We start from the raw sequence: 55,859 nt of genomic DNA, 5'->3' as shown, positions 1-55,859 counted from the left end.
CGGGCAGGACGGCGCCCACCACGTCGATCGCGGGATACACCCAGCTCATCGCCTCCTTGGCGGTCGGTACGTCCGTCGAGGCGATGGCGGTGGGCCGGGCGTCGGGGTCCGCCGCGCCGGGGCCGTAGTAGACGACGTCGACGGGGCCGACGGCGTCGAGCGCGGCGAGCAGCGCGTCACGGTCGCGGACGTCCGCGGCGCGGGCCGTGGCCTCGATGCCCTCGGCCTCCAGCGCCGCGAGGTAGCCGGGGTGGCGCGCCGGGTTCCTGGACAGGAGCACGATCTTGTGGCCTTCGCGGCCGAAGCGGTGCGCGACGGACATGCCGAGACCCGGTCCGGCCCCGATGACGACGGTCGTGGATGACATGTGAACCTCCAGCAAGTTGAGGACGCCCTCAACTTAGCATGAAACTTGAGGGTCTCCTCAACTTCGTAGTATGGGGGCATGGCCGGAAAGAGCAGGCCGCCTCGGGCGGACGCCGTGCGCAATCGGGACAAGCTGGTGGTCGCCGGCGCGGCCGTGTTCGGGGAACGCGGCCTCGACGCGCCGCTGGAGGAGGTCGCGCGGCGGGCGGGCGTGAGCATCGGCACGCTCTACAACCACTTCCCCGCGCGGGAGAACCTCTTCGACGCCATCTTCCCCGCCCGCCTGGCCGCGCTCGACGAGATCGTCGAGCGGTCCCTGGCCGAGCCCGATCCCTGGAGCGGGTTCGTCGGCTACATCGAGGGACTGTTCGCCTTGCAGGCCGAGGACCGCGGGCTCAACGACGCGCTCGCCCGGCGCTACCCCCTCGCCGCCGAGTTGAACGCCGCCTGCGATCGGGGATTCGACCACCTGGTGACGATCACGGCCAGGGCCAAGGAGGCCGGGGATCTGCGCCCCGACTTCGAGCCGCAGGACGTCGTGCCGCTGATGTGGGCGATGTCGCAGGTCATCCGGGAGTCCGCGGATGCCGCGCCCGACGCCTGGCGGCGCTGCCTCGGGTTCTTCCTCGACGGGCTGCGGGCCGAGGCCGCGCGGCCGCTGCCCGTTTCGGCGCTGACCGCCGAGCAGATGGCCCGTTTCACGGCTTGAGGCCGGTGCGCCGGCGACTCTCCCGTGTTCAGGCTTCCAGGTCGCCGAGGAGGGCGTCCAGTTCGCCCAGTTCGTCTTCGCTGAAGACGTGGATGCCGGCGCGGCGGAGGAGCGCGGTCGTCACGCCGGAGCCGGGGACCGACGTGCCGGTGAAGGTGCCGTCGTGGACGCGGTGGCCGCCGCAGGACGGGCTCCCCTCTTTGAGCAGGGCGAGGCGGGCGCCGGCGCGCCGCGCGGCCTCCAGGGCCAGGCGGGCACCGCGCAGGAACTCGCCGGTGACGTCGGCGCCGCTGCCGGTGAGGATGCGGGCCGTGCCGTCGAGGACGTCGCCGCCGTCCCCGCCGACGATCTCGGCCGGCGGGCGGGGGACGGGCAGGCCGCCCGACACCTCGGGACAGAACGGGACGAGGCGGCCCTCGGTGCGCCAGCGCTCGAAGAGCCCGCCCGCCACCGGCTTGGCCGCGCCGTCGTAGCGGACGGGCCGCCCGGCGAGGCATGAGCTGACCAGGATGCGCTCCACGCCGTCCAGCCTATGCGGGCCGTCGCCCGTCTCCCGCGCGGAGGCCGGCCCACGGTGTCTCTCCGGACGACCCGAGGAACCCGCCTTCGACCTGCGACATTTCGAAGCCGTCGCAGGTCGAAGGAGAGAGGCGTTCCAGCGGGCGACCGTCCTACTTGCCGCCGCGGATGCGGTTGACGCCGATCTGGGCGACGCGGACGGCCGCGCCCGGGTTGAGGCGGACGCCGCGCCAGGCGAGGCGGCCGTGGGCGGGCGAGACGATCAGGGCCTGGTTCTTGGCGACGCCGCGCATGATGTCGCGCGCGAGCTTCTCGGCCGTGTACAGGCGCGGTGCCGCCTTCGCGATGTCGCCGGTGGCGTCGCCGCTCAGCGGGGTCTCGGGCAGGCCGGGGTTGACGTTGTGCAGGAGCGGGGTGTCCACGAAGCTCGGGCACACCACGCTGACCTTGACGCCGCGCCCCGCGGCCTCGGCGCGCAGGCCGAGGGAGAGGCCGACGACGGCGTGCTTGGTGGCGGTGTAGGGGATGCCGATCGGCATCGGGACGAGCCCGGCGAGCGAGGCGGTGTTGACGATGTGGCCGCGGCCCTGCTCCAGCATGATCGGGTAGGCGGCGTGGACGCCGTGCACGACGCCCTTGAGGTTGATGTCGATGGCGCGGTTCCAGTGGTCGAGGGTGAGCTCCTCGGCCAGCCCGCCGACCGCGATGCCCGCGTTGTTGAACACCAGGTCGAGCCGCCCGTGGTCGGCCTTGACGCCCTGGTAGAGGTCGGCGACGGCGGCGGCGTCGGTGACGTCGAGGGGGGCGGAGACGGCCTTGCCGCTGCCGAGGGTGTTCAGTTTGTCGGCGACCTGCGCGGCGCCCTCGGCGTTGATGTCGGTGACCACGACGGTGTCGCCGCGCGCCACCAGGGACGTGGCGATCGCACGGCCGATGCCGGACGCTCCTCCGGTCACGATCGCGATGCTCATTGCGCGCTCCGCTCGGGTGAACAGCGGGTCCGGGCTCGGGGGTGGAGCGAGCCCGGACCGCACTGGCTAATTGGATGTTCTGTTCAATTGCGTGGATTCTAGGCGGCGGCGCGGGCCGCCGGTACTCACCGGGACGACAAACTCGGCGCCGCGGACTCGTCCCGGCGCTCGATCTGGAAGTCGCCGGGGTCGAGGCGGCGGGTCCGCAGCCAGAAGGCGAGGGTGGACGCCGGCCACGCCGCCCGGTTCACGCCCTCGCGGTCGAGGTACCAGCTGTCGCAGCCCCCGGCCACCCACACGGCGCCCTCCGACCGGTGCTGCACCCAGCGGTTGAACCGGTCCTGCGCGGACGGCCTGACCGAGATCGCGGAGCCGCCCGCGTCGTCCAGCATCGCCAGGCACTGCAGGACGTAGCGGACCTGCGCCTCGATGATGAAGATCATCGAGTTGTGGCCGAGGCCGGAGTTCGGGCCGAGCAGCAGGAACAGGTTCGGGAAGCCCTTCACGGCGACGCCGAGGTGCGCCTCGATGCCGTCCCGCCACGCGTCCTGGATCCGCAGCCCGTCGCGGCCGACGATGCGGGCGCCGGCGAAGGCGTCGGTGACGTGGAAGCCGGTGCCGAAGACGATGGCGTCCACCTCGTGCTCGCGCCCGTCGCGCGTGACGATCGAACGCGGGCGGATCTCGGTGATGCCCTCGATGGTCAGCTCCACGTTGGGCCGCATCAGCGCCGGGTAGTAGTCACTCGACACCAGCGTCCGCTTGCAGCCCATCGTGTAGTCGGGGGTGAGCTTTCGGCGCAGGTCCCGGTCCGGCACCTGCCGGGCCAGGTGCCGGCGGGCCAGGGAACCGGCCGCCTTCAGCAGCCTGGGGTTCTTGAACCCCAGGACGAAGCTCTCCTGCATCAGGTAGATGGCGTTGCGGTACCCGCGCTGGACGAGCGGGACGCGGCGGAACAGCGCCCGCTCCACCCCGGTGACCCGGCGGTCGGGCTTCGGCAGGATCCACGGCGGCGTCCGCTGGAACACCGTCAGATGCCGGACCTTCCCCGCGATCTGCGGGACGAACTGGATCGCCGACGCGCCCGTCCCGATCACCGCGACCCGCTTGCCGGTCAGGTCGTAGGAGTGGTCCCACTCGGCGGAGTGGAACGCCGTCCCCTCGAACGAGGCGAGACCGGGCAGGTCGGGGATGCTCGGACGGTGCAGCGGCCCCATTCCGGCGACCAGCGCCCGCCCGCGGACGGTCTCGCCGCCGTTGACGGTCACCCGCCAGGTGTCGGTGGCGTCGTCGTACTCCGTCGCGGTCACCTCGGCGTTGAACCGGATGTGCTGCGCGAGCTCGTACTTGTCGACCACGTCCTTGATGTACCGCAGCAGCTCGCCCTGCTTCGGGAACATCCGCGACCAGTCGTTCTTCGGCTCGAACGAGTAGGAGTACAGCAGCGACATGATGTCGCACGCGCATCCGGGATAGGTGTTCTCCCGCCACGTCCCGCCGACCTCGTTCGCCTTCTCCAGGATGACGAAGTCGTGCACGCCGGCCTTCTTCAGCCCGATCGCCATCCCGAGGCCCGAGAAGCCCGTCCCGATGACGACGACCTTGTACGGGCCGCCCGGCCCCGCCGCGGGCGTGACGACGGCGGGGCCGCCCTCGGCCTGCGCCATGCTCAGGCGGCCTTGGCCGGCTCGACGGCGCGGCGCTGCTTGGGCTCGTCCCAGATGCCGAAGGCCTTCCAGACCTGCTTGTTCACCGGTGTGACCACGCCGAGCTCGGCCATCAGGTCGCGGATCTTGCCGACCGAGTTGGAGATCTCCGCCTGCGCGGCGTCGTTCTTGTAGGCGGCGCGGACGACGTCCTTCGGGATGTTGAAGTGCCGCACCATCGGGCCGGGCGGGGAGAGCATGATCCGCGCCATCACGCCGAGGACGACGGGCGTCGCGATGCCGAGGATCCGGCGGCGCACCGGGTGCATGTTCGGGACGCGGTGCTTGAGGTAGTGCCGGGCGAACGAGATGTGCCGGGCCTCCTCCGCGATGTGGATCTTCATGATGGTCTCCTCCAGGGGGTGCTTGATGTGCCCGCCCTTGAGGGACTTGCGCTGGACGTAGTCGATCGGGTCCTCGCCGCCGAGCACGAAGATGAAGAACATCTCGGTGCTGACCAGCGGGATCCACGGGGCGGCCTGCGCGATGAGGCTGAGCGCGCGCGGCATGCCGCGGATCGGCATCTTCGTCCGGTTCACGAACTCCTGGAACATCATGCCGTGGTGACATTCCTCGGTCGTCTCGTGGTAGACGTACCGGAACTCGGGCCGCCCGTTCGGCAGCCGGTAGGCGTAGTTGAGCAGCCCGCGCTTCAGCAGGTTCTCGAACTGCAGCCCGATCTTCATCGCGGTGGCGACGCGCCAGAGGCCGATCTGCGACTTGATCTCCGGCGGCTGCGACTGGTACCACGCCGTCTCCCCGAGCCGGTCGAACGGCGGCAGCACCCAGCGCGGGTCGTTCTTGTCGACGAGGAACTCGGGGTCGTCCCAGGGGATGTCGGTGTAGGCCTCCCAGTGCTTGTCGACCGAGGCCTTGTTCAGGCGGTCGATGACGCCGAGGTACGACTTCTTGTCCTTGACCTGCTCGCGGACCTCGTCGGCGAGTTCGGTGGGGGCTTTCGGCATGGGGGACGCTCCCTCGGGGTGGTGCGGTCGGCCGGGGCCGGTGTGTGACGGGTCGTGGCTAGGGGCCGGTGCGGGGCCGGGCCTCCGCCTGGCCCGGCTCGGGGACGATCAGCTGCGCGACGTCCTTGACCTGGCGCAGCACCGCGGCCTGGTGGCCGTCGGCGTCGTCGTCCAGCGCGTTCTGGATGGACAGCCCGACGAACATGGCGAACAGGGTGCGCAGCGTCGTCGAGACGAAGTCGGGGGGAAGGGTGTTGTCGGGGAACAGCCGCTCGAAGGTCTCCGTGATCACCTGGAGGATCCGCTCGTTCAGATCGCGGCACAGCGGCCGCAGCTCGTCGTCGGTGCGGGCCGCCACCGCCAGCTCCATGAGGGCCTTGGCCGGACGGCCGCGGAACACCTCCCAGAGCAGGTCGAGCGCCCCCGACACGTTGCGCCGCTCCGCCGGCAGCACCGCGAAGGCCGTCTCGTAGGCCAGGCGCTGCGCCTCCAGCAGGTGCTCCAGCGCCGCCGCGACGAGGACCATCTTCGTCGGGTAGTGGTGCTGCTGCGCCCCGCGCGAGACGCCGGCGCGGCGCGCCACCTCCGTGGTGGACGTCCCGGACCAGCCGAGGTCCACCAGGCACTCCGTGGTGGCCTCCAGGAGCCTGGCCTGCGTGCGCTCCCGGCGCTCCTCCTGCGTGCGGCGCCCGGAGGAGCCGTGCCGGTGACGTCTGCGGCTGCTTACTGACACGACTCCGACGGTACGAGCGCGAGATACATGCAATCAAGCCTGCATGTATGTTGCCCGCATCACAATTGGACACCGCGTCTTATTGATCTTCGCCGGTCCGCCGCGTACCGCGCCGGACGTATCAGGTCCCCCGCGCGGCCTCCCCGGGGAGCATGCGCAGTGCATCTCCTGGCCCGACGACGGGCCCCATGGCGCGAGGCCACGATCCCGGTCATGGAGAACGCAGCGAAAGCAAGCCGACCGATCGGGGAGGCCGTCGCGGGCGGCGCCCGCACGGTGGGCCTCAGCAAGGTCTACGGGTCCGGCGCCATGGCGGTAAGGGCCCTCGACGACGTCAGCGTGGAGTTCCCGGCGGGCCGGTTCACCGCGATCATGGGGCCGTCCGGGGCCGGGAAGTCCACGCTCATGCACTGCGTCGCGGGCCTGGAGGACGCGACGTCCGGCAAGGTCCACGTCGGCGACCAGGAGCTCGGGGCGCTGTCGGACCGTCGCCTGACGCGGCTCAGGCGCGAGCGGATCGGGTTCGTGTTCCAGGCGTTCAACCTGCTCCCCACGCTGACGGCCCGCGACAACATCCTCCTGCCCCTGACCCTCGCGGGGACGGACCCGGAGCGGGAGTGGCTGGACACGGTCGTCCGCGTCCTGAAGCTGGGGGACAGGCTGTCGCACCGTCCCTCGGAAATGTCGGGCGGGCAGCAGCAGCGCGTGGCGCTGGCGCGCGCCCTGGTCACCCGCCCGCAGATCGTGTTCGCGGACGAGCCGACCGGCAACCTCGACTCCCGCACCGGCGCCGAGGTGCTGGCGCTCCTGCGCGACGCCGTGGACCACCTGGGGCAGACCGTGGCGATGGTCACCCACGACCCGGTCGCCGCCGGGCACGCCGACGCGGTGGTGTTCCTGGCCGACGGCCGGATCGTGGACGTCATGGACGCGCCCACACCCGACCGCGTGCTCGACCGCATGCGCGGGCTGGGGGACCACCGATGACCGGGCTCGTCTTCAAGGAGCTGTGGGGACGCAAGCGCCGCATGGCCGGATCCCTGATGGCGGTCTTCCTCGGCGTGACGTTCCTGACCGGGACGCTCGTCCTCGGCGACACCCTCGCGGCGAGCATCGACGGGTACGTCTCCAGTGCGTACGGCGACACGGACGTGGTCGTCCGGAACGCGACCAGGGTGAGCGACGCGCCGTGGGGCGCGCGCGGGCAGATCGACGCGTCCGTCCTGGACGGTGTGCGTCAGGTGAAGGGCGTCGCCAACGCCGAGCCGACCATCGAGGGGTCGGGGCAGTTGCTCGCCAAGGACGGCACGGTGATCCCTTCGCGCGGCCCCCGGACGGCGGGCAACTGGAAGACCGACCCGAAGCTCAACCCCTACCGGCTCGCCGAAGGGCGGGCGCCCCGCGCCCCGGACGAGGTCGTCATCGACAGGATGTTCGCCGACGAGGGCCACCTGAAGGTCGGCGACCGGACGGCGGTGCTCACGCCGGAGAAGGTCTCGGTGACCGTCGTCGGCATCAGCATGTTCGGCGACGAGGAGGCCTTCGGCGAGACGTCGTTCACGGCGTTCTCCCTCGACGGGGCCCGCAGGCACGTCGCGAAGGGCGCCGACCGCATCAGCGGCGTCGCCGTCCGCGCCGAGGACGGCGTCGACCAGGCGGAACTGGCGTCCCGCGTGCGGCCGGTGCTGCCCGCCGGGGTCCAGGCCCTCACGAAGAAGGCGCAGGTCGAGGAGGGCATGAGCCTCGTCCAGAACGGCTTCCTGCGCGTGTTCAGGACCGTCCTGGCCGCGTTCGGCGGCGTGGCGCTGCTGGTCGCCGCGTTCAGCATCCACAACACGTTCGCGATCACGATGGCGCAGCGGACCCGCGAGTCGGCCCTGCTGCGCGCGCTCGGCGCCGGGCGCCGGCAGGTCGTCACCATCGTCGGCTTCGAGGCGCTGGTGATCGGCGCCGCCGCGACCCTCGCCGGACTCGCCGGCGGGCTCGGGTTCGCCGCCCTGCTCCGGGAGCTGTTCATCCGCTTCCGCATCGGCATCGCGCTGGAGGGCCTCACCATCGCCGCCACCACGTTCATGATCGCGGTCCCGGTGGGGCTGCTGGTCACGCTGGCCGCCGCGCTCGGCCCGGCGCTGAAGGCGTCGCGGGTGCCGCCGCTGGCCGCGCTGCGCGAGGTCGCGGCCGAGACGTCCCGGCCGTCGGAGACCCGCCTCATCGTCGGCGGCGTCTTCGCGGCGGTCGCGGTCGGCACCGTCTCGTTCGGCGCGGTCACCGGGCAGATGGCGATGGCGGCCGCGGGCGCGGTGATGACCGTCGTCTCGATGGTCGTGCTCGGCCCCGTCGCGGCCCGTCCCGTCGCGGCGCTGCTCGGCGGGCCCGCTGCGCGGCTGCGCGGCGTGCCCGGGGCGCTCGCGCGCGACAACGCCACCCGCAGCCCGGCGCGCACGGCCGGGGCGGCGACCGCGCTGATGATCGGCGTCGGGGTCGTCACGCTGATGACGGTGTTCCTCGGATCGCTGCGCGCCTCCCTGGAGGACGGCGTCGCCGGGTCGTTCAAGGGCCCGATCGTCGTGGACGCGGGTACCAACGAGACCGGCGGGTTCGCCACCTCGCTCGTGCGGGAGGCGGCCGAGCTGCCCCAGGTGGGTGACGTCGCCGGGATGGGCACGGGCGGCATGCGGGTGAACGGCGAGCCGTCCACCGTCAGCGTGGCCGACCCGTCGAGCCTGCGGCGCGTCCTCGACCTGGACGTCACCCAAGGCGGCCTCAACGACGCCGGTACGTTCGCCGTCTCGAAGAAAGCCGCGGACGACAACGGGTGGCGCGTGGGTACCGCGGTCGGCGTGAGGTTCGCGGACGGTGCCTCACAGAAGCTCACCGTGGGCGCCGTCTACGGCAACACCGACATGACCGGCGACTACCTTGTCCCGCGGTCGGTCTGGGACGCGCACACCAGGCAGCCGCTGGACACCAGGGCGTTCGTCGAGCTGAAGCCCGGCGCGTCGGTCGCGTCCGCCCGGCAGGCCCTCACCGCGCTGGCCAAGCCCTACGGGGCGCCCGCCGTGGAGTCGAGGGACGAGTTCGTGGCGGCGCAGACCGAGGAGATGGCCGGTTTCATCAGCGTCGTCTACGGGATGCTGATCCTGGCCATCGTCGTCGCGCTGCTCGGCATCGCCAACACGCTGTCGCTCGCCGTCCACGAGCGGACCCGCGAACTCGGCCTGCTCCGCGCGGTCGGCGCGACGCGCCCGCAGATCCGGTCGATGGTGCGCTGGGAATCGGTCATCGTGGCGCTGTTCGGCACCGGCGGCGGCCTCGGCCTCGGCGTGTTCCTCGGCTGGGGCCTCGGCGCCGCCCTCGGCAACCCGTTCGCGCCGCCCGCCGCGCAGGTCGCGGTCATCGCGGGGGTCGGCGCGGTCGCGGGGGCTCTCGCCGCGATCCGTCCCGCCCGGCGGGCGGCGCGGCTGGCGATCCTTTCCGCCATCGCCGCGCCGTGACCTCGCCGCGCCGTGACGCGCCCGTCCCCGTTCCCCCGGCGCCGCGCCGGGGGAACGGGGCGTCCTCCCAGGTCGCAGGGCCGTTTCGGGGCGGGCCGCGTGTCGCGCGCGGGCCGTGGCTAAGGTAAGTCCATGCAGGTCAACCAGTCGGGCAAGCTGACCAACGTCTGTTACGACATCCGCGGGCCGGTCCTCAAGCGCGCCAAGCAGATGGAGAACGAGGGCAGCAAGATCCTCAAGCTGCACATCGGCAACCCGGCCCCCTTCGGGTTCGAGGCGCCTCCCGGACTCCTCCAGGACATGATCCGCAACCTGCCGGAGGCGCACGGCTACAGCGACTCCAAGGGCATCCTGCCCGCCCGCCGCGCCATCGTGCAGGGCTTCGAGGACAGCGGTGTCACCGGCGTCGACGTCGAGGACGTCTACCTCGGCAACGGCGTCTCCGAGCTCATCGTCATGACGCTGCAGGCGCTGCTCAACGACGGCGACGAGGTGCTCATCCCGACGCCCGACTACCCGCTGTGGACGGCGGCGGTGTCGTTGTGCGGAGGGACGCCCGTCCACTACCTGTGCGACGAGGACGACGGGTGGCAGCCGAGCCTGGACGACATCGAGTCCAAGATCGGCGACCGCACCCGGGCCCTGGTGATCATCAATCCGAACAACCCGACCGGCGCCGTCTACTCGCGCGAGGTGCTCTCGCGCATCGTCGAGGTCGCCCGCCGCCGCAACCTGATCATCTTCGCGGACGAGATCTACGACCGGATCCTCTACGACGACGCCGAGCACGTCCCGATCGCGTCCCTGGCCCCCGACCTGCTGTGCCTCACCTTCGGCGGCCTGTCCAAGAACTATCGCGTCGCCGGGTTCCGCTCGGGATGGGTGGTGCTGTCCGGGCCGAAGGAGCACGCCGAGTCCTACATCGAGGGCCTCGACATCCTCGCCAACATGCGGCTGTGCCCGAACGTCCCGGGGCAGCACGCCATCCAGGCCGCGCTGGGCGGCTACCAGAGCATCGACGAGCTCGTCCTGCCGACCGGGCGCCTCGGCGAGCAGCGCGACCGCGCCTGGAAACTGCTGAACGACCTGCCGGGCGTCAGCTGCGTCAAACCGCGCGGCGCCCTGTACGTCTTCCCGCGCCTGGACCCGGAGATGTACCCGATCGAGGACGACATGCGCTTCGCCCTCGACCTGCTGGAGCAGCAGAAGCTCCTCATCGTGCAGGGGACCGGGTTCAACTGGCCGTCCACCGACCACTTCCGCATCGTCACCCTCCAGTACGCCGACGACCTGGAGGACGCCGTCGGGCGCATCGGGGAGTTCCTCTCCACCTACCGCCGCTAGGACGGTGACGCGGCGGCGTCAAGGCGCCGGAGGGCGCCGCGGACGACGGCGGGATCCGTGGTCGCCCAGAACGGCGGCAGCGAGTTCTTGAGGAAGCCGCCGTAGCGGGCCGTGGCGAGCCGCGGGTCGAGGACGGCGACCACGCCCCGGTCGTCCATCGAGCGCAGCAGCCGGCCCGCGCCCTGCGCGAGCAGCAGCGCCGCGTGCGTCGCCGCGACCGCCATGAACCCGTTGCCGCCGCGCGCCGCGACGGCCCGGGACCGCGCCGAGGACACCGGGTCGTCCGGGCGCGGGAACGGGATGCGGTCCATGATGACGAGCTGCAGCGAGGGGCCGGGGACGTCCACGCCCTGCCAGAGCGACAGGGTGCCGAACAGGCAGGTCCGCTCGTCCTCGGCGAACTGCTTCACCAGCAGCGACGTGGAGTCTTCGCCCTGGCACAGCAGCGGGTGGGTCAGGTGGTCCTTCAGCTCGTCGGCGGCCTGGCGAGCGGCGCGCATCGAGGAGAACAGGCCGAGCGTCCGTCCGCCCGCCGCCTCGATCAGCTCGGTGATCTCGGTCAGGTAGGCGTCGGCGAGGCCGTCCCGCCCCGGCTGCGGCAGATGCCGCGCGACGTAGAGGATGCCCGCCTTCGGATGGTCGAACGGCGAACCGACGTCGAGCCCCGACCAGACGACCTCGGTCTCCTCGCCCTTCTCCGTCGCGGTCTGCGCGAGGCCCTCGGCGGCGGTCTTGGCGTCCCTCGACGCGCCCTCGTCCAGCGGCGGCAGGCCCCACTGGCGGGCGAGCGGCTCGAACGATCCGCCCAGCGTGAGCGTCGCCGACGTCAGGACCGCGGTGCGCTGCTCGAACAGTGTCGTGCGCAGCAGACCGCCGACACCGATCGGCGCCACGTGCAGCGCCGGCGGCCGCTTCGGGCGCCCTTCCTGGACGAACGGCTTCTCCAGCCACACCACGTCGAAGCGCTGCGCCATCTCGGGCTGGAACGCCTCCAGGATTCGCACGGCCGTGTCGTGCAGTTCCTCAAGCGAGGACCGCGCCGCCTTGCGCGCGGCCATGTCGCCGGGGTCGGAATCCTTCTTCTCCGGCCCGAGCGCCGTGATGCAGCCGTGGGCGGCGTCCCGCACTGAGGCCAGAGTGTTGCCCAGGGCGCCGGACAGGACGTCCATTCGGCCGGCGGGCATCTCCTCCAGCAGAAGGCCGAGCCCTTCGGCGGCCTCCTTGAGCCGGTCGGCGACGTGCTCCTCGGTCAGGCGCCCGCACCGCCGCGCGGCCGTCTCCACGCCGGCCGCGCTCAGATCCCCCGTCGCGACGGAGGTGACCCGGTCGACCAGCTCGTGGGCCTCGTCCACGATCACCACGTCGTGCTCGGGCAGGACCTGGAACTCCTCCAGGGCGTCGATGGCCAGCAGCGCGTGGTTGGTGACGACGATGTGCGCCTCGCCGGCCTCAGCCCGCGCCAGCTCGGCGAAGCACTCGCTCCCGTGCGGGCACCGCTGCGCGCCCAGGCACTCCTTCGCCGTCACGGCGACCTGCCGCCACGCCTGCTCGCCCACCCCCGGAACCAGCTCGTCGCGGTCGCCGGTCTTGGTCTCCTCGGCCCACTCGTTCAGCCGCTTGACCTGCCGTCCGAGCGAGGACAGCTGCTGCGGGTCGAACAGGCTCGGCCCGCCGTCCTCCTCCTCGGGCACACCCGTCTGCACCCGGTGCAGGCACAGGTAGTTGCGGCGCCCCTTGAGGATCGCGAACTTCAGCTCCGCCCCGAGCAGCGGCCCGAGGGCCTCGGCGAGCCGCGGCAGGTCGCGGTCGACGAGCTGCCGCTGCAACGCGATCGTCGCCGTGGACACCACCACGGTCGTCTTCTCCTTGACGGCATGGCGGATCGCGGGAACCAGATAGGCGAGCGACTTGCCCGTCCCCGTGCCGGCCTGTGCGGCGACGTGCTCCCCGGACTCGATGGCGTTCTCGACCGCCTGTGCCATCGTCACCTGCCCGGGGCGCTCGGCGCCCCCGACGGACGCGACGGCCGCGGCGAGAAGGGTCGCCATGTCGGGAATCTGGGTCTCGCTGCCGGTCAGCAGATCAGGGGCGGGCACGTCGCCCAACGCTACCGCCCGCGGCCGACACCCGCGTCCCGTCCCGCACGACCGCACCCCGAATCGTCCAGGAGTTATCCACAGTCCGGGAAGCCGCGGCGGCCGCTTCACGGCCCCTGAAAACCTCGACGCATGACATCACTGGTGATCCGCTCGGCCCAGGACGCCATCGCGGCCGTCCCCTATCTGCTCGGCTTCCACCCCGCGCGCAGCCTCGTCGTCATCGGCTTCGAGGGACGATCCCGCGGCACATGCGCGGTCCGGCTCGACTTACCGTCGGCCGACGCCGCCGGACGCGTCGCCGCCGTCCTGTCCGGCAACGGCTTCGCCCGCTCGCTCCTGCTCGGGTACGGCCCGGCCGGCGAGGTGGCGGAGGCCGCCCGGCCCATGCGCGCGGCCCTGGCCGCCGCGGGCGTCCCGGTCGCCGAGGCCATCCGCGTCGCCGACGGCCGCTGGTGGTCGCTCACCTGCGACGACGTCTGCTGCCCGCCCGAAGGGACCCCCTATGACATCCACGCCAGCACCGTCGCCGCCGAGGCGACCTTCGGAGGCCACGTGGCCCTGGCCGACCGCGCCGAGCTCGTCGCCTCCGTCCAGCCGCTCGACGGCGCCGCCCGCGCCGCCATGCACCGCGCCACCGAACGCGCCGAGCAGCGCTGCCTGGCCCGCCCGCCCTCGTCCGCCGAAGACGACCTCGCCTTCGTCCTCGCCGTGCTCGCCCGCGCCCGCACCGGTTCGCGCCCGACCGACGACGAGGTCGCCTGGCTCGGCCTCCTCCTCGCCGACCTGCGCGTCCGCGACGAGACCTGGACCCGCCTCGATGCGGACGCCCCGGCCGCCGACATCGCCTTCTGGCGCGACATCGTCCGCCGCGTCGACCCCGCCCACGTCCCGGCCCCCGCGTCCCTGCTGGCATTCGCCGCCTACTCCGCAGGCGACGGCGGCCTGGCCAACGTCGCCCTGCAACGCGCCCTGGACACCGACCCCGCCTACTCCATGGCGGTCATCCTCCGCGAAGTGGTCAACGCGGGCATCCCACCCGCCAAACTCCGCATGCGCACGGCGAGTTCGCCACCAGCCGACCACCGGAAGGCCGGCTAGCCACCGCATGCCGTCGACCCGGTCGCACACCCGCGCCATGGAGGCCGCCCGGTATCGCAGCCCACTACGCGAATGACTCCTCGCGCGTTCTCGCTGCGCCCCCTACCCGACCGGGCCGCTGCCCGACGTGCTGGGACGCGACCGCACCCGCTTCGCCGTGCTTCAGGCGGTTCAGGAGGAGACGGCTTCGCCGGGGGTGCCGGGGTCTATGCGGCGGTCGGGGTTGCGGTCGTTCCAGGCGCGCATGCGGGGCGGGTAGCCGACGATCTGGACGTCGTAGACGGGCAGGCCGAGGTCGCGGGCCACCTTGCCGATGACCTTGGGGGAGCCGACGCGGCGGCGGGTCCACTCGCCGTCGTGGGCGACGGCGACGGCCGTGGTGTCGGTGGCGAACGTCTCGGGCTCGACGAAGAACTCGACGCCGCGGCGGGCGCGGGCGAAGGCGATCAGCGCCTCGACGTCGGAGTCCGTCGCCTCCCGGTCGAGCTTCGTCACCGTGGACCCGCGGTGCCTGCGGATCCCGAACCGGTCCCGGAACCTCATCGTCCACTCCGTCGTGTGGTCCGCCCGGAACCGCTCCGGAGCGGGCTTGTGGTGTACGACGATAACGAGATCGGCGGTGCGCCGGTTCCCGACACAGCGGCGGCGACCCCGGCGGGCCGGGGGGCCGCGCCCTAGACTGGCGCCTTCGGGGGATCATCACGCGGGGGTGTCGATGAACGGGCCGAACCTTGTTCGGCGGGTGGCCGGAGCCGTGCTCGTGGTCGCGGTGTTCGGGCTCCTGAGCACCCTCACCCCCGCCCAGGGCCAGGTGAGGCCCATCGCGCAGACGGCGTCCCCCAAGGCGGGCCCCGGGGCGAGGCCGGCCGCGCCTCCGAAGCCGCCGCCGCCCGACTGCGCCCGGGCCAAGTGCCTGGCGCTGACGTTCGACGACGGGCCCGCGGAGAGCACCGCGGAGCTGCTGGACATCCTCGCGGCCCGCAAGGTCAGGGCGACGTTCTTCATCGTGGGCGAGAACGCCGCGAAGCATCCGGATCTGGTGCGCCGCGAACTGGAGGCCGGGCACGAGATCGCCGACCACAGCTACACGCACGCCGACCTCGGGAGGGCTTCCCAGAAGGAGATCATGGCCGAGCTGACGAGGACGCAGGACGCGATCCGGCGCGCGTCCGGAGTCACGCCCGTACTGCTCAGGCCGCCCTACGGGTCGACTTCCGAGCGGCTGACGAAGATCACGCGGGAGCTCGGGATGGCGCAGGTGCTGTGGACGGTCGACCCCCTCGACTGGGAGCACCGCGACACCGCCTACGTCGAGAGGCGGGTGCTGGAGGCGGTGAGGCCCGGCTACATCGTCCTGATGCACGACATCCATCCGACGAGCGTCAGGGCCGTCCCGAAGATCATCGACCGGCTGGCGGCCGAGGGATACGTGTTCGTCACGGTGCCCGAGCTCTTCGGGGGGCGTCTGACCCCCGGGAAGGAGTACGTCCAGCGGAATTCAGGGGATCCTCAGGGTCTTCCCTGATGGCCTCGCGGCGGGGCCGCGCGGAGCATGGGCATATGAACAGCAGTTACGCGGTGGGGGATCTGCGGGTCTCGGACGCCGAGCGGGAACCGGTCATCCAGCGGCTTCAGGACTCCTACGCCGAGGGGCGCCTCGACGAGGACGAGTTCGACCTTCGCGTGCAACTGGCGATGACGGCGAAAACGCGCAACGACCTCGGCGCCGTCCTCGTCGATCTGGTGCCCGCTCCCGCGCTGCCCGTGGCGGTCGAGGCCGAGGCCGCGACGGGCGAGGACCGGATGCTGGCCGCCGTCGCGCACGCCGTCGCCGTCCCCACACTGTTCGTCGGCCCGCTCGTGCTGATGCTGCTGAGCGGCAAGCGGTCGCCCTACGTCCGGCGGCAGGCGGCGGAGGCCGTGAACTTCCAGGTGACGCTGCTGCTGCTCACGATCGTCACCTTCGGCGTCGGCGGGGTCGTGTACGCAGTGGCGTGGGTGCTGTCGGCGATCGCGGCCGTCTTCGCGCTGACCGGCCAGACGTTCCGCTACCCGTGGATCCTGCGCCTGGTGAAGTGACGCGGGGCGCACGAGCCCGGCGTTGAACGTGGCTCGGGTTTGTCGGAGTACGCCTCCGGGGAGGGTTGACGTGGCCGCGTCGAACGCGGCCGTCCGCCTCCAGGAGATGGAACGCCGCCTATGCGCACGCCCGTGGGTTTATTCCCCTCCCTACCTGTGACTCCCCTAACGTCCGACTTATGTGGACCATGCATGGGATGATCGGTTAACTATGCGAGGGAGGGGTAGATGACGGAGCTTGCGATCAAGGGCGATCACCAGCGGGCGGTGGAGGCGCTCAGGAGGTCCTACCAGGCCATCCCGGCGGGCTCGCCGGTGCGGCTGGCCAAGCGGACCTCGAACCTGTTCCGGTGGCGCGACCCCTCGGATGCGCCCGGCCTGGACGTCTCCGGCTTCGACCAGGTGCTGAGCGTCGACCCGGACGAGCGGACCGCGCAGGTCCAGGGCATGACGACCTACGAGGACCTGGTCGACGCGACGCTGCCGCACGGTCTGATGCCGACGGTCGTCCCCCAGCTGAAGACGATCACGCTGGGCGGGGCGGTGACCGGGCTCGGCATCGAGTCGACGTCGTTCCGGGACGGGCTGCCGCACGAGGGCGTCCTGGAGCTGGAGGTCCTCACCGGTGACGGGGAGATCGTCACGGCCACGCGCGACAACGAGCACAAGGACCTGTTCTACGGCTTCCCGAACTCCTACGGGACGCTCGGCTACAGCCTCCGGTTGAAGATCGAGCTGCGGCCCGTCCGGCCCTACGTCCGGCTGCGGCACCTGCGGTTCACCGACGCGGCGGAGCTCGCACGCGTCCTGGGGGAGATCACCGAGTCCGGGACGTTCGAGGACGAGACCGTCGACTTCATGGACGGGACGGTCTTCAGCGCGGACGAGCAGTACATCACTCTCGGCTTCTTCGCCGACTCCGCGCCCTACGCCTCCGACTACACCGGCCAGCAGATCTACTACAAGTCGATCCAGCAGCGCTCGGTCGACTTCCTGACGATCCGCGACTACATCTGGCGCTGGGACACCGACTGGTTCTGGTGCTCGGGCGCGTTCGGCGTGCAGAACCCGACCGTCCGGCGGCTGTGGCCCGACAAGTTCAAGCGCTCCGACGTGTACCGCAAACTGGTCGCCTACGACCGCCGGTACCACATCGTCGCGCGCGCGGAGCGCTGGCGGGGGCTGCGGCCGCGCGAGGACGTCATCCAGGACATCGAGGTGCCGGTCGAGCGGCTTCCGGAGTTCCTGGAGTTCTTCCACGACAAGGTGGGCATGAGCCCGATCTGGCTGTGCCCGCTGCGTGCGAAGGAGCGGTGGCCGCTGTATCCGCTGGACGTGGGCCGCCCGTACGTGAACGCCGGTTTCTGGGGGACGGTGCGGATCCCGCCGGGGCAGATCCCCGAGTACCACAACCGGCTCATCGAGCGTAAGGTCGCCGCCCTCGACGGCCACAAGTCCCTCTACTCGACCGCCTTCTACGGCCGGGACGAGTTCTGGCGGTACTACGACGGGGAGACCTACCGGCGGCTCAAGGGGTCCTACGATCCCGACGGGCGGTTGCTGGACCTCTACGACAAGTGCGTGCGCGGACGCTGACCAGGCGCCCGCAGTTCGGGGGAGCCCCGCGCGGGAGGCGGCCGACCGCCGCCGTCCGGGCAGGGGCGGAGAGACAGGAGGAACCAAGATGACGCTGGCCAGGGTCTTCGAGCAGCTCGCCGGGGCTGAGGCGCCAGTGGAGTTCACGGCCTACGACGGATCTCGGGCGGGGGTGCCCGGCGCCGACATCCGTTTCGACGTGCGCTCACCGTACGCGGTCTCGTACCTGCTGCACTCGCCGGGCGCGCTGGGGCTCGCCCGCGCCTACGTCACCGGCATGATCGACGTCAACGGCGACATGATCACGGCGCTGACGACGATGCAGCAGGTGCTCAGCGATGTGACACCGCGCGACAAGGCGAAGATCACCGCTGGGGTGATGCGCGATCCGCTGCTGCGCGCGGCGGCATCCCGCCGACTGGACCCGCCGCCGCAGGAGGCGCCGTTCAGCCGCATCCCGTCGTGGCTCCGGCACTCCAAGCGGCGGGACGCACGGGCCATCTCCCATCACTACGACGTGTCCAACACCTTCTACGAGTGGGTGCTCGGCCCTTCCATGGCCTACACCTGCGCGTGCTTCCCGCATGAGGGCGCCACGCTGGAGGAGGCGCAGTTCGCCAAGCACGACCTGGTGGCCAAGAAGATCGGGCTGAAGCCGGGGATGCGGCTGCTGGACGTCGGCTGCGGCTGGGGCGGCATGGTGATGCACGCCGCGAAGGAGTACGGGGTCAAGGCGCTCGGTGTCACGCTGTCCAAGCAGCAGGCCGAGTGGGCGCAGAAGGCCATCGCCGACCGGGGCCTGTCCGACCTCGCGGAGGTCCGGCACATGGACTACCGCGACGTGACCGAGACCGGCTTCGACGCGGTCAGCTCCATCGGCCTCACCGAGCACATCGGGAAGAACAACCTTCCGGCCTACTTCTCCTTCCTCCACGGGAAGCTGAAGAAGGGCGGGCGGATGCTGAACCACACCATCACGCGGCCGGACAACAGGTCCCCGTCCCGCAAGGAGAACGGGTTCATCAACCGGTACGTGTTCCCGGACGGTGAGCTGGAGGGCCCGGGCTACGTCCAGAGCCAGATGAACGACGCGGGGTTCGAGATCCGGCACCAGGAGAACCTGCGCGAGCACTACGCGCGCACGCTCACCGGCTGGTGCGAGAACCTCGACGCGCACTGGGACGAGGCCGTCGCCGAGGTCGGCGAGGGCACCGCCCGCGTGTGGCGCGTCTACATGGCCGGCTGCGTGCTCGGCTTCAACCAGAACTGGATCCAGCTGCACCAGACGCTCGGCGTGAAGGTGGAGGACGACGGCACGAGCCACATGCCGCTGCGGCCCGACTGGGGATCGTGACGGCGCGACCGCTGCGACCGCCGACGAGCCGACCGGACGTTCCGGTCGGCTCGTCGCCGTTTCGGGCCGTCAGGCCCGCGCTCTCTCCCAGGCCTCGCTGGACAGGAAGTAGGTGTCGTAGATCTCCTGGACGTCCAGGAGGCTCTCCGGCGGGACCTTTCCGTAGGCGATGCGCTCCAGGTGGCGGAAGTACTCGAACCGCTCGACGCCCGGGGTGATGACGATGAGGATGTCGGCGCCCTCCCCGGGGGCGGCGGCGAAGGCGTGCGGCAGGCCGGGCGGGACGACGACGAGGTCGCCGCGTTCGGCGGTCACCACCTGCTCGCCCGAGAGGAGCTGGGCGGTGCCGTCCAGCATGTAGAACATCTCGGCGGAACCGTCGTGGCGGTGCGGTTTGGCACCGTCCGCGCCGGAGTCCAGGGTGACCCGCTGGGTGGACAGCGCGCCGCCGGTCGAGCCGCTGTCGGCCAGCAGCCGGATGGTGACGGGGGACCGGCCGATCACCTCGGCCTCGGCGGAACGGACGATCACGGACGCATCGAAGTCCGGTGAGATCAGCGACATGCGGTGGGCTCCTTGTCCGGGACGGAAGAGGTCAGACGGCGAACAGCAGGGCGGCACTGACGAGCACGGCCACGGCGGTGGCGAAATGGACGCCGAACGCGACGGCCTTGGCGCCGCCGTGACGCAGGACGATCAGGGTGTCGCCGAGCGGCGCGAGGGCCACGACCAGCATGTACCAGCCCGCGGCGTGGGCGTCCGCGAAAGCGATCAGGGCGAGGCCGAGGATGCCGAACGTCAGGTCGCGCAGCCCCTTGATCTCCAGGTAGGCGATGTCGCCGTCCGGCTTGGCGGGGACGCCGTAGCCGGCGGCCGCCGCGCGGGGCGCCATGAGGAACCGCACGCCGATGAAGACGCAGAACAGGGCGAGCACGACGGCCAGTGCGTAGGCGACGGGGGTGAGCATCAGCGTCTCCAAGAGTGCTAGCAGTGCTAGGAACAAGGTCGACGCTAGCATAGCGTCGACAGGATGGCTAGCAATGCTAGAATCACTGCCATGTCGATCCAGGGACGCCGCGAGCGCGAACGGGCGGAACGCGAGAAGCTGATCATCACGGCGGCGCGGGAGCTGGCCGAGAGCGAGGGGTGGGACGCGGTGACGACGCGGCGCCTCGCCGCGGAGATCGATTACAGCCAGCCCGTCCTCTACAGCCACTTCAAGGGCAAGGTCGCCATCATGGCGGCGGTCGCGGTCGAGGGATGCGCCGAGCTCGCGGGCGCCTTGCGTGAGGCGCGCACCGCCTCCTCCGAGCCCGCCGGGGCGCTGGCGGACGTCGCGGCCGCCTACACGGACTTCGCCGAGCGCAGGCCCGCCCTCTACGACGCGATGTTCACCCGCGCCGTCGACCTGCCGTTCGCGACCCCCGAGGCGCCGCCCGCGCTCCAGGAGGCCTTCGGTGAGCTGCGCGAGACCGTCCGGCCGTTCGCGGGCGGGGACGACGTGGACGTGCTCACCGAGACGTTCTGGAGCGGTCTGCACGGCCTCCTCACCCTGATGCGGGACGGGCGCATGCACCGCGAGCACCACGACCTGCGCATGGCCGTCCTGCTCCGCCGCTTCGCCGCCTGACCCCGCCCGCCGCGGCCGGGAACACCGGGCCGGTCAGTGGGAGGCGCGTCCCGCGGTGGTGGCCTTGATGAGGCCGTCGGGGGTGAAGGCGACCGTCACCTGGCCGCCCTGCGGGGCGACGCCGTCGATGACCTCCTCGTTCTCCCTGATCCGGCATCCGTGGTGGGCGAGGAAGCCGCGGACGACGCGGCGCTGCTCGGTGGGGAAGATCTCGGCGGCGGTCGTCATCAGGCGCGTCGCCGAGAGCGGGTCGAACTCGGCCTCGGGGAGGGCGGGGTCGTCGACGTGGAAGTAGAACGAGCCCTTCCCGTCGTTCACGCGGCAGCTCTGGACGCCGTTGCCGCCGAGCAGCGCGGCGGCGGCGATGGCCATGGTGGTCGCGGCCTGATGCGGGTCGGGGAAGCCGGACAGGTCCAGGCGCCCCGCCGCCAGCTCCGGGACGGCGTGGCGTTCGCCGTGCTCGCGGACGGCCGCCAGCGGGACGACGGCGGGCACGTCGTCGCCGTAGTGCGGGTTGGCCCACGCCCACAGCCATGTGTCGCTCAGGTGCGAGAAGCTGCCGAGGAAGGTCATGCCGTGGAAGGTGCGGCCGCCCGCGGTGAGGGTGCGCTCGTCGACGTCGAAGGCGATGTCGCCGTCCCCGACGGCGGCGTTGAGGACGTCCTGCCGCTGGATCGCCGCGGCCGAGCCCGCACTGGCGAACGCCTCGAACTCCGGGCTGTAGACGCTGAGCCCGCCCAGGAACTCCGACCAGAACCGGGCACCGCGCTCGTCGCCCCGGCGCCGGTAGAGGTCGCCGAGCTTGCGGGCGGCCTGCTCGACACCGGCCTCCTGCACCGATCTGCGAAACCAGCCGATCGCGGCGTCCTCGTCCCCCGCCTTCTCGAAGTGCGCGCCGAGGCAGTAGGCGGCCTTGGGATGCCCGAGATCGGCGGCCTGCCGCCATGACCGGATCTGCCCGACGGGATCGCCCTTGTCCTGCCGCACGAAGCCCAGGTTGAAGGCGGCGCCTCCGTTGCCGCGCTCGGCGGCGCGGGCGTACCAGGTCTCCGCCGCTTCGAGGTCGCCCTTCCCGCCGTCGTCGTACAGCCGGCCGAGGTTGAAGGCGGCCTTGTCCGAGCCGAGCTCCCAGGCCTGGCGGAAGAAGCCCATGGCCTCGTCGACGTCGCCCCGGTCCTCCAGGAGGATGCCCAGGTTCAGGGCGCCGCCCCCGAAGCCGCCCTCGGCGGCCCGCCGGTACCAGCGTTCGGCGGCCTCCAGGTCGCCGCCGCGCTCCGCGCCGTAGCCGACCTCGAAGGCGCTCTCGGGAAGCCCCGCCTCCGCGGCCCGCCGCCACCACGCCATCGCCTCCCGGTCGTCACCGCGTTCCGCCGCGATGAAGCCGAGTTCGTGGGCGCCCCCCGGATGCCCCGATTCGAACGCCCGCCGCAACAACTGCTCGGCCTCCGCGACGTTCCCGCCGCGCTTGGCCTCCATGCCGCGCTCGTACGGTTCGACTGATCCGGCCGGGTACTCGGTCATCTCATGCCCCTCTGAGTGATCACAGGTTCACGGGATCGACGCCGCGCGCCTGATCCGGGTTCCATCGGCGTGGGGACGACCGAAACCGTTCCGCACGCATGGACGGGCGGACCCCTCCGGTGGTAAGCCCGGGGGGAAGAACGGGCCCGTGCCGCGGCCCGTGGAGAGCGGGAGCCCTCATGGAACACGACTATGTCATCGTCGGCGCCGGGTCCGCGGGATGCGCCCTGGCCGCGCGGCTCTCCGAGGACGCCTCCGTCACCGTCGCCCTCCTGGAGGCGGGCGGCCCGGACGACAAGAGCGAGATCCACATCCCGGCCGCGTTCCCGAAGCTCTTCAAGACCGAATACGACTGGGACTACAGCACCGCGAAGCAGCCCGAGCTGGACGGGCGCGAGCTGTACTGGCCGCGGGGGAGGATGCTCGGCGGGTCGTCCTCGCTGAACGCGATGATGTGGGTGCGCGGCCACTACGACGACTACGACGACTGGGACGTCCCCGGCTGGTCCTACGAGGACGTCGTCCCGTACTTCAAGCGCGTCGAGGGCCGCGTCGGCAGCAACAGGGGCGACGTCTACGGGACGTCCGGCCCGGTCACGATCTCCGAGCAGCGCAGCCCGAACGTGACGACGCGGGCGTTCCTGGAGGCGTGCGCCGCCGCCGGCCTGACCAGGCTGCCCGAGCTGAACGGCCCGTCCAACGAGGGGTACGCGCTCACGCCGGTCAGCCAGCGGCGCGGCAGGCGGTGCAGCGCGGCCGACGCCTATCTGCGTCCCGCTCGCGGACGCCCCAACCTGACCGTCGTGACGGGCGCGCAGGTGTCGCGGGTCCTGATCGAGGACGGGCGCGCGACCGGCGTGGAGTACGGCGGCGAGCGCGTCACGGCGCGCCGCGAGGTCGTCCTGGCCGCGGGCGCGGTCGGGTCGCCGCACCTGCTGATGCTGTCCGGCGTCGGCGACCCCGAGCACCTGCGGGGCGCCGGCGTGGAACCGGTCGTGGAGTCCCCGGAGGTGGGGCGCCACCTCCAGGACCACCTGTCGGTCGGGGTCGTCCGGCACTGCCCTGAAAGGGTCACGCTCGCGGGCGCGGAGTCGCTGCCGAACATCGCCCGCTACCTGCTCGCGCGGCGCGGGCCGTTCACCTCCAACGTGGGCGAGGCGGTCGTGTTCACCAAGAGCGCCCCCACCCTGCACGCCCCCGACCTCGAACTGATCTTCGCGCCGGCCCCCTACATCGCGCACGGGCTCACCCCGCCGACCGAGCACGGCGTGACGCTCGGCGTCGTGCTGCTGCGGCCCGAGTCGTCGGGGCGCATCACGCTCGCCTCCGCGGACCCGGCCGTCCCGCCGGTGATCGACCCCGCCTACCTGACGAAGGAGAGCGACCTGCGGCGCCTGATGCACGGCGTCCGCCGCGCGGAGGAGCTGATGGCCGCCGAGGCGCTCAAGCCCTACGTCGGCGACGTCATGCAGCCCTACGTGGGCGCGGACGACGAGGAGGCGCTGGCCGCCTACGTCCGGGGGCACTCCGAGACGCTCTACCACCCGACCGGAACGTGCCGGATGGGCACCGGCGCCGACTCCGTCGTCGACCCGGACCTGCGCGTCCGCGGCGTCGAGGGGCTCCGGGTCGCGGACGTGTCGGTCCTGCCGCAGATCACCCGGGGCCACACCAACGCCCCCGCGATCATGATCGGCGAGAAGGCCGCCGACCTGATCAGGCGGCCAGCCAGCTGAGCACGCGCTCGTTCACCTCGGCAGGACGGTCCAGCTGGAGGAAGTGGCCGGCGGCGGGGATCCGCTCGGCCCGCGACCCCGGCGGGAGGGCGGCCCGGACGGCGTCGAGGTCGACCGCGTCCGCGGCGAGGCAGCCGTCCTCGGCGCCGTGCAGGTAGAGCACGGGGCGCTCGCCCACGACGGTGGTCGCCTGCTGCTCGGCCGCGTACCGGTCGACGAGCCGGGACGGGTCGAGCATCGCGCGGTAGTACCCGATCGCCGCCGCGGCGTTGGCGGGCGCGGCGAGGCACTCCATGACGCGGTCGACGTCCCCGGACCGGTCGCGGCCGTCGTCCGGGGACCAGTCGCGCCACAGCCCTTCCACGAACGCGCGGTCGAACGCGAGTTCGGCCAGCGGCGTCTGGAAGACGAAGATGTAGAACGAGCGCTTGAGCTGCTCGTAGTCGAAGAAGGCGGTCGTCATCACCGATATGGGCGGGACGGACAGGGCGACCGCCTTGCGCCAGCGGTCAGGGGCGGCGTTCGCGGCGCCGTAGGCGGCGAAGGCGCCCCAGTCGTGGCCGATGAGCACGGCGTCCGGGCCGCCGCCGAGCGCCTCGTGCAGGGCGACGGCGTCAGCGGCGAGGGCGCCGCTCTGGTACGCGCCGTCCTCGGGGACGGACGTGGGGGCGTAGCCGCGCATGAAGGGGGCCACGGCGCGGTATCCGGCGGCGGCCAGTTCCGGCATGAGGTGCCGCCAGGTGTGCGGGGAGTCGGGGAAGCCGTGCAGCAGCAGCGCCAGGGGCCCGTCCTGGGGGCCGGCGGTGAGGTATCCGAAGTCGAGCCCGTTCGCGTTGGCCGATCCGGCCGTGATGTCGCCCATGTACGCCTCCTGGTTCGCGGCGAACGGTACCCGCGGCGTCACGGCACGGGATCAGCGGGGCCGTCTCTCTTCGGATATCGGCGTATCACCATGTATTTACAGCGGATTCCGCAGTCACATAGCATCGAGGCAACTGGATCGATCGCACCGAGGGAAACGTGATGACCGAGTCGGACGTGACCAGCCAGCAGCACGACGCGATGCAGAGGGCGGCGCGCGACCATCTGTGGATGCACTTCGCGCGGCACTCGGCGTCCCGGGACGGCGGCGAGATCCCGGTGATCGTCCGAGGTGAGGGCGCCTACGTGTACGACTCGGGGGGCCGCCGCTACCTGGACGGGCTCGCCGGGCTGTTCACCGTCCAGGCCGGGCACGGGCGCGAGGAGCTGGCGCAGGCCGCCGCCAAGCAGGCCGCCGAGCTGGCCTACTTCCCGATCTGGTCGTACGCGCACCCGAAGGCCGTCGAGCTGGCCGAGCGGCTCGCCGCCCTCGCGCCCGGCGACCTGAACCGCGTCTTCTTCACCACCGGGGGCGGCGACGCGGTGGAGAGCGCGTGGAAGCTCGCCAAGCACTACTTCAAGCTCACCGGGAAGCCGGCCAAGCACAAGGTGATCAGCCGCGCGGTCGCCTACCACGGCACCCCGCACGGCGCGCTGTCGATCACGGGCCTGCCCGGCCTGAAGGCGCCGTACGAGCCGCTGGTGCCGAGCGGCTTCCGGGTGCCGAACACCAACATCTACCGCGCCGCCGAGCACCGCGACGACCCCGAGGCGTTCGGCCGGTGGGCCGCCGACCGGATCGAGGAGGTCATCGAGTTCGAGGGCGCCGACACCGTCGCCGCCGTGTTCCTGGAGCCGGTGCAGAACGCCGGCGGCTGCTTCCCGCCGCCGCCCGGCTACTTCGAGCGCGTCCGCGAGATCTGCGACCGGCACGACGTCCTGCTGGTGTCGGACGAGGTGATCTGCGCGTTCGGCCGCCTCGGCACGATGTTCGGCGCGCAGCGGTTCGGCTACACGCCCGACATCATCACCTTCGCCAAGGGCGTGACGTCCGGGTACGCGCCGCTCGGCGGGATGCTCGTCGCCGACCGCCTGTTCGAGCCGTTCAGGGGCGGGACGGAGATGTTCGCGCACGGCTACACCTTCGGCGGGCACCCGGTGTCGGCGGCGGTGGCGCTGGCCAACCTCGACCTGTTCGAGCGCGAGGACCTGACCGGGCACGTCCTGCGCAACCGGGACGCGTTCCGGAGCACGCTGGAGCGGCTGCGCGACCTGCCGATCGTCGGCGACGTGCGCGGTGACGGCTACTTCTACGGCATCGAGCTGGTGAAGGACCAGGCCACACGCGAGACGTTCGACGACGAGGAGTCCGAGCGCCTGCTGCGCGGGTTCCTCGACAAGGCCCTCTACGAGGCGGGCCTGTACTGCCGGGCCGACGACCGCGGCGACCCCGTCGTCCAGCTGGCACCGCCGCTGATCTGCGACCAGGGGCACTTCGAGGAGATCGAGCAGATCCTGCGCTCCGTCCTCCAGGAGGCGTGGACGCGGTTGTGAACGGCCGCCGGGACCCGGCGCGTTCCCGGGGCCCGGCGGACCAGTGTGAGGCGCGTCACCCGGCCGATCAGTGTGCGCTTGCTGCTTGACTTTGAGAGGGTGCCTGTAAACCGAATCGGGTTCGGACATGACAAGGCGGTGGGCGCGTGCTCAAGGTCGACGACATCAACCTGACGGACTGGGAGTTCTGGCGGCGACCGCACGACTACCGGCACGAGGCGTTCAAGGCGCTGCGGTGGCACGCCGGCCTCATCCGCTACGAGGAGCCGGACATCGTCATCGCGCCCCAGGGCCCCGGCTACTACGCGCTGACCCGGCACGCCGACGTCGTCGAGGCGTCCCGCCGCCCGCAGGACTTCTGCTCCGGCAGAGGTGCCATCAGCATCCCGGACATGCCGGGCGACATGCACGAGTACTTCGGCTCGATGATCAGCATGGACGACCCCCGGCACGCCAAGATCCGGCGGATCGTGTCCCGGGCGTTCTCGCCCCGCATGATCAAGCGGTTCGAGGACCGGGTCGAGGCCGTCGCGGGCCAGATCGTCGAGAACGTGGCGGCGGGCGGCGGTTCGGGCGACTTCGTGACCGACGTCGCCGCCCGGCTCCCCCTGAAGATCATCTGCGACATGATGGGCATCGCGGAGGAGCAGTACGGGACCGTCCTGGACGCCACGAACGTCATCCTGGCGGGCAACGACCCCGAGTTCATCCCGTCCGCGGAGCCGGAGCAGATGGCGATGGCGCTGCTCGGTGCCGGCGAGACGCTGCGCGGCCTGGTCGAGGACCTCGGGCGGCAGCGCCGGGCGGACCCCACCGACGACCTCACCTCCGCCCTGGTGAACGCCAACCTCGACGGCGAGTCGCTGACCGACCAGGAACTCGGCTCGTTCTTCATCCTGCTGGTCGTCGCCGGCAACGAGACCACCCGCAACGCGATCGCCCACGGCCTCGACCTGTTCACCCGCAACCCCGACCAGCGGGCCCTGCTGGTCGAGGACTTCGAGAACCGGATGCCCGGCGCGGTCGAGGAGATCGTCCGGTACGTCTCGCCGGTCATCTGGATGCGCAGGACCGCGACCCGCGACACCGTGCTGAACGAGCACGAGATCAAGGAGGGCGACAAGCTCGTCCTCTACTACTGGTCGGCCAACCGGGACGAGTCGGTCTTCGCCGACCCGGAGCGGTTCGACATCCTGCGCGATCCGAAACAGCACGTCGGGTTCGGCGGGCCCGGGCCGCACTTCTGCCTCGGCGCGCACCTGGCCAGGCGCGAGATCACCGTGATGTTCCGCGAGCTGCTGCGCCACGCGCCCGCCATCCGCGCCTCCGGCGACCCCGACCGCCTGGAGTCCAACTTCATCAACGGGATCAAGCGCCTGCCCTACACGATCTGAGCCCGGACTACCAGGGCAGGGGGCCGTCCTCGGAGAGGAACGCGCCCGTCGCGCCGCCGTCGTCGCCGAGGAGGGCCACTCCGGCGATCACGGACGCCCCCTGCTCCGGCGTCCGGTACCCGGCGTGTTCGTTGAGGTCCGTCGCGCAGTACCCGGGCGTGGCGGCGTTCACCGTGATCGAGGTGCCGGCCAGCTCCTTGGCGTAGGCGACGGTGACGGCGTTCAGCGCCGACTTGGACGCGTTGTACGGCAGCAGGTTGACGCCGTGCACCGGGCTGGACGGGTCGCCGTGCAACGTCAGCGAGCCGAGTTCGCTGGAGACGTTGACGATCCGCCCGGCGGGGGAGCGGCGCAGGAGCGGGAGCATCGCGTTGGTGACCGCGACGACGCCGAACACGTTGGTCTCGAACGCGGTCCGGACCAGGTCCGGCGACGTCCGGCTCGGCGGGAAGCCGGTGGCGCCCGTTGTGGTGATCCCGGCGTTGTTGACCAGGATGTCGAGCCGGCCGAACTCGGCGTCGATCCACTTGGCGGCGGCCTCGACGGTGTCGGCGTCGGTGACGTCCAGCCGGACGAACCGGGCGTCGATCCCCTCGGCGGCGAGCGCGGCGGCGGCCGGCTCGCCGCGCTCGGCCGAACGCGCCCCGAGCAGGACGGCGGCGCCGCCGCGGCCGAGGATGCGGGCCGTCTCGAGGCCGATGCCCTTGTTGGCTCCGGTGATGAGTGCGATCTGTGTCGTCATGCCGTCCAGGTTGCCCGGCGGTGTCCGGGCTGAGGAGAGACCGGCCGAAGCTGGGATCGGCCGTACCACCCTCGACCCGGCGGCAGGTCCGTCGTATCGGACATGCTGGAGAACATGGACAGACAGCAGATGGCGGCGTTCCTGCGTTCCCGGCGGGCCCGCGTCCAGCCCGCGGACGTCGGGCTCCCGAGGGGGACGCGCCGCCGAACCCCCGGTCTGCGCCGGGAAGAGGTCGCGCAACTGGCCGGAATGTCGGTGGACTACTACATCCGGCTGGAGCAGGGACGCGGGCCTCGTCCGTCCAGGCAGATCCTCGGTGCGCTGGCGCGGGCGCTGAGGCTGACCGACGACGAGCGTGCTTACCTCTACGCCCTCGCCGGTGAAGCGCCGGAACCGCCGAGCGGCCCTTCGCAGGACGTCCCGGCGGGCATCGTCCACCTGCTCGAACGGCTGGACGACACGCCCGCCTACGTGCTGAACGCCCGGCAGGACATCATCGCCTGGAACCCGCTCGCGGCGGCGCTCATGACCGACTTCGCCGCGATGGCGCCTCACGACCGCAACGTCGTCCGCTGGCTGTTCACCGGCCGCGACATCGAGCGGTACGGCGCCGACGAGTACGTGACGCAGTTCGCCCGCGGACTGGTGGCCGACCTGCGGGCGGCGTCCGGCCGGTATCCGGGCGACGCGGGCATCGCCAGGCTGGTCGCCGAGGTCGCCGGCCGCAGCGCGCTGTTCGCCAGGCTCTGGGACGAGGGCGAGGTCGGGATCAGGCGCGGCAGCCGCAAGCGCATGACGCATCCCGTCGTCGGCGAGCTGGAGATGCACTGCGACGTCCTGTACGTCCCGGAACGCGACCAGCGGGTCGTCCTCTACACGACCACGCCGGGCACGCCCTCGCACGAGGCGATGAAACTGCTGCGCGTCGTCGGGACCCAGGACCTCAGCATCCGCTGAGGCCCGGGCCCCGCGCGCGGTCAGCGCAGCTCGCGCTTGAGGATCTTGCCGGTGGCGGTCATCGGCAGCTCGTCGCGGAACTCGACGATCCGCGGGTACTTGTAGTTGGCGAACTGCTCCTTGCCCCAAGCGACCAGCTCGTCCTCGGTGACCGCGGCGCCGGGCGTGCGGATCACGTACGCCTTGACCTCCTCGCCGTGCGAGGGGTGCGCGACGCCCACGACCGCGGCCAGCGACACCTCCGGATGGGTCATCAGGACCTCTTCCAGCTCCCGCGGGTAGACGTTGTAACCGCCCCGGATGATCATGTCCTTGGAGCGGTCGATGATGTAGTAGTAGCCGTCCTCGTCGCGCCGGGCCACGTCACCGGTGCGGAACCAGCCGTCCCGGATGGCGGCCTCGGTCGCCTCGGGGCGCCCGTGGTACCCCTTCATGATGTTGTGCCCCCGGATGGCGATCTCGCCGGGCCCCTCGCCCTCGATCTCCTTCCAGTCGTCGTCGATCAGCTTCATCTCCACGCCCCACACGGGCAGGCCGATCGAGCCGGGCTTGGTCGGGCGGTCCGGGCGGTTGAACGAGGCCACCGGCGACGTCTCCGACAGGCCGTACCCCTCCAGGACGTCCACGCCGAACTTGGTCTTGATCCCCTTGAGGACCTCCATCGGCAGCGCCGATCCGCCCGACACCGCGACCCGCAGGTTCTCCCGGATCGACGCGATGTCCTCGTCGGAGGTCTCGTCGGTCAGCAGCCCCCAGTACATCGTCGGGACGCCCGCGAAGATGTTCACCTTCTCCTTGACCATCAGCTCGACGGCCTGCCGGGCGTCGAACCTCGCCTGCATCACGAGCGTCGCTCGCCGGTAGAGGCCGACGTTCATCACGCACGTCTGCCCGAAGATGTGGAACAGCGGCAGCGTGACCAGCGACGTGTCGTGCAGCGTCCGGTAGAACAGCGTGTCGTCCACCATGGCGTTCGTCAGCAGGTTGCTGTGCGTGAGCTCGGCGCCCTTGGGCTGCCCGGTCGTCCCGCTGGTGTAGATGATCACGGCGGGGTCGCCCGGCCCGGTCTGCGCCGTCTCGCAGGTGCCCGGCTTCCCCGCGAGCGCCGCCCAGAACAGCTCGGCACCCTCGACCGGGGACTCGGCGGCGGACGGGTCGGCGGGCAGCAGGAAGAGGTGCTCGCACCCCTCCGCCTGCTCGAACCCGGCGCGCCCCATCTCGCCGAGCGGCAGCTCCGGCGTCCCCTCGAAGCAGAAGAACGCCTTGGCGCCGGAGTCGCCGAGGTGGTAGGCGATCTCCCGCGGCTTGAGCAGCACGTTCAGCGGGACGACCACCGCCCCCGCCTTGAGCACCCCGAAGTACACCATCGGGAAGTACGGGAGGTTCGGGCTGGACAGCGCCACCTTGTCGCCCGGCCCGATGCCGCGCTCGCGCAGCAGGTTCGCGACCTGGTTCGCGACCTGGTCGAGGAAGGAGTAGGAGAGCCGGAGGTCCCCGAACACGACGGCGTCGCGGTCGGGCGTCTCTCGGGCGGCGTCCTCCAGCAGCACGGACAGGTTGAGCATGGCACTCCTCGCGCGGAAAGGTGACCGGCCGGTTAGTTACCGACGAGTGTATGAAACCGTTCCGCACATCCTGCTGCACGGGGCTCGTCCGACGCCATCATTCGCAGCCCTTGACGTGGCGTTCTCGTCGTTGCGACGGCGCACCCGCGAAAGGGAGGGAGTCCGCCTTGTCGGGCCTTCGGCGTCATGACCGGATCCGGCCGGTCCGCGCGGGCGCCGGGGCCCGCGCCGGATGCCGGTCGCCCGGCGGCGCTAGCATGTGCCGCTGCAGCGAGAAAGGGTGCGCGATCTTGATCATCTTCGGCTGGCGGGTGGTGTTCTTCACCCTGACCAGGGGAACCTTCCACTGTCCCGGGTGCGGCGGCGACCGCGAGTACCGCCGCAGGCAGGGGCGCAACTTCTTCACGCTGTTCTTCGTTCCGGTCATCCCGCTGATGAAGGCCGGCGGCGAGTTCGTCGAGTGCGACGCCTGCCACGGCCGCTGGAATCCCGCCGTGCTCGACGTGCCGACGACCGCGCAGCTCGCGCAGATGCCCGCGATGCTGCTGCGCCTGGCCATCGCCCAGGTCCTGCGCTCCGGCGACTACACCAACGCGGCCGCCCGCTCCCGCGCCGTCGTGGTCGTCCGGCAGGCAGGCGAGCCAGGGTACGACGAGTCCGCGCTGAACGCCGACCTCGGCCGTCCCTTCGACGAGGTCCGCGTGGAGATGGCGCGCGCCGCCTCGGCCCTCGCCCCCGAGGCGCGGGAGAGCATCCTGCGCGCCGCCGCCGAGATCGCTCTGGTCGACGGCCCGCTGACCGTGTCCGAGGAGGAGACGCTGTCCGCCGTCGGCGCCGATCTGGAGCTGACCCGCGTGCAGGTGACCGGCGTCGTGTCCATGGCCCGCCAGGAGTCGGGGCACTAAGTCGCGGCGGGCGGGGTTGCGGCTGCGCTACTCTTGAGGTATGCCAACCAGGCTGCTCCTCGAAGGACCACGTTGACGCACTGACGTCAGCGTGGTGGCCCCTCCTGTGCGAGGGGCCGTTTCATGTCGGCGGACGGCCACGACCCAGCAGCAGGAACCGGAGTCAGAAGCGTGAGCAGCGACGTTCCCCACCGCGCAACGCCGGGGGGTGCAGGGGGGGCGTCCCCCCTGAGCGACGGGTACGACCCACGGGCGGTCCAGGACAAGTGGCAGGCCCGCTGGGAGGAACTCGACCCCTTCAAGGCGGACGAGAAGGGCCCCGCCGAGGAGCGCCGCTACGCCCTGGACATGTTCCCCTATCCCAGCGGCGACCTGCACATGGGTCACGCGGAGGCGTTCGCCATCGGCGACGTCGTCGCGCGCTACTGGTTCCAGCGCGGCTTCAACGTCCTGCACCCGATCGGCTGGGACTCCTTCGGCCTGCCCGCCGAGAACGCCGCGATCAAGCGCGACTCGCACCCCGCCGAGTGGACGTACGCCAACATCGAGACGCAGGCGGCCTCCTTCCGCCGCTACGCCCCGTCCTTCGACTGGACGCGGCGCCTGCACACCTCCGACCCCGAGTACTACAAGTGGACGCAGTGGCTGTTCCTGCGCTTCTACGAGCGGGGCCTGGCCTACCGCAAGGGCGGCCACGTCAACTGGTGCCCGAAGGACCAGACGGTGCTGGCCAACGAGCAGGTCGTCGGCGGGCACTGCGAGCGCTGTGGCGCGCTGGTCGAGAAGCGCGTGCTGACCCAGTGGTACTTCAAGATCACCGAGTACGCGGACCGGCTGCTGGACGACATGGCGCAGCTGGAGGGCAAGTGGCCCGAGCGCGTCCTGCTGATGCAGCGCAACTGGATCGGCCGCTCCACCGGCGCCGACGTCGACTTCGTGATCGAGGGGCGCGACGAGCCCGTCACCGTCTACACCACCCGCCCCGACACCCTGTACGGGGCGACGTTCATGGTCGTGGCCGCCGACGCCGCGCTGGCCGAGGAGGTCTGCCACCCCGACCACCGCGCCGCGTTCGAGGCCTACCGCGACGAGGTCTCCCGCGAGAGCGAGATCGAGCGGCTGTCCACCGAGCGTGAGAAGACCGGCGTGTTCCTGGGCCGCTACGCGATCAACCCGGTCAACGGCGAGCGGCTGCCCGTCTGGGCGTCCGACTACGTCCTGGCCGAGTACGGGCATGGCGCGATCATGGCCGTCCCGGCGCACGACCAGCGCGACCTGGACTTCGCGCTGAAGTTCGGCCTGCCCGTCCGCATCGTCGTCGAGACAGGCCTGGCCGACCCCGCCGAGACCGGCGTCGCCACCCCCGGCGACGGCGCGATCGTCAACTCCGGCCCCATCGACGGGCTGACCAAGGCCGACGGCATCGCCCGCATCACCGGGATCCTGGAGGAGCGCGGCACCGGTCGCGCGTCGGTGAACTTCCGGCTGCGCGACTGGCTGGTGTCCCGGCAGCGGTTCTGGGGCTGCCCGATCCCGATCGTGCACTGCGAGGCGTGCGGCGAGGTCCCCGTCCCCGACGACCAGCTGCCGGTGACCCTGCCCGAGGGCCTGCGCGGCGCCGACCTGGCCCCCAAGGGCACCTCGCCCCTGGCAGCCGCGTCCGACTGGGTGAACACCGAGTGCCCCAAGTGCGGCGGCGCCGCCACCCGCGACACCGACACCATGGACACGTTCGTCGACTCGTCCTGGTACTACTTCCGCTACTGCTCGCCCGACTACGAGGACGGCCCGTTCGACACCGAGCGGGTCCGCAAGTGGATGCCGGTCGACCAGTACACGGGCGGCGTCGAGCACGCCATCCTGCACCTGCTGTACAGCCGGTTCTTCACCAAGGTCCTGTACGACATGGGCATGGTCGACTTCACCGAGCCCTTCACCCGGCTGCTGAACCAGGGCCAGGTGATCAACCAGGGCAAGGCGATGTCGAAGTCGCTGGGCAACGGCGTCGACCTGGGCGAGCAGATCGGCGAGTTCGGGGTGGACGTCGTCCGGCTGGCGATCCTGTTCTCCGGCCCGCCCGAGGACGACATCGACTGGGCCGACGTCTCCCCGCACGGCATGTCGAAGTTCCTGTCCCGCGTGCACCGCATCGCCGCCGAGGTCTCCTCCGAGCCCGGCGCGGACGTCGCCTCCGGCGACACGACCCTGCGCCGCGCCACGGCCCGCACGGTCGACGAGGCCACCACGCTGGTCGAGACGCAGCGGTTCAACGTCGCCATCGCGCGGATCATGGAGCTGGTCACCGCGACCCGCAAGGCCATCGACTCCGGCCCCGGCGCCGCCGACCCGGCCGTCCGCGAGGCCGCCGAGGCGATCGCGGTCCTGCTGTCGCTGTTCGCCCCCTACACCGCCGACGAGGCGTGGGAGATGCTGGGCCGCACCGCGCCGGTGGTCCGCGCGGGCTGGCCGTCCGCCGACCCCGCGCTGCTGGTGGAGGAGTCGGTCACCTGCGTCGTCCAGGTCGCCGGAAAGGTCCGCGACCGCCTGGACGTCCCGCCCGGCATCGCGGACGAGGAACTGGAACGCCGCGCCCTGGCCTCGGCCAAGGTCCAGGACGCCCTGGCCGGCGCCGACATCGCCAAGATCATTGTCCGGGCCCCCAAGATCGTCAACATCGTCCCCAAACGCTGACCACCCGCGACGCCGCGCCGCTCCCACCCTGAGCGGCGCGGCGATCCCTCTACACCTCCCGCGCCTCTCCCCTCCGGCGCACCTGCGGGCCGGTCGTGGGGCTGGGGTCGGGCATGCGTGAGCGGCCGCCGGAGACGCTCCGGCGGCCGCCGACGGCCGGTGTCACATCTTGCGGAGCACCGCCACGACCCGGCCGAGCACCGACGCCTCGTCGCCGGGGATCGGCTCGTAGGCGGGGTTCTGGGGCATCAGCCAGATGTGTCCGTCGTCGCGGCGCTTGAACGTCTTGACCGTGGCCTCGCCGTCGATCATCGCGGCCACGATGTCGCCCTGCTCGGCCACCGGCTGCTGCCGCACGACCACCCAGTCACCGTCCGCGATCGCGGCGTCGATCATCGAGTCGCCGGTGACCTTCAGCAGGAAGTGGGTGCCCTCGCCGACGAGCTGCTTCGGCAGCGTGAAGACGTCCTCGACGGCCTCCTCGGCGAGGATCGGGCCACCGGCGGCGATACGGCCGACGAGCGGCACGTAGGCGGGCGTGGGCTGCCCCGAGGTCTGCTCGTAGGCCTCCTCGTGGGTGCGCACCGGCGTCGTGCCCGGCACCCGCACCTCGACCGCGCGCGGCCGGTTGGGGTCGCGCCGCAGGAAGCCCTTGCGCTGCAGCGCCCGGAGCTGGTGCGACACGCTGGAGGTGCTGGTCAGCCCCACGGCCTCGCCGATCTCGCGCATCGAGGGCGGGTACCCGCGGCGCTGGACCGAGTCACGGATCACCTCCAGCACCATGCGCTGTCGCTGCGTCAGGCCCGTCTCGTCCATCGGCCCGTCGGGCAGCTCCCGGACCTTGCTCATCGCTAGTCGCCTCCCGGGCGCCTCGGATCCGTCACTCCTTGTCATGGAACGCTATCGCGTCCAGGCCCGATGATCAAACAATTGTTCGAAGATGTGCTCGCTTTTTCGGGACGGCCCCTGGTAGAACATCGTACAGACGTTCGATCGAAAATGCATTCGAAGTCGAGGAGGGGAGAGATGCCGGGTTCACCCCACAGTGGCCGTCCTCCGATCCGCCTGACCCGCCGGGGCCGCGTCGTCCTGGTCGCCTTCGTCGCCACCGTGACGCTCGTACTGCTCTGGCTCACCATGGGTTCGGGCGCGTTCGCCGGCTCCCGGGAAAGCCACGGCGGCGCGTCCCGTCCCGCCGAAACGGTCGTCGTCGAGCCCGGCGAAACCCTGTGGGACATCGCCTCCACCGCCGATCCCGGCAGCGATCCGCGGCTTGTGGTGCAGCGCATGATCGACCTCAACGGTCTGGCCGGCGACCCCACCGTCCACCCCGGCCAGCAACTCCGGCTTCCGTCGAGCTGACCGGCGCGCCGGGCTCGGTCACGCTCAGTCACCCTGGATGCGGTGACTCAAGGTGCCCGTCGAACGACGCGGAGCGGCGGGTGCCGCCCGTCGGCGCGACGGGTCGCGCTCGTCGCGGCGGAGCGCCGTGAGCTTGCGTGCGGGCGGCGGTGCCGGCGCTTGCCGGCAGGGGGCGGGATCGGCGGCCGGGGGCGCCGCGGCGAGCGGCTGGCAGCGCGCGGGAGAGGGGCTCTTGCTGGGACTTCGGCGTGCCGGGGGTTACCGGGAGGGGCCTGTCGGGGGCGGTGGGTGACGACACGCCCGGAGGGAAAATCGGGGTGCCGGAGATGACCTGCGCGGACGTGGCGGATGTGACGCAGGGGGCTCGGGACCAGGTTGCGAACGAGTCCGGTGAGCCGTACGGTTGACCACAACATCTAGTAGTCACATCGATGTAGTTCCCTATATATGGCACTATCATCGGTGTAACTCGTTTACGTCAGGGGAGGGACCAAACGTGCACTGCCCGTTCTGTCGCAACCCTGACACCAAAGTGATCGACAGCCGTTCGACCGATGACGGGGGCGCCATTCGGCGTCGCCGGTCGTGCTCGGAATGCGGCAAGCGATTCACGACGCAGGAGAATGTGCTCGTGATGGTGGCCAAGCGCAGCGGGGTCACCGAGCCGTTCTCCCGGGAAAAGATCATCGCCGGTGTGCGCAGGGCCTGCCAGGGCCGTCCGGTCGACGAGGATGCGCTCGCGAAGCTGGGGCAGCGGGTCGAAGAGGCGATCAGGTCGTCCGGGTCCGCGGAAATCCCCTCGCACGAGATCGGCCTCGCGATCCTGGGGCCGCTCGGCGAACTCGACGAGGTCGCCTATCTGCGATTCGCCTCGGTCTACCGGGGCTTCGAGTCGCTCGACGACTTCGCCAAGGAGATCGAAGCACTGCGGAAGACCGGTTCCTCGGGGGAGCCCGGCCCGTCCCGTTAGGGACGGTTCCGGAAACACATCAGCACACGTAAAGGCGTCTCCGCGCGGGCATGGCCCGGGCGGCGGCGTGGTTGTTCCTGGACAGGGCCCGGCGGGAGGGCCCGAGAGGGGGAAGGTCATGACGGAGACGGTGAGCGGCTCGGCGGCGCGGCGCGGCAAGGGGGGCCGCAGGGGGCTGAAGGTCGAGCGCATCTTCACCACGCCCGGCGTGCATCCGTACGACGAGATGCGCTGGGAGCGTCGTGACGTCGTCATGACCAACTGGCGCGACGGCTCGGTGAACTTCGAGCAGCGCGGCGTCGAGTTCCCCGACTTCTGGTCGCTGAACGCCGTCAACATCGTCACGTCCAAGTACTTCCGCGGGGCGGTCGGCACGCCGCAGCGGGAATGGAGCCTGAAGCAGCTCGTCGACCGTGTCGTCCGCATGTACGTGGACACGGGCCGCAAGGAGGGCTACTTCGCCTCCGACGAGGACGCCGAGATCTTCGACCACGAACTGAAGTACGCGCTGGTCCACCAGCTGTTCAGCTTCAACTCCCCCGTGTGGTTCAACGTCGGCACGAAGTCCCCGCAGCAGGTCTCGGCGTGCTTCATCCTGTCCGTGGACGACACGATGGAGTCGATCCTGGACTGGTACAAGGAAGAGGGCGTGATCTTCAAGGGCGGCTCCGGCGCCGGCCTGAACCTCTCCCGCATCCGCTCCAGCCGCGAGCTGCTGTCCTCGGGCGGGACGGCCAGCGGCCCGGTCTCGTTCATGCGCGGCGCCGACGCGTCCGCCGGAACGATCAAGTCGGGCGGCGCGACCCGCCGTGCCGCCAAGATGGTCGTGCTGGACGTCGACCACCCCGACATCGGGGAGTTCATCGAGACCAAGGCGCGCGAGGAGAACAAGATCCGCGCGCTGCGGGACGCCGGGTTCGACATGGACCTCGGCGGCAAGGACATCGGCAGCGTCCAGTACCAGAACGCCAACAACTCCGTCCGGGTGTCGGACGAGTTCATGCACGCCGTGGAGTCGGGCGGGCAGTTCGCGCTGCGGGCCCGGATGACCGGCGAGGTCGTCGAGAAGGTCGAGGCCAAGGAGCTGTTCCGGCTGATGGCCAAGGCGGCGTGGGAGTGCGCCGACCCCGGCATCCAGTACGACGACACGATCAACGACTGGCACACCAACCCCGAGACCGGGCGGATCACCGCGTCCAACCCCTGCTCGGAGTACATGAGCCTGGACAACTCGTCCTGCAACCTCGCGAGCATCAACCTGCTGAAGTTCCTCACGCCCGAGAACGCCTTCGACGTCGCGAGGTTCGTCAAGCTCACCGAGCTGATCATCACGGCGATGGACATCTCCATCACGTTCGCCGACTTCCCGACGGAGAAGATCGCGCAGACGACCCGCGACTACCGGCAGCTCGGCATCGGCTACGCCAACCTGGGCGCGCTGCTGATGGCGACCGGGCACGCCTACGACTCCGAGGGCGGACGGTCCCTCGCGGCGGCGATCACCTCGCTGATGACGGGCGTCGCCTACCGGCGGTCGGCCGAGATCGCGGGCGTCGTCGGCCCGTACGCGGGCTACGCGCGCAACGCCGAGGGCCACAAGCGCGTCATGCGCAAGCACGCCGCCGCCAACGACGACGTCCGCATGCTGGGCGCGATGGACAAGGCGATCCACGCCGCCGCCGCCAAGCAGTGGGCGGACTGCCTGAAGGCCGGCGAGAAGAACGGCTACCGCAACGCGCAGGCCAGCCTGCTCGCCCCCACCGGGACGATCGGCCTGATGATGGACTGCGACACCACCGGCATCGAGCCGGACCTTGCGCTGATGAAGTTCAAGAAGCTCGTCGGCGGCGGGTCCATGCAGATCGTCAACCACACGGTGCCGCGCGCCCTGAAGCAGCTCGGCTACCAGCAGGAGCAGATCGAGGCGATCGTCGAGTACATCTCCGAGCACGGCCACGTCGTGGACGCGCCCGGGCTGCGGCCCGAGCACTACGAGGTGTTCGACTGCGCGATGGGCGAGCGGGCGATCAGCCCGATGGGGCACGTCCGGATGATGGCGGCCGTCCAGCCGTTCCTGTCCGGCGCGATCTCCAAGACCGTCAACATGCCGGAGCAGGCCACCGTCGAGGACATCGAGAAGGTGTACTTCGAGGGCTGGCGGCTCGGCTTGAAGGCCCTGGCGATCTACCGCGACAACTGCAAGGTCGGCCAGCCGCTGTCCGCAGCGGGCAAGAAGGAGGAGCCGAAGGCCGCGGCGCCCGCGGAGACGACGCCGCGCCCCGTCCGCAGGCGGCTGCCGAAGCAGCGTCCTGCGACCGTGACCCGCTTCTCCGTGGCGGGCGCCGAGGGGTACATGACCGCCTCGTCCTACCCGGACGACGGCGTCGGCGAGGTCTTCCTCAAGCTCGGCAAGCAGGGCTCCACGCTCGCCGGCGTGATGGACGCCTTCTCCATGGCGATCTCCATCAGCCTCCAGTACGGCGTCCCGCTGGAGACGTGGGTGGAGAAGTTCACCAACATGCGGTTCGAGCCGGCGGGCATGACGGACGACCCGGACATCCGCATGGCGACCTCGGTGATGGACTACATCTTCCGCCGCCTGGCGCTGGACCACCTCCCGTACGAGGAGCGCGCCGAACTCGGCATCTTCACCGCCGGCGAGCGCGCGATGCAGGCCAACGGCGAGGACCCCGCCGCCCTGCACGCCGAGGAGGAGGTCGACCACGAGTCGCTGGCGCAGTCGGCCGAGATCGCCCGGCCGGCGGCGCCCGCCCCGGCCGCGGTCGGCGGGGCGCGCTCGTCCATGGAGGTGATCGAGAGCCGCCAGGGCCGCACGGCCGACGCGCCGCTCTGCCTCACCTGCGGTACCAAGATGCGCCCGGCGGGCAGCTGCTACGTCTGCGAGGGCTGCGGCTCGACCAGCGGCTGCAGCTGATCCGGAGCCGATACCGGCTGCGTAGTGCCTGGTCAGAGCGGGGTATCGGTCACAGGCCGGTACCCCGCTCTCGCTTTCGCGTGATCGTTTGTTGCGTTGAGCGCAGCTCGACGTTCGATCCGCGGCCTACCGCGACCGGCCTTGCCGGGTCTCGGGCGAAGCATCGACTGGGTTATGCGTCCGTCATCGGATGGGGCTCCTCGCCACGCAGGGGTTCGGGCGCGGGGTCTTGACGGGTCCTCATGGTCAGGGCCAGCAGGATGGTGCAGGCGGTGAAAGCAGCTCCGACGGTGAAGGCCGTAGTCGCCCCCTTGGTGAAGACGTGGTGGCCTGTTCCGTGTGCCGTGCGGGTGGCGGCGCCGAACGCGGTGACGAGGATGGCCAGCCCCAGTGCGCCGCCGATCTGCTGCATGACGTTGAGCAGGCCGGAGGCGGCGCCGGCGTCCTCCGCGCGTACGCCGGAGGTCAGCACGGTGGTGACCCCGACCAGCAGGGTGCCCATGCCGAGGCCGGCGATGAGTGTCGGGCCGAGCAGCGATCCCGCGTAGTCGGCCGACGGTGTGAGCCGGGCCAGCCAGAGGAGGCCCACGGTGATGGCCGCGGCGCCGGAGGCGGTGAGCGTCTTCGCGCCGAGGCGGGGCAGCAGCCGAGCGGAGGCGTTGGAGGAGATGAGGATCAAGACGGTCAGCGGCACGAACGCGAGGCCGGCCTTCAGCGGGTCGTAGCCGCGGATCTGCTGCAGGAACTGGGTGAGGAAGAAGAACATGCCGTTGCCCGCGGCCATGACGAACAGCAGGCCGAGGTAGCCGGTGGCTCGGTTGCGGTCGGCGAACAGCCGCAGCGGAGTGATCGGCTGCCGGACATGGGCCTCGATGGCGACGAACAGCGCGAGCTGGATGACGGCCGCGCCGAGCGCGCCGAGGGCGACCGGGTCGCCGAAGTCCTGCTCGGCGGCGCGGATGAAGCCGAAGACGAGTGCGGTCATGCCCAGGGTCGAGGTCAGCGAGCCGGCGAGGTCGAAGCGTCCTGGACGGCGGTCGGTTTCGGCGATGAACAGCGGGGCCGAGATGAGCAGGACGGCGCCGACCGGCACGTTGATGAACAGGACCCAGCGCCAGGAGATCCAGTCGGTGAGCATTCCGCCGGCGATCAGGCCGAGGGCGGCGCCGGAGCCGGAAACGGCCGCGTAGGCGCCCAGCGCCCGGCCTCGCGCGGCCGGGTCGGGGAAGCCGAGGGTGATCAGGGCGAGGACGGTCGGTGCGGCGACGGCGGCGCCGATCCCCTGACCGGCGCGGGCGACGAGCAGCATTCCGGCCGAGGTCGACAGCCCGCCGGCCAGTGAGGCGACGGTGAACACGGCGACTCCGCCGATGAGTGCCCGCCGCTGGCCGAAGATGTCGCCGATGCGTCCGCCGAGCAGGAGCAGCCCGCCGAAGGCCAGCATGTAGGCGTTCAGCACCCACGACAGATCGGCGGGGGAGAAGGCCATGTCGCGCTGGATGTGGGGCAGGGCGATGTTCACCACGCTGGTGTCGAGGATGAACATCGTCTGGCAGGTCAGCACGATCGCCAGCACGAGGCCCGGTCGGCGCTGCGATCCGGGCGGATCGGGCACACGGGTGGCCCCCGTTGTCGGCGTGGGCAGGATCTCTTCGGTCATGATGCTCCTCGCTGCGGCGGTGGGAGTTAAACGAGGAGGCTCCTCGCTTCAAGTTCGGTACGATATGAGGAGCTTCCTCGTTTAGCAACCGGCGGAGGGTTCATGACGAATGGGCGGGTGACCGGGCGGGCGCCGCGCAAGGACGCGCGGCGCAACTACGAACGGCTGCTGACGGCGGCGCGGGCGGCGTTCACCGAGCAGGGCGTCGGCGCGTCCCTGAACGACATCGCGCGCAGGGCCGGCGTCGGGAACGTGACCCTCTACCGGCACTTCCCGACCCGCCAGGCGCTTCTGGAGGCTCTACTGGGTGAGAGCCTGCGCGGGCTGCGCGTACGCTCGGACGCACTGCTCACCGCCGCCATGCCCGGCGACGCACTGGCCAGATGGTTCGAGGCCGCAGTGGAGCATGCGATGACCTATCGCGGCCTGGTCGACGCCCTCGTTGACAGCCTCGCCGATCCGGAATCGGACCTGCACGCCAGTTGTCAGGCCATGAAAGCGGGTGGGGCGCAGCTGTTGGTGCGCGCTCAGCAGGCCGGGGCCGTCCGGCCGGACGTCAGTGCCTCCGCGCTGTTCTCGCTTGTCGCGGCGGTCGCTTGGGCCGTGGAACGAGCACCTGAGGACCGTGAGCAAATCCTGGCCGTCCTGTTCGACGGACTTCGCCCCGCTACGGACCCCGTACGCGGTGACGGCGGCGCTTGAGACCGAGACTCGGGCGGGCATAGCGCACCCGCTGAACACTGCCCCGGCATGCGAGCGGACCTTTGCCCGCTGATTCGTTCGGGCTGATCGGCTTCGGCCGAACTGCCGGAAAGACAGAGGCCCGCCGTCCGGATGGCCCGATCCACGAGACGGGCGGCGACCAGCTGGACGCTGCGGAGGACTAGAATCGGATCATGCCTTTGTCGGTTGAGGACATTGACCGGTTCGAGCTGGCGAGGCCCCGTCTGCAGGCCATCGCCTACCGTCTCCTCGGTTCCGCGGACGAAGCCCAGGACGTCGTGCAGGAAACGTTCTTGCGCTGGCAGGCCGCCGACGTCGCCCGCGTCGAGGTCCCCGAGGCCTGGCTGACGAAGGTGCTCACCAACCTGTGCCTCAACCAGCTCACCTCCGCGCGGGCACGCCGCGAGACCTACGTGGGCCGATGGCTCCCCGAGCCGCTGCTCGCGGGGGACGTGATGCTCGGGCCCGCCGACACGGCCGAGCAGCGCGAATCGGTGTCGTACGCGGTCCTCACCCTTATGGAGCGCCTGTCTCCCAACGAACGGGCCGTTTATGTGCTGCGGGAGGCCTTCGACTACCCGCACCGGGAGATCGCCGAGATCCTCGACATCACCGAGGCCGCCAGCCAGCAGATCTTTCACCGTGCCAAGAAGCATGTCGCGTACGGCAGAACGCGCAGCGAGATCGATGATGCCGCCGCCCATCGGGTCGTCGAGGAGTTCCTGGCGGCCGCCGCCAGCGGCCAGACCGATGAGCTCGTACGCCTCCTCACCAAGGACGCCGTCTCCGTCGGCGATGGCGGAGGGCGGGTCCCGGCACGCACCAGGGCGTTCGAGGGAGCCGCCGCGGTCGCGAAGTTCGTCCGGGCCCTGTTCGAGCCCACCGAGGCCAAACGCGCCATCGTCGGCGGCTCGTCCGAGATCTACGCCTGGGTCGCCAATGGCGAGCCCGCCGTTGTGGCCGTCGTGGACGGCCGGGTCGTCGCCGTCATGTGCCTGGAGGTCACAGCCGAGGGCATCAATGCCTGCCGTACTCAGGCGAACCCCGACAAGCTCGAACGCGCGACCCGGCAATGGGCGGCGGCCGACCATGGGGAGCCTCTGCTCACGGTGTGACGTAGGTCACCTTCGACTTCTGTCAGCAATCGCCGGGCCATCCGGTTCAGGTGGCGAACCCGGACCGGAGAGCAAGGGAGCCGACGATGAGAGTACTGGTGGCAGGAGCGACCGGAGCGATGGGCAAGGAACTCCTGCCTCGTCTGGTCGAAGCGGGGCACGAGGTGTTCGCCATGGTCCGCAGCGAATCCGGCAAGTCCGGGGCGGCCCGGCTGGGCGCGGTACCGGTCATCGCCGACGCGCTCGATCGCTCCCAGGTCGAGGCGGCCGTGCGCGAGGCGGCACCAGAGGTGATCGTCAACCAGTTGACCGCCATCGGGGACGTCGACACCCGCCATTTCGAACGCAGCTTCGCCGCCACCGACCGGCTGCGGATCGAGGGCAACGACAACCTGCTCGCGGCCGCGCGCGCCACCGGTGTACGACGGTTCGTCGCCCAGAGCAACGGCGCGTTCACCTACGACCGCACCGGCGGGCGGATCAAGAGCGAGCAGGACCCCTTGGACCGCTCACCGGTCGCCCCGATGGCCTCGATGATCGCCGCGGTCGAGCATCTGGAGAAGGCCGTGCTGGGCGCCGACTGGACCGAGGGGATCGTGCTGCGCTACGGCGCGTTCTACGGGCCGGGCACCTCCATGGCGCCGGGTTCCGAGCAGCTGGAGATGATCCGCAAGCGGAAGTTCCCGGTCGTCGGCGACGGCGGCGGAGTGTGGTCGTTCGTCCACATCGCCGACGCCGCGGAGGCCACGGTCGCGGCGGTGGAGAACGGCGGCCGCGGTGTCTACAACATCGTCGATGACGACCCCGCCCCGGTCGCCGAATGGCTGCCGGAACTGGCGGTGATGCTGGGCGCCAAGAAGCCGCTGCGCGTACCGCGGTTCATCGGACGGCTGGCAGCCGGAGAGGCCGGAGTCGTGCTCATGACCGAACTGCGTGGCGCATCCAACGCCAAGGCCAAGCGCGAACTGGGCTGGCACCCGGCACACCCCACGTGGCGCCAAGGCCTCCAGCCTGTGGCGTGACTTGCTGAGCCGCCGCCGTCCACGAGTGGGCGGAGCAGTCAGGGGGTCGGATCGCCGAGGCGGTCGGCGCGAGCGGAGCGTCGCCGGCCACCAGCGGGCGCCTGCTCATCGCCGCCGGATTCGTGCGCCGTCGCCTCCGTCCGGGGCGCAGGACTCACTGCCACGGATGGACGATGACGCCTGGGAGCGGGGCGGGCATTCGCTCGCGGTCCAGTGGTCGCGGAGTGAGGGATCGGCTTCGGCCGGTCCCTTCTCGCGTGCCTCAGTTCGGTGTGTCGGTGTCGTCGGCGGGGCGCTTGGCCGGCTGGGTGGTCGAGGCGCGGCGGCGCTGGGACGGCTTGCGGCGCCCGGCCACCAGCACGTCGTCGGGGTCGTCGGCGGGCTTGTCCGGTTTCTCGGACGGGTCCGGGGCGGGGAGAGCGGGGGGCTTGGAGGGGCGGCGCGGCTTCTTCACGGGCTTCAGCTCGGCCTCGCGCAGCGACTCCACGAAGCTCGCCGCGTCGTCCTCGTCCTCGTCACCCGGACCGGGGCGGCGGACGCGCTTCGCGATCACCCACTGGTCGAGGGTCAGGCGGCCGCCGCCGCCCGCCGCGAACAGCAGGCTGGCCATGCCGAGCGCGAGGACCAGTTCGTAGCCGTCCTGGACGGTCCCGCCGTCCACCATGAACAGGCCCTGGTCCGCATGGACGAAGATGAACGCGCCCGCCATGTCGATGAAGAGCAGAGCCCCGGTGACCGGCAGCCCGAGCCCGACGATCAGCGCCGCCCCGCCGAGGAGTTCGACGAACGCGGAGTAGACGGCCGCGGCGGTCGGCAGCGGAACGCCGAGGGCGTCGAACGAGCGGCCCGTCGCGGTCACCCCAGCCTCGATCTTCTGCCAGCCGTGCGCCATGAAGACGATGCCCACGCCTAGCCGCGCCAGGACGGCGACGACGTCGTACAGCGGACGAGTGCGCATGCCAGCGGCTCCTTCGGCGCGGGGGACGGGCCCTGGTTCGACGGAGAGTATGACGGCCCGGATGCGGATCTCGCGAACATCGCAGGTGAACGGGCCGTTCAGGTTTCGATGGAGCCGCGGGTGAAGGCCGCGGCGACGGTTTTGCAGGCGTGCTCGACGGCTTCGATCCCGTCCCGCAGGGTGGCGCCGCGTTCTGAGAGGGCGGCGAGCAGAAAGGTGCGCCCGGCGGCGCGGACGATGCCGATGCTGTTGACCGTCCAGGCGTGGCCGTGCCTTTCGCGGGGGAGCCAGCCGTTCTTCACTTCGGCGCCGGTCCCGGCCGCGCCGACTCCCCACGCCTGCTCCGGCACGACCTCCCCCATCAGGTGGCGGACGTAGCGTCGGCCTGAAAAACCGAGCGGGCCGTCCGCCGACGTGAGAGCGGCCAGCAGCCGGATCTGGTCGGCGGCGCTGGTCGTCGTCGACCCCCAGGAGCCGCCGGGGCCCGGCTTGGTATCGCGCAGGCCCAGTCTCTCGTTGGCGGAGGCCAGGCCGTCCCCGCCGCCGATGGAACGCCACAGCGCGCCGGCGGCGTCGTTGTCGCTGACCTTGATCGCCCGTTCGGCCAGGGCCTTCTCGGTGGACGTGAGCGCGCGCCGCTCGTCCTGCGCCCGGAGCAGCACCGCCATGACGATGTCGACCTTGACGATGCTGGCCGTCGCCGTGCGCAGGCTCCCGCCATAGGAGTACGAGAGGCCGGTGGACACCTCGCGCACCGAGATCGACAGATCGCCGGGCCTGCCGTCCAGGTACCGGTGGAGCGCGCGGGTGAGTTCCTCGCGCTGGGATCGGGTGAAGGTGGGCGTCGTCGCCTGCCGCCTCGGAGCCGGGGTCGTCGCGGCCATCGTAGGGGCGGCGGTGGGCTCGCGGACGAACGTCGTCGAACGGGCCACGAGGATCGCGGTCGCGGCGAGCACCGCGCCGGCGAGGAGCACGGCCCGTCTCATCGACGGCGTCCTGCGTCGGAATCCATGATCGGGAGTCTCGTGAGCCGGCCGTTACCCCTGCGTTAGCACCCCCTGGCGGCCTGCAAGAGGAACTGTGCATGACCGGTTATGTGGTGAGAGCATCAGCACATGATGGGTTCTCGCCAGCTGGAGTACTTCAGGGCGGTGGCGCGTGAGCTGCACTTCACGCGTGCGGCGGAGACGTTGCAGATCGCGCAGCCCGCCCTGTCGCAGCAGATCCGCAAGCTGGAGCGGCAACTCGGCATCACGCTGTTCGAGCGCAACAACCACCGGGTCGAGCTGACACCGGCCGGCGCGGCGCTACTGGAGCATGCCGAGCGGATCCTGTCCGACATCGCGGCGGTCGAGGACGAGATGCGCGGCTGGGCGGAAGGGACGCGGGGCCGGATCCGCCTCGGTGGAGCCCGCGGCCTGACGGCCCGGCTCGCGCGCCTGCTGGCGGAGTTCTCCGCGGAGTTCCCGGCGGTCGACGTGGAGTTGCGGGAGATGAACACCGAGGAGATGGTGGCGGACCTCGGCGGAGGACGACTCGACGCGGCGACCGTCGTCCGGATGCCGCCGCAGGAGGAAGGACGGCGGTTGGAGTCCCTCCCGCTGGGCGAGGAGCCGCTCGTCCTCATCACCTCGGAGTCGGCGCCGCTCGGGGGCAGGTACAGGGTGCCCGTCGCCGCGCTGGACGGTGTCGACCTGGTCTGCTATTCGCCGGGCTCGGTGATCCGCGAGATCGTCCTGTCCGCCTTGGCGGCCGCCGGCGCGGCGGCGCGCATCCGGTTCGAGACGCGGGAGTACAGCACGGCCCGGGCCATGGCGAGCGTGGGACTGGCCGCTGCCGTCGTCCCCCGCTCGGTGGCCGAGGAGCCGGGCCAACCGGTGAGCATCGTCCGCCTCGAACCGGAACCGACCTGGGCGCCGTCCCTTGCCTGGCCTGCCGGACGCCGTCCGGGTCCCGCGCTGGCCGCGTTCATCGACTTCGTCGCGCGCCGTCCGGATCTCGCCTCGATCGGGCCCTGACGGCCGGACGGCCGAGAAGCCGAAGCGGCTTGCGTGCGTCTGCGCGCCAGGTCTGCCGGAGCAGGAGTGATAAGCCAAGGATATGACGACAAGCTTCGCTAGGTCTTGGACATCTTGCAGGCATCGGCAGGAGCATGGAGGCGTCCCACAGAACGTGGACCACTGACGGAGGAGCACGACATGAACCGTGGCGAGCTTGGGCGGCACGAGTACGAGGGACTGATGGGACGCACGCCCGAAGAGGCGCTCGAAGAGGTGCTCCGGACGTCCCCGCAGATGTTCGAGACCGTGGTGGAGGGGGCGTTCGGCGGGGCTCTGGCCCGTCCCGAACTGAGCCGCCAAGCGCGGGAGCTCGCCTCCGTCGCCATCATCGCGGCCCTGGGAGGCGCCGACCGCCGTCTCGCCAGCCACGTGCGGGGAGCGTTGCGTCAGGGCGTCGAGCCGTCCGAGTTGCTGGCGCTTTGCGAGCACATCTCGGTCTATGCGGGCTTTCCTCGCGCGCTGGACGCGCTCGCCGTCGTCAACGGCGTTCTGGAAGAGCAGGACGTTCCGAAGCCGCCACAGATGCACCGCGTCGCGCTGGCCGACCACGAGACCGTCGTCGCGCAGAAGGGCGACCGCGGACCGGCTGTGATCCTTTCGCATTCCCTGGGCGTGGACTGGCGCATGTGGGAGCCCGTCATGGAACGGCTGGCGAACGGCCGGCGGGTCTTCGCCTACGACTTCCGCGGCCACGGCGGCGCCGCCGGAGCGCCGCGGCCGTTCACCATGGACGACCTCGCCGCGGACCTGCTCGGCGTCCTCGACGCGTTCGACGTGGACCGGGCGCACGTCGTCGGCCTGTCGATGGGCGGCGGCATCGCCCAGACCGTCGCCGTCCGCGCACCCGAACGCGTCGCCTCGCTGGCGCTGCTCGCCACCACCGACCACGCCTTCGACGCCTTCGAGGACCGCGCTCGCTCCGGTGAGGCCGACGGCATGGAGGCGCAGCTCGTCCCCACGCTGACGCGCTGGTTCACGCCCGCCGCGCTCGCCACCGACCCGTGGGGCGTCCGGTACGCGCGGGAGCGCATCCGGCGCTCCGACTCCGCCGACTGGGCCGCGGCCTGGCGGGCCTTCAAGGGCGTCGACGTCCGGGACCGCCTCGCCGGGGCGGACTTCCCGACCCTGGTGCTCGCGGGTGAACTGGACGCCTCGACGACCCCGGAGATCATGTCCGGCATCGCCGAGCGCATCCCGGGCTCGACGTACCGGGAGCTTCCCGGCACGCCGCACATGCAGACCCTCGAACGTCCCGACCTCGTCGCCGAAGCCCTCGACGCGTTCCTTCCGGCCGAACGCTAGAGCCGACGCCCATCCGCCGCGCGGGTGAGGCGGACGCCCCGCACGGGGGAGTCGGCGACCGCCCGGCGGACGGCAGGCTTCGATCATGACGGGAATGTCCGGAGTGATCGGGACGAGATGGGAGGCGGCGCGACGGCTCGGCGGGTATGGCGCCGCCGCGTCGCTGTCGCTGTACCTGGCGGTCAAGGTCGTGTGGATAGCGGCCGCGGCGTTCGGCCACGCTCCAGCGGATTTCGGCGGCGCGGACTGGATCGTGCTCAACGTGGTGACGGTCGGCATGTCCGCGACCGGGATCGTCCTGGGGCTTGTCCTGGCTCGGGGCACGCGGTGGCGGATTCCGGCCGCGCCCCTGGTCTTCTTCACCTGGGTGGGAAGCGGCTTCCTGATCCCCCTCATGCCCTACACCCTGGTCAGTGCGGTCCTGGGCGCCGGTGAGGAGGATGCCGGTGGTGACGCGGCACCGTCCTGGGAGATGACTCTCATCGGCATCGGATTCACCGGCATGGCCCTCGGCCTCGCCATCGCGCTCCCCATCTACATGCGGGAGCGATGGCCGACCGCCTTCCTGGGACGCCTCCCCGACCGCAGAAGAACCGCCGTCCGGCGCGCGCGCACGGCAGCCGTCTTCACCACTGTGCCGACCGCCTTTTGGACGCTCTGGGCGGCAGGCGCGGAACTCGGGCTCGATCCCGCACACCGCGACCTGGTCGACCTGAACGCCCGGCTCCTCCTGGGCGATTCGGCGCTCTGGGCACTGCTCGGCGTCTGGAGCGTCCTGGCCGTCAGTTCCGCACGCCCGAACGTGCCTGCCTGGCCGCCGATGGCCCTCGGGTTCACCGCGTCCGGCTCCCTCTTCGCCTGGGGCGGCTGGAAACTCGCGGTCGCACTCCTTCGCCCAGGCGGCTACACGCCCGCCGAGTATCCGATCGCCGCGATCGCCCTCAATGGGCTCGCCGCCGCAGGAGGCGTCCTGATGCTGAGCACCCTCCTCGCCTCCCTCCGCGCCCCAAGCGCACCGCCCGCCGGCACGCAGTAGCCCACGCAGGTGCCCCCACCAGACCCCGTCCAGAGGGGCACCTGCCCAGGAAGCCTGTCCAGACATACGCCTGACCCTGTGTGTGCTGTCGAGGCGCGGGGTCTGTCGAGGCGCGGGGTCTGTCGGGACGCGGGTCTGTTCAGGCGTGGGCTTGTTCAGGCGTGGGCTTGTTCAGGCGCGGGCGCCTGTTCAGACGTGGGCCTGTTCAGACGTGCGCCTGACCAGGGGACGCCCGGCCGGGAGGCCGGGCGCGGGGGCGCCGTTCAGCGAGTCCGGCCCCTTGACTTCAGCGGTGTCGCCGGCATGGCGGGTGCCGGGATGGGGGAGCCGCCATACCCGCGCACGGTGCCGAACCGGTCGCCTCCCATCCAGTCCTCCCGGGCCCGGGCGATCTCTTCTCCCGTCCGGGCGACGAAGTTCCACCACATGACGAGCTTCTCCTCGAACGGCTCACCGCCCAGCAGCATGAGCCCGCTCGCGACGTCGGCCCTCAGGGGCAGTTCGCGGCGGCCGGATCCCAGGTACAGCATCGAACCGGGGTCCACGCGCATGCCGTCGACCTCCGTGACGCCGGACATCGTGAGTGCGGCGTACTCGAAGTCCGGTTCCAGGGGCAGACGCACGTCGGCGCCGTCCGCCAGGGCGATGTCCGCCCCGACGATGGGCGTGAAGACCGTGCCGGGTGACGCGGCCCCGTCCAGTTCCCCGAGGATCACGGTGGCGCTGAAACCCGGACCGTCGACGACGGGCAGGTCGGCGTGATGCTCGAACGCCGGGTCCGTGTTCCTGTCGGACTCGGGCAGCGCCACCCAGAGTTGGGCCCCGTGCAGGACGGGGCCGTGCCCGCGCGGCGACTCCTCCGAGTGCGAGATGGCCCGCCCGGACGTCATCAACCCGAGTTCCTTCGGCCGGACGGTCTGCAGGCTGCCCAGGCTGTCGCGGTGAAGCACCTCGCCGCCGTGCAGCCAGCTCACCGTCTGCAGGCCGATGTGCGGGTGCGGCGGCACCTGCATGCCGGGCTCGTCGGTGATGTCGTCCGGCCCGTAGTGGTCGACGAAGCACCAGGCGCCGACCATCCGCCGGCCCAGGCTGGGCAGCAGCCGCCGGACGATGGTGCTCTCACCGAGCGGCACCCGCCGGGGCGGCAGCAGCTCATGGACCGGCCCTCCCGGGGCGTCCACCCGCCCCCCGCACTCGACCGGCTTCGGCTTGACGTCGAGATTGCTCACCAGACCACCTTCCCCGCGGCCCTCCCCGCGACGCCGCCATTCAACAATGCCCCTCGCCCAGCCCACCGAACCGCCCCGCCCGTGTGTGGAGACGGGTCGGGGCCCGGTGTCATCGGGGGGGCGAGGTGGGGAAGGCGGGGGCCCAGGGCTCGTTGTCGATCTCCAGTGTGTTGATCAGTTGGCTGATGGTGCGATACCAGCCGGTGAGCACCAGGAGTTCGAGAAGCTGGGGCTCGTCGTAGTGCTCGGCGAGGGCGGTCCAGGTTCGGGGGGACATGCGGGCCGAGTCGTGGAGTTCGTCGGCCGCGCTCAGCAGCAGGCGCTCCTTCGGCGACCAGGGGGCGCCGTCGCCGGACACGGTCGCCTGGAGCTGCTCCCGACTGAGCCCGGCGGCCTCGCCGAAGGTCGCGGCGTGGACGCCCCACTCGTACTCGCAGCCGGCGCGGGCGCAGGTCCGGTCGATGATGATCTCGCGGTCCCGGGCGGGCAGGCGGCCGTGGGCGAGCAGCCCGGCGCCGAGCACGCGCATGCGGGACGCCAGCTCGGGGTTCCGGTGCAGGGTGCGGAACAGCACCAGCGGGTCGCGGGCGACGTCCGGTGGCATCCATCTGGCCAGGGCGGCGGCGATCTCGGTGGTGTACGGGGGATCGAGCGGGGCGATGCGCGGCACGGCGGCCTCCCAGGTGCTTCGATTTTAGAAGCAGTCTTGCGCTTCGGAAACAGAAGCGCAAGAGGGTGCCGTGTCAGCCGGGGCCCTCGTCGAGCGCCGCGGCCCACCGGTCGGACCATCGCGACAGCGGACGGAGTGCCTCGCGGGCATCCCGGCCCAGCTCGGTCAGGGCGTACAGGTTCTCGGGCGTCTGGTGGACGAGGCCCGCGTCGATCAGTTCGAGGAGCCGCTGCCGCAGGACGCTGGAGGACATGTCGTCGCAGCGCTGCTGGAGGGTGCGGAAGCCGAGAGGCCGGTCCTGCAATTCCCAGACGATGCGCAAGGTCCAGCGGCGCCCGAAGAGGTCCAGGGCCGCCATCAGCGGGCGGCCCCCGGACGAGCCGCGCACCGGTCTTCCCGGTTTCGGCATGCCCCCTCCTGTGGTCAGGTTCCCGGAACACTAGCCGCAGCGGCCGCCTGCCGCTGCGCCATGTTCCCGCACGCGGCGGAATCCAGTGCGAGGCCGCGGGGTTCAGATGTACGTGATGCACGGTGAGTACAAGGTCCCGGGCGGCAAGCTGGTCGTCGCCGATGTCGACGTCGTGGACGGGCTGCTGCGCGGCCCGAGGATCAGCGGCGACTTCTTCTTGGAGCCGGACGACGCCCTTGAAACGATCAACGCGGCCCTGGACGGGCTGCCCGCCGGGCTCGACGCCCGGGCGATCGGGGTCCGCGTCCAGGCGGGCCTTCCGCGGGACACGGTGATGCTCGGCATCACCGCCGAGGCCGTGGGGATCGCGGTGCGGCGGGCCGTCGCGCGGGCGTCCGACTGGCGCGAGCACGACTGGCGGCTCATCCACGAGCCGCCGCAGGACCCCGCACTGCACATGGCCCTCGACCAGGTGCTCGCCGAGGAGGTCGGGGCGGGACGGCGCCCGCCGACGCTGCGGGTGTGGGAGTGGGCGTCGCCGGCGGTGGTCATCGGCAGCTTCCAGTCGCTGCGCAACGAGGTCGACGCCGCCGAGGCCGAGCGCCGCGGCGTGGACGTGGTCCGCCGGATCAGCGGCGGTGGCGCGATGTTCATCGAGCCGGGCAACACCATCACCTACTCGCTCTACGCGCCGGAGAGCCTGGTGGCGGGGATGTCCTTCGCGGAGAGCTACGCCTTCCTCGACGACTGGGTGCTGGGCGCGCTGGGCGAACTCGGCATCAGGGCCTGGTACCAGCCGCTGAACGACATCACCTCCGACCACGGCAAGATCGCCGGGGCCGCGCAGAAACGGCTCGCCGCCGGCGCCGTGCTGCACCACGTGACCATGGCCTACGACATCGACGCGGACGCGATGATGAAGGTGCTCCGCATCGGCCGGGAGAAGATCTCCGACAAGGGCATCGCCAGTGCGGTCAAGCGCGTGGACCCGCTCCGCCGCCAGACCGGCCTGCCCCGCGAAGAGATCATCGATCGCATGATCGCCCATTTCCGCGGCCGCTACGGCCTTTCCGACGACCGCGTGACCGAGGACGAACGACGCCTCGCCGACAAGTACGCGACCGACAAGTTCACCACCCCCGCTTGGACCGCCCGAGTCCCCTGACTCCCACAACGCCCTTTCTCGCGGCCGACGTCGACGGCGTTTCCCGTGGTTTCCTCCCACGTGCCGAGCCTCCCTTCCTCCGTGTGTGGGCCTTGGTCTGCGCATGTGTGGTGTCGTGCGGGTGGGGTCAGGCTGTTTGGTGGTGGGGGCATGGAGTGGGTTCCGGGGTGGGATGTTGTTCCTGTTGGCTGGTTCGCTCGGGGCGGGCTATCAGGCGCCAGGCTGCCAGGGCTGCGGTGAGGTAGGCGGCTCCGACCAGTGAGAACGCGATGGTCGCGCTGGTCGTCCAGTTGGTGGACGCGCCCAGGACGGCGCCGATGACCGCGATGCCGATGAGCGTGCCTATCTGGCGGCCCGTGTTGAGGACGGAGCCGGCGACGTTGCCGTTTCCGGGGCCCGCGGCGTCGACCATGACGGCCGTCATGGCGGGGGAGATGATGCCGCCCGCGATGCCGGTCGCCGCCAGGGCCGCGGCGGTCGTCCAGTAGGGGCTGGACGGGGTGATCGTGGTCAGCGCGAACGAGGCCGCGGCCGCCAGGAGGAGGGAGGCGGTCAGCAGGGGTCCGGCTTTGACGCGGGCGGACAGGTGCGCGAAGGCCAGGTTGCTCAGCGGGATGAAGACGGTCATCGGGAGGACCATCAGACCCGCCCGGAGCGGGCCGGCGCCCGCGCCGTGCTGGAAGTAGAGGCCGACCAGGAAGAGCGTTCCGAAGAACGCGGCGTTGAACAGGAACCCCACGGTGTTGGCGCCGGTGAAGCGCGGGCCGCGGAACAGCGCCCATGGCATCACGCCGGCGGGGGCGCGGCGCTCCCTCAGGAAGAGGAGGGCGGTGGTGCCCAGCGCCACGGCGATCGCGGTGAGGACCGGCAGGGACGTCCAGCCGCGGTGCGGTCCTTCGATCAGGGCGAAGCTCAGGGCGCCGAGGCCGGCGGCCAGTGCGGCGTGGCCGGGGAGGGCGAGCGGGGCGCGGCGGCCGGGGACGGGGGCGATGTGGCGGCGGGCCAGCGCCATGCCCACGATCGCGAACGGCACGTTGAGCAGGAAGATGCTGCGCCAGCCGAGCGTGCTCACCAGGACGCCGCCGGCCGTCGGGCCGAGGGCGATCGAGGACGACACGATCGCCGACCACAGGCCGAGCACGCGCGTGCGGCGCCGCGGGTCCGGGAACGCGTCGACCAGCAGTGCCAGCGAGCTCGGCATGAACAACGCCGCGCCCGCGCCCTGGACGAGCCGGGCCGCGATGAGGACCTCGATCGCGGGGGCGAGCGCGGCGGCCAGCGAGGCGGTGAGGAACACCGCCATGCCCCACAGGTAGACCCGCCGGGCTCCGAGTCGCCCGGCGAGACCGCCCGCCAGCATCAGCAGGGCGGCGAACGTCAGCACATAGCCGTCGACGGCCCAGGTGAGGCGGCTCAGCGGGGCGTGCAGGCGCTCCTGGACGGTCGCCCCGGCGATCTGCATGACCGTGGCGTCCACGCTCGCCATCACGAAGCCCGCGGCGAGCGCGGTGATCTTCATGGCGGGGGAGCCTCCGTGTCCGGATGCCATGATCAGTCCCTTCGTCAAGCGGACGGGTCGCGTCCGCTTCGGGGAAAGTTAGCGCAACCGGACGCGAGCTGTCCACTTGAATCGGACCGGAACCGTCCGCTTGTGGCTAGAATCCGGTTCATGAGCGGTACCAGGAGCGCCGTGGACCGGCTGCTGGACGACGGCACGGGCCGCCGCCCGCGGGCCGACGCCCGGCGCAACGTGGAACGTCTCGTCGCGGCGGCGCGCGAGGCGGCCGGCGAGATCGGCGGCGAGGTCACGGCCCACGAGATCGCGCGCCGCGCCGGGGTGGGCGTCGGAACGTTCTACCGGCGCGTCAGCACGCTGGAGACGCTGCTCGAAGCGGTCCTCGCCGAGGTGCTCGGCGAGATCGTCGCCAAGGGCGACGAGGGGCTCGCCGATCCCGACCCCTGGGAGGGCTTCAGCGAGTTCGCGACGTCCTACACCCGGCTTCGCAACGAACTGTGCGACATCAACTACGCGCTGGGCGGCGGCATCGACCACGCGCGCGCGGAACTGCGCGAGCGCATCCGTCTCCTCGTGGAGCGGGCCCAGGGCGCCGGTGCCATGCGCGCGGACATCACCTGGCAGGACGTCGCGTTCCTGCTGGTGTCGGTCTCCACCGGCGATCACACGGTGGGCCTGCAGGCGGGTGACCAGCAGCGGGACCGCAACCTGCGGATCGTCCTGGACGGCCTGCGCACGCCCGAACCCGCGCCGCTGCCGGGAGCGCCGCCCACCGACTCGTCCGGGTGAGGCGCGCGAGCGAAACGGAACTCCCCGGAGCTTCCGTGCGTCCTCCTCTCATGGCATGTCGCGGGGCCGGGCGGCTGCCCGTAGGTTGGTGACAGTCGGTCGATGACGAGGAGCGTTCATGTCGATGCAGAAGGGCGCCAACACGGCGGTTCCGGTTCCTTCGGTGCGGGTCGAGCTCGGCTGGCAGGGCGGCCCCGGCGTGCCCGACGCGGACGCCTCGGCGCTCCTGCTGGCGGACACCGGACGGGTCCGCTCGGACGACGATTTCGTCTTCTACAACCAGCCCGTGCACGGTTCGGGCGCGGTGCGGCACGAGGGCAAGCAGCAGGGGCCGACCGTCCTTGACGTC

At 71.3% G+C, this 55,859-nt stretch carries 50 protein-coding genes (2 of these 50 cut by a window edge); 28 read left to right on the top strand and 22 right to left on the bottom strand.

The window, feature by feature from the left end; all coding sequences use genetic code 11:
- Nucleotides 1–367 carry the 5' portion of an SDR family NAD(P)-dependent oxidoreductase gene (locus tag BJ999_RS31405; protein ID WP_179836616.1) on the bottom strand. The gene continues 341 nt to the left of window position 1, outside the view, so the window shows 367 of its 708 coding nt (coding positions 1–367); the start codon lies at nucleotides 365–367; its stop codon lies beyond the left edge, outside the window.
- Nucleotides 368–445: 78 nt separating this feature from the next.
- Between BJ999_RS31405 and BJ999_RS31400 the strand changes: the two genes are divergently transcribed.
- Nucleotides 446–1,075 (top strand): TetR/AcrR family transcriptional regulator, encoded by a 630-nt coding sequence (locus tag BJ999_RS31400; RefSeq protein ID WP_179836615.1) that lies wholly within the window; start codon nucleotides 446–448, stop codon nucleotides 1,073–1,075.
- A gap of 28 nt (nucleotides 1,076–1,103) precedes the next feature.
- Here the strand turns inward: BJ999_RS31400 and BJ999_RS31395 are convergent, their stop codons facing one another.
- The 5 genes from BJ999_RS31395 to BJ999_RS31375 all read right to left on the bottom strand — a co-directional run bounded on the left by BJ999_RS31395 (nucleotide 1,104) and on the right by BJ999_RS31375 (nucleotide 5,969).
- Nucleotides 1,104–1,595: a 2-thiouracil desulfurase family protein gene (locus tag BJ999_RS31395; RefSeq protein ID WP_179836614.1), complete on the bottom strand. Its 492-nt coding sequence runs from the start codon at nucleotides 1,593–1,595 to the stop codon at nucleotides 1,104–1,106.
- 151 nt (nucleotides 1,596–1,746) lie between these two features.
- The gene (locus BJ999_RS31390) at nucleotides 1,747–2,565 is read right to left on the bottom strand and encodes an SDR family NAD(P)-dependent oxidoreductase (RefSeq protein WP_179836613.1); all 819 of its coding nucleotides are present in this window, start codon (nucleotides 2,563–2,565) and stop codon (nucleotides 1,747–1,749) included.
- 125 nt (nucleotides 2,566–2,690) lie between these two features.
- Complete coding sequence (locus BJ999_RS31385; protein WP_179836612.1) at nucleotides 2,691–4,232, bottom strand: flavin-containing monooxygenase; 1,542 nt, start codon at nucleotides 4,230–4,232, stop codon at nucleotides 2,691–2,693.
- A gap of 2 nt (nucleotides 4,233–4,234) precedes the next feature.
- Nucleotides 4,235–5,236, bottom strand: coding sequence for an AurF N-oxygenase family protein (locus tag BJ999_RS31380; protein ID WP_179836611.1), 1,002 nt, complete (start codon nucleotides 5,234–5,236; stop codon nucleotides 4,235–4,237).
- Between the two features lie 58 nt (nucleotides 5,237–5,294).
- Nucleotides 5,295–5,969, bottom strand: a complete 675-nt coding sequence (locus tag BJ999_RS31375; RefSeq protein WP_179836610.1) for a TetR/AcrR family transcriptional regulator — start codon at nucleotides 5,967–5,969, stop codon at nucleotides 5,295–5,297.
- A gap of 213 nt (nucleotides 5,970–6,182) precedes the next feature.
- On the opposite strand from BJ999_RS31375, the gene BJ999_RS31370 reads away from it, so the two are divergent.
- The 3 genes from BJ999_RS31370 to BJ999_RS31360 all read left to right on the top strand — a co-directional run bounded on the left by BJ999_RS31370 (nucleotide 6,183) and on the right by BJ999_RS31360 (nucleotide 10,807).
- On the top strand, nucleotides 6,183–6,956 hold the full coding sequence (locus BJ999_RS31370) for an ABC transporter ATP-binding protein (protein ID WP_179836609.1): 774 nt from the start codon (nucleotides 6,183–6,185) through the stop codon (nucleotides 6,954–6,956).
- A complete protein-coding gene (locus BJ999_RS31365) occupies nucleotides 6,953–9,463 on the top strand; it encodes an ABC transporter permease (RefSeq protein ID WP_179836608.1) in 2,511 nt (836 codons plus the stop codon). Before BJ999_RS31370 ends, BJ999_RS31365 begins: the two co-directional genes overlap by 4 nt.
- A 132-nt stretch (nucleotides 9,464–9,595) precedes the next feature.
- Nucleotides 9,596–10,807: a pyridoxal phosphate-dependent aminotransferase gene (locus BJ999_RS31360; RefSeq protein ID WP_179836607.1), complete on the top strand. Its 1,212-nt coding sequence runs from the start codon at nucleotides 9,596–9,598 to the stop codon at nucleotides 10,805–10,807.
- Here BJ999_RS31360 and BJ999_RS31355 read toward each other — a convergent pair.
- Nucleotides 10,804–12,855, bottom strand: coding sequence for an ATP-dependent DNA helicase (locus tag BJ999_RS31355; protein WP_179838944.1), 2,052 nt, complete (start codon nucleotides 12,853–12,855; stop codon nucleotides 10,804–10,806). The genes BJ999_RS31360 and BJ999_RS31355 overlap by 4 nt on opposite strands.
- Nucleotides 12,856–13,035: 180 nt before the next feature.
- Between BJ999_RS31355 and BJ999_RS31350 the strand changes: the two genes are divergently transcribed.
- Nucleotides 13,036–14,004 (top strand): DUF4192 domain-containing protein, encoded by a 969-nt coding sequence (locus BJ999_RS31350; RefSeq protein WP_179836606.1) that lies wholly within the window; start codon nucleotides 13,036–13,038, stop codon nucleotides 14,002–14,004.
- Nucleotides 14,005–14,175: 171 nt separating this feature from the next.
- On the opposite strand, the gene BJ999_RS31345 is transcribed toward BJ999_RS31350, so the two are convergent.
- Nucleotides 14,176–14,547 carry a hypothetical protein gene (locus tag BJ999_RS31345; RefSeq protein ID WP_179836605.1) on the bottom strand — a complete coding sequence of 124 codons (372 nt, stop codon included), beginning with the start codon at nucleotides 14,545–14,547 and terminating at the stop codon, nucleotides 14,176–14,178.
- A gap of 172 nt (nucleotides 14,548–14,719) precedes the next feature.
- On the opposite strand from BJ999_RS31345, the gene BJ999_RS31340 reads away from it, so the two are divergent.
- From BJ999_RS31340 to BJ999_RS31325, 4 genes are all read left to right on the top strand, one after another.
- Complete coding sequence (locus tag BJ999_RS31340; protein ID WP_179836604.1) at nucleotides 14,720–15,529, top strand: polysaccharide deacetylase family protein; 810 nt, start codon at nucleotides 14,720–14,722, stop codon at nucleotides 15,527–15,529.
- 35 nt (nucleotides 15,530–15,564) lie between these two features.
- On the top strand, nucleotides 15,565–16,083 hold the full coding sequence (locus tag BJ999_RS31335) for a DUF1707 and DUF4870 domain-containing protein (protein WP_179836603.1): 519 nt from the start codon (nucleotides 15,565–15,567) through the stop codon (nucleotides 16,081–16,083).
- Nucleotides 16,084–16,311: 228 nt separating this feature from the next.
- Nucleotides 16,312–17,679 carry an FAD-binding oxidoreductase gene (locus BJ999_RS31330; protein WP_179836602.1) on the top strand — a complete coding sequence of 456 codons (1,368 nt, stop codon included), beginning with the start codon at nucleotides 16,312–16,314 and terminating at the stop codon, nucleotides 17,677–17,679.
- A gap of 88 nt (nucleotides 17,680–17,767) precedes the next feature.
- A complete protein-coding gene (locus BJ999_RS31325) occupies nucleotides 17,768–19,033 on the top strand; it encodes an SAM-dependent methyltransferase (RefSeq protein ID WP_179836601.1) in 1,266 nt (421 codons plus the stop codon).
- Nucleotides 19,034–19,102: 69 nt separating this feature from the next.
- On the opposite strand, the gene BJ999_RS31320 is transcribed toward BJ999_RS31325, so the two are convergent.
- Nucleotides 19,103–19,597, bottom strand: coding sequence for a cupin domain-containing protein (locus BJ999_RS31320; RefSeq protein WP_179836600.1), 495 nt, complete (start codon nucleotides 19,595–19,597; stop codon nucleotides 19,103–19,105).
- A 31-nt stretch (nucleotides 19,598–19,628) separates the two neighbouring features.
- On the bottom strand, nucleotides 19,629–20,000 hold the full coding sequence (locus BJ999_RS31315) for a DUF4267 domain-containing protein (RefSeq protein WP_179836599.1): 372 nt from the start codon (nucleotides 19,998–20,000) through the stop codon (nucleotides 19,629–19,631).
- 90 nt (nucleotides 20,001–20,090) lie between these two features.
- On the opposite strand from BJ999_RS31315, the gene BJ999_RS31310 reads away from it, so the two are divergent.
- Nucleotides 20,091–20,663: a TetR/AcrR family transcriptional regulator gene (locus BJ999_RS31310; RefSeq protein WP_179836598.1), complete on the top strand. Its 573-nt coding sequence runs from the start codon at nucleotides 20,091–20,093 to the stop codon at nucleotides 20,661–20,663.
- A 33-nt stretch (nucleotides 20,664–20,696) separates the two neighbouring features.
- Here BJ999_RS31310 and BJ999_RS31305 read toward each other — a convergent pair whose 3' ends face one another.
- Nucleotides 20,697–22,184: a tetratricopeptide repeat protein gene (locus BJ999_RS31305; RefSeq protein WP_179836597.1), complete on the bottom strand. Its 1,488-nt coding sequence runs from the start codon at nucleotides 22,182–22,184 to the stop codon at nucleotides 20,697–20,699.
- Nucleotides 22,185–22,363: 179 nt separating this feature from the next.
- Here BJ999_RS31305 and BJ999_RS31300 point away from each other — a divergent pair, with 179 nt between their 5' ends.
- A complete protein-coding gene (locus BJ999_RS31300) occupies nucleotides 22,364–23,920 on the top strand; it encodes a GMC family oxidoreductase (RefSeq protein ID WP_179836596.1) in 1,557 nt (518 codons plus the stop codon).
- On the opposite strand, the gene BJ999_RS31295 is transcribed toward BJ999_RS31300, so the two are convergent.
- A complete protein-coding gene (locus BJ999_RS31295; protein WP_179836595.1) occupies nucleotides 23,901–24,782 on the bottom strand; it encodes an alpha/beta fold hydrolase in 882 nt (293 codons plus the stop codon). The genes BJ999_RS31300 and BJ999_RS31295 overlap by 20 nt on opposite strands.
- A gap of 161 nt (nucleotides 24,783–24,943) precedes the next feature.
- On the opposite strand from BJ999_RS31295, the gene BJ999_RS31290 reads away from it, so the two are divergent.
- Together BJ999_RS31290 and BJ999_RS31285 are read left to right on the top strand one after the other, a co-directional pair.
- Complete coding sequence (locus BJ999_RS31290) at nucleotides 24,944–26,335, top strand: aspartate aminotransferase family protein (protein ID WP_179836594.1); 1,392 nt, start codon at nucleotides 24,944–24,946, stop codon at nucleotides 26,333–26,335.
- 146 nt (nucleotides 26,336–26,481) lie between these two features.
- Nucleotides 26,482–27,729, top strand: a complete 1,248-nt coding sequence (locus BJ999_RS31285; RefSeq protein ID WP_179836593.1) for a cytochrome P450 — start codon at nucleotides 26,482–26,484, stop codon at nucleotides 27,727–27,729.
- A gap of 7 nt (nucleotides 27,730–27,736) precedes the next feature.
- Here the strand turns inward: BJ999_RS31285 and BJ999_RS31280 are convergent, their stop codons facing one another.
- Nucleotides 27,737–28,471: an SDR family oxidoreductase gene (locus tag BJ999_RS31280; RefSeq protein WP_179836592.1), complete on the bottom strand. Its 735-nt coding sequence runs from the start codon at nucleotides 28,469–28,471 to the stop codon at nucleotides 27,737–27,739.
- A gap of 114 nt (nucleotides 28,472–28,585) precedes the next feature.
- Here BJ999_RS31280 and BJ999_RS31275 point away from each other — a divergent pair, with 114 nt between their 5' ends.
- Nucleotides 28,586–29,428 (top strand): helix-turn-helix transcriptional regulator, encoded by an 843-nt coding sequence (locus BJ999_RS31275; RefSeq protein ID WP_179836591.1) that lies wholly within the window; start codon nucleotides 28,586–28,588, stop codon nucleotides 29,426–29,428.
- Nucleotides 29,429–29,448: 20 nt separating this feature from the next.
- Here the strand turns inward: BJ999_RS31275 and BJ999_RS31270 are convergent, their stop codons facing one another.
- The gene (locus tag BJ999_RS31270; protein WP_179836590.1) at nucleotides 29,449–30,993 is read right to left on the bottom strand and encodes a long-chain-fatty-acid--CoA ligase; all 1,545 of its coding nucleotides are present in this window, start codon (nucleotides 30,991–30,993) and stop codon (nucleotides 29,449–29,451) included.
- Between the two features lie 290 nt (nucleotides 30,994–31,283).
- Here BJ999_RS31270 and BJ999_RS31265 point away from each other — a divergent pair, with 290 nt between their 5' ends.
- Both BJ999_RS31265 and leuS read left to right on the top strand, forming a co-directional pair.
- The gene (locus BJ999_RS31265) at nucleotides 31,284–31,898 is read left to right on the top strand and encodes a TerB family tellurite resistance protein (RefSeq protein ID WP_179836589.1); all 615 of its coding nucleotides are present in this window, start codon (nucleotides 31,284–31,286) and stop codon (nucleotides 31,896–31,898) included.
- Nucleotides 31,899–32,126: 228 nt separating this feature from the next.
- The gene (gene leuS / locus BJ999_RS31260; protein ID WP_229810166.1) at nucleotides 32,127–34,589 is read left to right on the top strand and encodes a leucine--tRNA ligase; all 2,463 of its coding nucleotides are present in this window, start codon (nucleotides 32,127–32,129) and stop codon (nucleotides 34,587–34,589) included.
- 162 nt (nucleotides 34,590–34,751) lie between these two features.
- On the opposite strand, the gene lexA is transcribed toward leuS, so the two are convergent.
- Nucleotides 34,752–35,438, bottom strand: a complete 687-nt coding sequence (gene lexA, locus BJ999_RS31255; RefSeq protein ID WP_179836587.1) for a transcriptional repressor LexA — start codon at nucleotides 35,436–35,438, stop codon at nucleotides 34,752–34,754.
- 177 nt (nucleotides 35,439–35,615) lie between these two features.
- Here lexA and BJ999_RS31250 point away from each other — a divergent pair, with 177 nt between their 5' ends.
- The 3 genes from BJ999_RS31250 (at nucleotide 35,616) to BJ999_RS31240 (ending at nucleotide 39,856) form a co-directional block, all read left to right on the top strand.
- A complete protein-coding gene (locus tag BJ999_RS31250) occupies nucleotides 35,616–35,951 on the top strand; it encodes a LysM peptidoglycan-binding domain-containing protein (protein WP_179836586.1) in 336 nt (111 codons plus the stop codon).
- Between the two features lie 496 nt (nucleotides 35,952–36,447).
- Nucleotides 36,448–36,921, top strand: a complete 474-nt coding sequence (nrdR, locus tag BJ999_RS31245) for a transcriptional regulator NrdR (RefSeq protein WP_179836585.1) — start codon at nucleotides 36,448–36,450, stop codon at nucleotides 36,919–36,921.
- A gap of 118 nt (nucleotides 36,922–37,039) precedes the next feature.
- Nucleotides 37,040–39,856, top strand: a complete 2,817-nt coding sequence (locus BJ999_RS31240) for a vitamin B12-dependent ribonucleotide reductase (RefSeq protein ID WP_179836584.1) — start codon at nucleotides 37,040–37,042, stop codon at nucleotides 39,854–39,856.
- 172 nt (nucleotides 39,857–40,028) lie between these two features.
- On the opposite strand, the gene BJ999_RS31235 is transcribed toward BJ999_RS31240, so the two are convergent.
- Nucleotides 40,029–41,516: an MFS transporter gene (locus tag BJ999_RS31235; RefSeq protein WP_179836583.1), complete on the bottom strand. Its 1,488-nt coding sequence runs from the start codon at nucleotides 41,514–41,516 to the stop codon at nucleotides 40,029–40,031.
- Nucleotides 41,517–41,618: 102 nt separating this feature from the next.
- Between BJ999_RS31235 and BJ999_RS31230 the strand changes: the two genes are divergently transcribed.
- The 3 genes from BJ999_RS31230 to BJ999_RS31220 all read left to right on the top strand — a co-directional run bounded on the left by BJ999_RS31230 (nucleotide 41,619) and on the right by BJ999_RS31220 (nucleotide 44,376).
- The gene (locus BJ999_RS31230) at nucleotides 41,619–42,218 is read left to right on the top strand and encodes a TetR/AcrR family transcriptional regulator (RefSeq protein WP_179836582.1); all 600 of its coding nucleotides are present in this window, start codon (nucleotides 41,619–41,621) and stop codon (nucleotides 42,216–42,218) included.
- A gap of 194 nt (nucleotides 42,219–42,412) precedes the next feature.
- Nucleotides 42,413–43,354 carry an RNA polymerase sigma-70 factor gene (locus BJ999_RS31225; protein ID WP_179836581.1) on the top strand — a complete coding sequence of 314 codons (942 nt, stop codon included), beginning with the start codon at nucleotides 42,413–42,415 and terminating at the stop codon, nucleotides 43,352–43,354.
- Nucleotides 43,355–43,440: 86 nt separating this feature from the next.
- Nucleotides 43,441–44,376 (top strand): NAD-dependent epimerase/dehydratase family protein, encoded by a 936-nt coding sequence (locus BJ999_RS31220; protein ID WP_179836580.1) that lies wholly within the window; start codon nucleotides 43,441–43,443, stop codon nucleotides 44,374–44,376.
- Between the two features lie 262 nt (nucleotides 44,377–44,638).
- On the opposite strand, the gene BJ999_RS31215 is transcribed toward BJ999_RS31220, so the two are convergent.
- The gene (locus tag BJ999_RS31215) at nucleotides 44,639–45,334 is read right to left on the bottom strand and encodes a DoxX family protein (RefSeq protein WP_179836579.1); all 696 of its coding nucleotides are present in this window, start codon (nucleotides 45,332–45,334) and stop codon (nucleotides 44,639–44,641) included.
- 98 nt (nucleotides 45,335–45,432) lie between these two features.
- Nucleotides 45,433–46,320, bottom strand: a complete 888-nt coding sequence (locus BJ999_RS31210; RefSeq protein ID WP_179836578.1) for a serine hydrolase — start codon at nucleotides 46,318–46,320, stop codon at nucleotides 45,433–45,435.
- A gap of 129 nt (nucleotides 46,321–46,449) precedes the next feature.
- Here BJ999_RS31210 and BJ999_RS31205 point away from each other — a divergent pair, with 129 nt between their 5' ends.
- The 3 genes from BJ999_RS31205 (at nucleotide 46,450) to BJ999_RS31195 (ending at nucleotide 49,732) form a co-directional block, all read left to right on the top strand.
- Nucleotides 46,450–47,352: a LysR family transcriptional regulator gene (locus BJ999_RS31205; RefSeq protein WP_179836577.1), complete on the top strand. Its 903-nt coding sequence runs from the start codon at nucleotides 46,450–46,452 to the stop codon at nucleotides 47,350–47,352.
- A 180-nt stretch (nucleotides 47,353–47,532) separates the two neighbouring features.
- Nucleotides 47,533–48,696 (top strand): alpha/beta hydrolase, encoded by a 1,164-nt coding sequence (locus BJ999_RS31200; RefSeq protein ID WP_179836576.1) that lies wholly within the window; start codon nucleotides 47,533–47,535, stop codon nucleotides 48,694–48,696.
- A 94-nt stretch (nucleotides 48,697–48,790) separates the two neighbouring features.
- Entirely contained in the window at nucleotides 48,791–49,732 is a 942-nt protein-coding gene (locus BJ999_RS31195) for a hypothetical protein (protein ID WP_218935308.1), read from the top strand.
- A gap of 263 nt (nucleotides 49,733–49,995) precedes the next feature.
- On the opposite strand, the gene BJ999_RS31190 is transcribed toward BJ999_RS31195, so the two are convergent.
- The 3 genes from BJ999_RS31190 to BJ999_RS31180 form a co-directional block, all read right to left on the bottom strand.
- Entirely contained in the window at nucleotides 49,996–50,961 is a 966-nt protein-coding gene (locus BJ999_RS31190) for a pirin family protein (protein WP_179836574.1), read from the bottom strand.
- 109 nt (nucleotides 50,962–51,070) lie between these two features.
- A complete protein-coding gene (locus tag BJ999_RS31185; protein ID WP_179836573.1) occupies nucleotides 51,071–51,631 on the bottom strand; it encodes a carboxymuconolactone decarboxylase family protein in 561 nt (186 codons plus the stop codon).
- A gap of 73 nt (nucleotides 51,632–51,704) precedes the next feature.
- On the bottom strand, nucleotides 51,705–52,040 hold the full coding sequence (locus BJ999_RS31180; RefSeq protein WP_229810156.1) for a winged helix-turn-helix transcriptional regulator: 336 nt from the start codon (nucleotides 52,038–52,040) through the stop codon (nucleotides 51,705–51,707).
- A gap of 115 nt (nucleotides 52,041–52,155) precedes the next feature.
- Between BJ999_RS31180 and BJ999_RS31175 the strand changes: the two genes are divergently transcribed.
- Nucleotides 52,156–53,205: a lipoate-protein ligase LplAB gene (locus tag BJ999_RS31175; protein WP_179836572.1), complete on the top strand. Its 1,050-nt coding sequence runs from the start codon at nucleotides 52,156–52,158 to the stop codon at nucleotides 53,203–53,205.
- A gap of 127 nt (nucleotides 53,206–53,332) precedes the next feature.
- Here BJ999_RS31175 and BJ999_RS31170 read toward each other — a convergent pair whose 3' ends face one another.
- Nucleotides 53,333–54,754 (bottom strand): MFS transporter, encoded by a 1,422-nt coding sequence (locus BJ999_RS31170; protein WP_179836571.1) that lies wholly within the window; start codon nucleotides 54,752–54,754, stop codon nucleotides 53,333–53,335.
- Nucleotides 54,755–54,874: 120 nt separating this feature from the next.
- On the opposite strand from BJ999_RS31170, the gene BJ999_RS31165 reads away from it, so the two are divergent.
- Nucleotides 54,875–55,510 carry a TetR/AcrR family transcriptional regulator gene (locus BJ999_RS31165; protein WP_179836570.1) on the top strand — a complete coding sequence of 212 codons (636 nt, stop codon included), beginning with the start codon at nucleotides 54,875–54,877 and terminating at the stop codon, nucleotides 55,508–55,510.
- A gap of 118 nt (nucleotides 55,511–55,628) precedes the next feature.
- Nucleotides 55,629–55,859: the 5' end (the start) of a TerD family protein gene (locus tag BJ999_RS42520; RefSeq protein WP_179836569.1), read on the top strand. Its footprint extends 1,293 nt past the window's final position; only the first 231 of its 1,524 coding nucleotides appear in the window; it begins with the start codon at nucleotides 55,629–55,631; its stop codon lies beyond the right edge, outside the window.

This window comes from Actinomadura citrea (assembly GCF_013409045.1).
GTDB classification, from domain to species: Bacteria; Actinomycetota; Actinomycetes; order Streptosporangiales; family Streptosporangiaceae; genus Spirillospora; species Spirillospora citrea.
Note: the sequence above shows the minus strand (reverse complement) of the source record. Positions and strands in the feature narration are given on the sequence as shown.

Coding starts and splice junctions, on each gene's coding strand:
- BJ999_RS31350 (WP_179836606.1), top strand. CDS start 13,036: ATGACATCACTGGTGATCCGCTCGGCCCAGGACGCCATCGCGGCCGTC.
- BJ999_RS31310 (WP_179836598.1), top strand. CDS start 20,091: ATGTCGATCCAGGGACGCCGCGAGCGCGAACGGGCGGAACGCGAGAAG.
- BJ999_RS31390 (WP_179836613.1), bottom strand. CDS start 2,565: ATGAGCATCGCGATCGTGACCGGAGGAGCGTCCGGCATCGGCCGTGCG.
- BJ999_RS31240 (WP_179836584.1), top strand. CDS start 37,040: ATGACGGAGACGGTGAGCGGCTCGGCGGCGCGGCGCGGCAAGGGGGGC.
- BJ999_RS31205 (WP_179836577.1), top strand. CDS start 46,450: ATGATGGGTTCTCGCCAGCTGGAGTACTTCAGGGCGGTGGCGCGTGAG.
- BJ999_RS31370 (WP_179836609.1), top strand. CDS start 6,183: ATGGAGAACGCAGCGAAAGCAAGCCGACCGATCGGGGAGGCCGTCGCG.
- BJ999_RS31235 (WP_179836583.1), bottom strand. CDS start 41,516: ATGACCGAAGAGATCCTGCCCACGCCGACAACGGGGGCCACCCGTGTG.
- BJ999_RS31360 (WP_179836607.1), top strand. CDS start 9,596: ATGCAGGTCAACCAGTCGGGCAAGCTGACCAACGTCTGTTACGACATC.
- BJ999_RS31365 (WP_179836608.1), top strand. CDS start 6,953: ATGACCGGGCTCGTCTTCAAGGAGCTGTGGGGACGCAAGCGCCGCATG.
- BJ999_RS31385 (WP_179836612.1), bottom strand. CDS start 4,232: ATGGCGCAGGCCGAGGGCGGCCCCGCCGTCGTCACGCCCGCGGCGGGG.
- BJ999_RS31230 (WP_179836582.1), top strand. CDS start 41,619: ATGACGAATGGGCGGGTGACCGGGCGGGCGCCGCGCAAGGACGCGCGG.
- BJ999_RS31275 (WP_179836591.1), top strand. CDS start 28,586: ATGGACAGACAGCAGATGGCGGCGTTCCTGCGTTCCCGGCGGGCCCGC.
- BJ999_RS31180 (WP_229810156.1), bottom strand. CDS start 52,040: ATGCCGAAACCGGGAAGACCGGTGCGCGGCTCGTCCGGGGGCCGCCCG.
- BJ999_RS31380 (WP_179836611.1), bottom strand. CDS start 5,236: ATGCCGAAAGCCCCCACCGAACTCGCCGACGAGGTCCGCGAGCAGGTC.
- BJ999_RS31295 (WP_179836595.1), bottom strand. CDS start 24,782: ATGGGCGACATCACGGCCGGATCGGCCAACGCGAACGGGCTCGACTTC.
- BJ999_RS31290 (WP_179836594.1), top strand. CDS start 24,944: ATGACCGAGTCGGACGTGACCAGCCAGCAGCACGACGCGATGCAGAGG.
- BJ999_RS31210 (WP_179836578.1), bottom strand. CDS start 46,320: ATGAGACGGGCCGTGCTCCTCGCCGGCGCGGTGCTCGCCGCGACCGCG.
- lexA (WP_179836587.1), bottom strand. CDS start 35,438: ATGAGCAAGGTCCGGGAGCTGCCCGACGGGCCGATGGACGAGACGGGC.
- BJ999_RS31335 (WP_179836603.1), top strand. CDS start 15,565: ATGAACAGCAGTTACGCGGTGGGGGATCTGCGGGTCTCGGACGCCGAG.
- BJ999_RS31280 (WP_179836592.1), bottom strand. CDS start 28,471: ATGACGACACAGATCGCACTCATCACCGGAGCCAACAAGGGCATCGGC.
- BJ999_RS31330 (WP_179836602.1), top strand. CDS start 16,312: ATGACGGAGCTTGCGATCAAGGGCGATCACCAGCGGGCGGTGGAGGCG.
- BJ999_RS31345 (WP_179836605.1), bottom strand. CDS start 14,547: ATGAGGTTCCGGGACCGGTTCGGGATCCGCAGGCACCGCGGGTCCACG.
- BJ999_RS31200 (WP_179836576.1), top strand. CDS start 47,533: ATGAACCGTGGCGAGCTTGGGCGGCACGAGTACGAGGGACTGATGGGA.
- BJ999_RS31305 (WP_179836597.1), bottom strand. CDS start 22,184: ATGACCGAGTACCCGGCCGGATCAGTCGAACCGTACGAGCGCGGCATG.
- BJ999_RS31215 (WP_179836579.1), bottom strand. CDS start 45,334: ATGCGCACTCGTCCGCTGTACGACGTCGTCGCCGTCCTGGCGCGGCTA.
- BJ999_RS31340 (WP_179836604.1), top strand. CDS start 14,720: ATGAACGGGCCGAACCTTGTTCGGCGGGTGGCCGGAGCCGTGCTCGTG.
- BJ999_RS31225 (WP_179836581.1), top strand. CDS start 42,413: ATGCCTTTGTCGGTTGAGGACATTGACCGGTTCGAGCTGGCGAGGCCC.
- BJ999_RS31220 (WP_179836580.1), top strand. CDS start 43,441: ATGAGAGTACTGGTGGCAGGAGCGACCGGAGCGATGGGCAAGGAACTC.
- BJ999_RS31355 (WP_179838944.1), bottom strand. CDS start 12,855: ATGGCGACCCTTCTCGCCGCGGCCGTCGCGTCCGTCGGGGGCGCCGAG.
- BJ999_RS31170 (WP_179836571.1), bottom strand. CDS start 54,754: ATGGCATCCGGACACGGAGGCTCCCCCGCCATGAAGATCACCGCGCTC.
- BJ999_RS31165 (WP_179836570.1), top strand. CDS start 54,875: ATGAGCGGTACCAGGAGCGCCGTGGACCGGCTGCTGGACGACGGCACG.
- BJ999_RS31270 (WP_179836590.1), bottom strand. CDS start 30,993: ATGCTCAACCTGTCCGTGCTGCTGGAGGACGCCGCCCGAGAGACGCCC.
- BJ999_RS31175 (WP_179836572.1), top strand. CDS start 52,156: ATGCACGGTGAGTACAAGGTCCCGGGCGGCAAGCTGGTCGTCGCCGAT.
- BJ999_RS31250 (WP_179836586.1), top strand. CDS start 35,616: ATGCCGGGTTCACCCCACAGTGGCCGTCCTCCGATCCGCCTGACCCGC.
- BJ999_RS31400 (WP_179836615.1), top strand. CDS start 446: ATGGCCGGAAAGAGCAGGCCGCCTCGGGCGGACGCCGTGCGCAATCGG.
- BJ999_RS31320 (WP_179836600.1), bottom strand. CDS start 19,597: ATGTCGCTGATCTCACCGGACTTCGATGCGTCCGTGATCGTCCGTTCC.
- BJ999_RS31300 (WP_179836596.1), top strand. CDS start 22,364: ATGGAACACGACTATGTCATCGTCGGCGCCGGGTCCGCGGGATGCGCC.
- BJ999_RS31315 (WP_179836599.1), bottom strand. CDS start 20,000: ATGCTCACCCCCGTCGCCTACGCACTGGCCGTCGTGCTCGCCCTGTTC.
- BJ999_RS31195 (WP_218935308.1), top strand. CDS start 48,791: ATGTCCGGAGTGATCGGGACGAGATGGGAGGCGGCGCGACGGCTCGGC.
- BJ999_RS31325 (WP_179836601.1), top strand. CDS start 17,768: ATGACGCTGGCCAGGGTCTTCGAGCAGCTCGCCGGGGCTGAGGCGCCA.